This is a genomic window from Archangium sp., from assembly GCF_057119385.1.
In genome coordinates this window covers 1-57,062 of sequence record NZ_DBNGVP010000103.1, presented here as the reverse complement: position 1 = coordinate 57,062, position 57,062 = coordinate 1, and the positions used below count along the sequence as shown (strand labels likewise).

Annotated in this window: 47 protein-coding genes and 1 pseudogene (1 of these 48 running past the window's edge); 27 read left to right on the top strand and 21 right to left on the bottom strand. The window is 68.8% G+C overall.

Translation table 11 applies throughout. The annotated features are described in order from the left end of the window. From AC16DP_RS25295 to AC16DP_RS25270, 6 genes are all read left to right on the top strand, one after another. On the top strand, positions 1-374 hold the 3' end of the coding sequence (locus AC16DP_RS25295; RefSeq protein WP_483956873.1) for a hypothetical protein. The gene continues 490 nt to the left of window position 1, outside the view; only the last 374 of its 864 coding nucleotides appear in the window; the start codon falls outside the window, past its left edge; the stop codon is at positions 372-374. Between the two features lie 70 nt (positions 375-444). Beyond that, positions 445-1,692 carry a cytochrome P450 gene (locus AC16DP_RS25290; RefSeq protein WP_329729527.1) on the top strand — a complete coding sequence of 416 codons (1,248 nt, stop codon included), beginning with the start codon at positions 445-447 and terminating at the stop codon, positions 1,690-1,692. A 120-nt stretch (positions 1,693-1,812) separates the two neighbouring features. Then, positions 1,813-2,907: a hypothetical protein gene (locus AC16DP_RS25285; RefSeq protein WP_329729526.1), complete on the top strand. Its 1,095-nt coding sequence runs from the start codon at positions 1,813-1,815 to the stop codon at positions 2,905-2,907. A gap of 210 nt (positions 2,908-3,117) precedes the next feature. Then, positions 3,118-4,182: a DUF4062 domain-containing protein gene (locus AC16DP_RS25280; protein WP_329729525.1), complete on the top strand. Its 1,065-nt coding sequence runs from the start codon at positions 3,118-3,120 to the stop codon at positions 4,180-4,182. Continuing rightward, on the top strand, positions 4,163-5,716 hold the full coding sequence (locus AC16DP_RS25275; protein ID WP_329729524.1) for a tetratricopeptide repeat protein: 1,554 nt from the start codon (positions 4,163-4,165) through the stop codon (positions 5,714-5,716). The genes AC16DP_RS25280 and AC16DP_RS25275 overlap by 20 nt, the downstream gene beginning before the upstream one ends. Continuing rightward, positions 5,713-7,272, top strand: coding sequence for a tetratricopeptide repeat protein (locus AC16DP_RS25270; RefSeq protein ID WP_329729523.1), 1,560 nt, complete (start codon positions 5,713-5,715; stop codon positions 7,270-7,272). The genes AC16DP_RS25275 and AC16DP_RS25270 overlap by 4 nt, the downstream gene beginning before the upstream one ends. 12 nt (positions 7,273-7,284) lie before the next feature. Here AC16DP_RS25270 and AC16DP_RS25265 read toward each other — a convergent pair whose 3' ends face one another. Together AC16DP_RS25265 and AC16DP_RS25260 are read right to left on the bottom strand one after the other, a co-directional pair. Next, the gene (locus AC16DP_RS25265) at positions 7,285-8,643 is read right to left on the bottom strand and encodes a sensor histidine kinase (protein ID WP_329729522.1); all 1,359 of its coding nucleotides are present in this window, start codon (positions 8,641-8,643) and stop codon (positions 7,285-7,287) included. A 186-nt stretch (positions 8,644-8,829) separates the two neighbouring features. After that, positions 8,830-9,714: a LysR family transcriptional regulator gene (locus tag AC16DP_RS25260; protein WP_329729521.1), complete on the bottom strand. Its 885-nt coding sequence runs from the start codon at positions 9,712-9,714 to the stop codon at positions 8,830-8,832. Between the two features lie 173 nt (positions 9,715-9,887). Here AC16DP_RS25260 and AC16DP_RS25255 point away from each other — a divergent pair, with 173 nt between their 5' ends. The 4 genes from AC16DP_RS25255 (at position 9,888) to AC16DP_RS25240 (ending at position 13,786) form a co-directional block, all read left to right on the top strand. After that, a complete protein-coding gene (locus AC16DP_RS25255) occupies positions 9,888-10,868 on the top strand; it encodes a maleate cis-trans isomerase family protein (protein WP_329729520.1) in 981 nt (326 codons plus the stop codon). Between the two features lie 153 nt (positions 10,869-11,021). Next, complete coding sequence (locus AC16DP_RS25250; RefSeq protein WP_329729519.1) at positions 11,022-12,356, top strand: hypothetical protein; 1,335 nt, start codon at positions 11,022-11,024, stop codon at positions 12,354-12,356. A gap of 132 nt (positions 12,357-12,488) precedes the next feature. Then, a complete protein-coding gene (locus tag AC16DP_RS25245; RefSeq protein ID WP_483956872.1) occupies positions 12,489-12,689 on the top strand; it encodes a hypothetical protein in 201 nt (66 codons plus the stop codon). A 335-nt stretch (positions 12,690-13,024) separates the two neighbouring features. Then, positions 13,025-13,786 carry a zinc-dependent metalloprotease gene (locus tag AC16DP_RS25240; RefSeq protein ID WP_329729517.1) on the top strand — a complete coding sequence of 254 codons (762 nt, stop codon included), beginning with the start codon at positions 13,025-13,027 and terminating at the stop codon, positions 13,784-13,786. A 123-nt stretch (positions 13,787-13,909) separates the two neighbouring features. Here AC16DP_RS25240 and AC16DP_RS25235 read toward each other — a convergent pair whose 3' ends face one another. Beyond that, positions 13,910-14,149 (bottom strand): hypothetical protein, encoded by a 240-nt coding sequence (locus tag AC16DP_RS25235; RefSeq protein WP_414640726.1) that lies wholly within the window; start codon positions 14,147-14,149, stop codon positions 13,910-13,912. A 30-nt stretch (positions 14,150-14,179) separates the two neighbouring features. Next, positions 14,180-14,554: a hypothetical protein gene (locus AC16DP_RS25230; protein WP_329729516.1), complete on the bottom strand. Its 375-nt coding sequence runs from the start codon at positions 14,552-14,554 to the stop codon at positions 14,180-14,182. 238 nt (positions 14,555-14,792) lie between these two features. Here AC16DP_RS25230 and AC16DP_RS25225 point away from each other — a divergent pair, with 238 nt between their 5' ends. Beyond that, positions 14,793-17,183, top strand: coding sequence for a PAS domain-containing protein (locus AC16DP_RS25225; RefSeq protein ID WP_329729515.1), 2,391 nt, complete (start codon positions 14,793-14,795; stop codon positions 17,181-17,183). Continuing rightward, complete coding sequence (locus tag AC16DP_RS25220; protein WP_329729514.1) at positions 17,180-18,805, top strand: response regulator; 1,626 nt, start codon at positions 17,180-17,182, stop codon at positions 18,803-18,805. The genes AC16DP_RS25225 and AC16DP_RS25220 overlap by 4 nt, the downstream gene beginning before the upstream one ends. Before the next feature lie 80 nt (positions 18,806-18,885). On the opposite strand, the gene AC16DP_RS25215 is transcribed toward AC16DP_RS25220, so the two are convergent. From AC16DP_RS25215 to AC16DP_RS25205, 3 genes are read right to left on the bottom strand one after another with little or no spacing between them, the layout of a single operon-like run. Further along, positions 18,886-19,674: a hypothetical protein gene (locus tag AC16DP_RS25215; protein WP_329729513.1), complete on the bottom strand. Its 789-nt coding sequence runs from the start codon at positions 19,672-19,674 to the stop codon at positions 18,886-18,888. Positions 19,675-19,734: 60 nt separating this feature from the next. Further along, on the bottom strand, positions 19,735-20,841 hold the full coding sequence (locus AC16DP_RS25210) for a hypothetical protein (protein ID WP_329729512.1): 1,107 nt from the start codon (positions 20,839-20,841) through the stop codon (positions 19,735-19,737). 11 nt (positions 20,842-20,852) lie between these two features. Further along, entirely contained in the window at positions 20,853-22,211 is a 1,359-nt protein-coding gene (locus AC16DP_RS25205) for a hypothetical protein (RefSeq protein WP_329729511.1), read from the bottom strand. A 155-nt stretch (positions 22,212-22,366) separates the two neighbouring features. Between AC16DP_RS25205 and AC16DP_RS25200 the strand changes: the two genes are divergently transcribed. Then, positions 22,367-23,023 (top strand): response regulator transcription factor, encoded by a 657-nt coding sequence (locus AC16DP_RS25200; RefSeq protein WP_329729510.1) that lies wholly within the window; start codon positions 22,367-22,369, stop codon positions 23,021-23,023. Positions 23,024-23,040: 17 nt separating this feature from the next. Then, positions 23,041-24,216, top strand: coding sequence for a sensor histidine kinase (locus tag AC16DP_RS25195; protein WP_329729546.1), 1,176 nt, complete (start codon positions 23,041-23,043; stop codon positions 24,214-24,216). Positions 24,217-24,219: 3 nt separating this feature from the next. On the opposite strand, the gene AC16DP_RS25190 is transcribed toward AC16DP_RS25195, so the two are convergent. Beyond that, positions 24,220-25,011, bottom strand: coding sequence for an enoyl-CoA hydratase/isomerase family protein (locus tag AC16DP_RS25190; protein ID WP_329729509.1), 792 nt, complete (start codon positions 25,009-25,011; stop codon positions 24,220-24,222). Between the two features lie 68 nt (positions 25,012-25,079). Here AC16DP_RS25190 and AC16DP_RS25185 point away from each other — a divergent pair, with 68 nt between their 5' ends. Next, on the top strand, positions 25,080-25,850 hold the full coding sequence (locus AC16DP_RS25185; RefSeq protein WP_329729508.1) for a hypothetical protein: 771 nt from the start codon (positions 25,080-25,082) through the stop codon (positions 25,848-25,850). On the opposite strand, the gene AC16DP_RS25180 is transcribed toward AC16DP_RS25185, so the two are convergent. Continuing rightward, positions 25,844-28,372 (bottom strand): RCC1 domain-containing protein, encoded by a 2,529-nt coding sequence (locus AC16DP_RS25180; RefSeq protein ID WP_329729507.1) that lies wholly within the window; start codon positions 28,370-28,372, stop codon positions 25,844-25,846. The genes AC16DP_RS25185 and AC16DP_RS25180 overlap by 7 nt on opposite strands. Positions 28,373-28,524: 152 nt before the next feature. Here AC16DP_RS25180 and AC16DP_RS25175 point away from each other — a divergent pair, with 152 nt between their 5' ends. Both AC16DP_RS25175 and AC16DP_RS25170 read left to right on the top strand, forming a co-directional pair. Continuing rightward, positions 28,525-31,134: a LamG domain-containing protein gene (locus AC16DP_RS25175; RefSeq protein ID WP_329729506.1), complete on the top strand. Its 2,610-nt coding sequence runs from the start codon at positions 28,525-28,527 to the stop codon at positions 31,132-31,134. Between the two features lie 92 nt (positions 31,135-31,226). Further along, the gene (locus AC16DP_RS25170) at positions 31,227-31,865 is read left to right on the top strand and encodes a glutathione S-transferase family protein (RefSeq protein ID WP_329729505.1); all 639 of its coding nucleotides are present in this window, start codon (positions 31,227-31,229) and stop codon (positions 31,863-31,865) included. Between the two features lie 114 nt (positions 31,866-31,979). Here the strand turns inward: AC16DP_RS25170 and AC16DP_RS25165 are convergent, their stop codons facing one another. Next, positions 31,980-34,505 carry a fused MFS/spermidine synthase gene (locus tag AC16DP_RS25165; protein ID WP_329729504.1) on the bottom strand — a complete coding sequence of 842 codons (2,526 nt, stop codon included), beginning with the start codon at positions 34,503-34,505 and terminating at the stop codon, positions 31,980-31,982. Positions 34,506-34,935: 430 nt separating this feature from the next. Between AC16DP_RS25165 and AC16DP_RS25160 the strand changes: the two genes are divergently transcribed. The 3 genes from AC16DP_RS25160 to AC16DP_RS25150 all read left to right on the top strand — a co-directional run bounded on the left by AC16DP_RS25160 (position 34,936) and on the right by AC16DP_RS25150 (position 42,652). Further along, positions 34,936-35,568, top strand: a complete 633-nt coding sequence (locus tag AC16DP_RS25160; RefSeq protein ID WP_329729503.1) for a hypothetical protein — start codon at positions 34,936-34,938, stop codon at positions 35,566-35,568. 182 nt (positions 35,569-35,750) lie between these two features. After that, complete coding sequence (locus tag AC16DP_RS25155) at positions 35,751-37,307, top strand: amidohydrolase family protein (RefSeq protein WP_329729502.1); 1,557 nt, start codon at positions 35,751-35,753, stop codon at positions 37,305-37,307. Positions 37,308-37,372: 65 nt separating this feature from the next. Continuing rightward, positions 37,373-42,652, top strand: coding sequence for a trifunctional serine/threonine-protein kinase/ATP-binding protein/sensor histidine kinase (locus AC16DP_RS25150; protein WP_329729501.1), 5,280 nt, complete (start codon positions 37,373-37,375; stop codon positions 42,650-42,652). 76 nt (positions 42,653-42,728) lie between these two features. Here the strand turns inward: AC16DP_RS25150 and AC16DP_RS25145 are convergent, their stop codons facing one another. From AC16DP_RS25145 to AC16DP_RS25135, 3 genes are all read right to left on the bottom strand, one after another. Then, positions 42,729-43,349 carry an NAD(P)-dependent oxidoreductase gene (locus AC16DP_RS25145; protein ID WP_329729500.1) on the bottom strand — a complete coding sequence of 207 codons (621 nt, stop codon included), beginning with the start codon at positions 43,347-43,349 and terminating at the stop codon, positions 42,729-42,731. A gap of 87 nt (positions 43,350-43,436) precedes the next feature. Then, entirely contained in the window at positions 43,437-43,961 is a 525-nt protein-coding gene (locus AC16DP_RS25140; RefSeq protein ID WP_329729499.1) for a MarR family winged helix-turn-helix transcriptional regulator, read from the bottom strand. Further along, positions 43,918-44,454, bottom strand: a complete 537-nt coding sequence (locus AC16DP_RS25135; RefSeq protein WP_329729498.1) for an ester cyclase — start codon at positions 44,452-44,454, stop codon at positions 43,918-43,920. Before AC16DP_RS25135 ends, AC16DP_RS25140 begins: the two co-directional genes overlap by 44 nt. Positions 44,455-44,646: 192 nt before the next feature. Here AC16DP_RS25135 and AC16DP_RS25130 point away from each other — a divergent pair, with 192 nt between their 5' ends. The 3 genes from AC16DP_RS25130 (at position 44,647) to AC16DP_RS25120 (ending at position 46,817) form a co-directional block, all read left to right on the top strand. Then, the gene (locus AC16DP_RS25130; protein ID WP_329729497.1) at positions 44,647-45,465 is read left to right on the top strand and encodes a hypothetical protein; all 819 of its coding nucleotides are present in this window, start codon (positions 44,647-44,649) and stop codon (positions 45,463-45,465) included. Between the two features lie 144 nt (positions 45,466-45,609). Continuing rightward, positions 45,610-46,197: an NADPH-dependent F420 reductase gene (locus AC16DP_RS25125; protein ID WP_329729496.1), complete on the top strand. Its 588-nt coding sequence runs from the start codon at positions 45,610-45,612 to the stop codon at positions 46,195-46,197. A gap of 17 nt (positions 46,198-46,214) precedes the next feature. Next, on the top strand, positions 46,215-46,817 hold the full coding sequence (locus tag AC16DP_RS25120; RefSeq protein WP_329729495.1) for a TetR/AcrR family transcriptional regulator: 603 nt from the start codon (positions 46,215-46,217) through the stop codon (positions 46,815-46,817). Between the two features lie 431 nt (positions 46,818-47,248). Here the strand turns inward: AC16DP_RS25120 and AC16DP_RS25115 are convergent. The 3 genes and pseudogenes from AC16DP_RS25115 to AC16DP_RS25105 all read right to left on the bottom strand — a co-directional run. Next, positions 47,249-47,596, bottom strand: a pseudogene (locus tag AC16DP_RS25115) (DUF2019 domain-containing protein); the annotation flags it as partial. Beyond that, a complete protein-coding gene (locus AC16DP_RS25110) occupies positions 47,593-49,068 on the bottom strand; it encodes an ATP-binding protein (RefSeq protein WP_329729494.1) in 1,476 nt (491 codons plus the stop codon). The pseudogene AC16DP_RS25115 and the gene AC16DP_RS25110, both read right to left, overlap by 4 nt. 127 nt (positions 49,069-49,195) lie before the next feature. After that, a complete protein-coding gene (locus AC16DP_RS25105) occupies positions 49,196-49,405 on the bottom strand; it encodes a hypothetical protein (protein WP_329729493.1) in 210 nt (69 codons plus the stop codon). Positions 49,406-50,017: 612 nt separating this feature from the next. On the opposite strand from AC16DP_RS25105, the gene AC16DP_RS25100 reads away from it, so the two are divergent. Beyond that, positions 50,018-50,359 (top strand): VOC family protein, encoded by a 342-nt coding sequence (locus tag AC16DP_RS25100; protein ID WP_329729492.1) that lies wholly within the window; start codon positions 50,018-50,020, stop codon positions 50,357-50,359. Between the two features lies 1 nt (position 50,360). Here the strand turns inward: AC16DP_RS25100 and AC16DP_RS25095 are convergent, their stop codons facing one another. Then, positions 50,361-51,974, bottom strand: a complete 1,614-nt coding sequence (locus AC16DP_RS25095; protein ID WP_329729491.1) for an alpha/beta fold hydrolase — start codon at positions 51,972-51,974, stop codon at positions 50,361-50,363. Between the two features lie 719 nt (positions 51,975-52,693). After that, positions 52,694-52,834 (bottom strand): hypothetical protein, encoded by a 141-nt coding sequence (locus tag AC16DP_RS25090; protein ID WP_329729490.1) that lies wholly within the window; start codon positions 52,832-52,834, stop codon positions 52,694-52,696. 269 nt (positions 52,835-53,103) lie between these two features. On the opposite strand from AC16DP_RS25090, the gene AC16DP_RS25085 reads away from it, so the two are divergent. Beyond that, positions 53,104-53,694 carry a hypothetical protein gene (locus AC16DP_RS25085; RefSeq protein ID WP_329729489.1) on the top strand — a complete coding sequence of 197 codons (591 nt, stop codon included), beginning with the start codon at positions 53,104-53,106 and terminating at the stop codon, positions 53,692-53,694. A gap of 6 nt (positions 53,695-53,700) precedes the next feature. After that, on the top strand, positions 53,701-53,898 hold the full coding sequence (locus AC16DP_RS25080; RefSeq protein WP_329729488.1) for an ATP-binding protein: 198 nt from the start codon (positions 53,701-53,703) through the stop codon (positions 53,896-53,898). Positions 53,899-54,150: 252 nt separating this feature from the next. Here the strand turns inward: AC16DP_RS25080 and AC16DP_RS25075 are convergent, their stop codons facing one another. The 3 genes from AC16DP_RS25075 to AC16DP_RS25065 form a co-directional block, all read right to left on the bottom strand. After that, positions 54,151-54,504 carry a hypothetical protein gene (locus AC16DP_RS25075; RefSeq protein ID WP_329729545.1) on the bottom strand — a complete coding sequence of 118 codons (354 nt, stop codon included), beginning with the start codon at positions 54,502-54,504 and terminating at the stop codon, positions 54,151-54,153. Next, positions 54,504-55,955: a SitA5 family polymorphic toxin gene (sitA5, locus tag AC16DP_RS25070; RefSeq protein WP_483956871.1), complete on the bottom strand. Its 1,452-nt coding sequence runs from the start codon at positions 55,953-55,955 to the stop codon at positions 54,504-54,506. Before sitA5 ends, AC16DP_RS25075 begins: the two co-directional genes overlap by 1 nt. A 155-nt stretch (positions 55,956-56,110) precedes the next feature. Beyond that, positions 56,111-56,407: a DUF2381 family protein gene (locus tag AC16DP_RS25065; protein WP_329729486.1), complete on the bottom strand. Its 297-nt coding sequence runs from the start codon at positions 56,405-56,407 to the stop codon at positions 56,111-56,113. Between the two features lie 291 nt (positions 56,408-56,698). Here AC16DP_RS25065 and AC16DP_RS25060 point away from each other — a divergent pair. Beyond that, positions 56,699-57,062 (top strand): immunity 26/phosphotriesterase HocA family protein (locus AC16DP_RS25060; protein WP_483956870.1); only part of this gene is annotated, 364 nt, incomplete at its 3' end.

Genomic DNA, 57,062 nt, shown 5'->3' with positions numbered 1-57,062 from the left:
CTGCCTACAATTACGCGGCTCCAGCTCAGGCGCCCGGCGCGGCCTACAACTACGCGGCGCAGGCTCAGGCGCCCAGCGCCGCCTACAACTACGCGGCGCAGGCTCAGGCTCCCAGCGCGGCCTACAATTACGCGGCGCAGGCCCAGGCTCCGAGCGCGGCCTACAATTACGCGGCGCAGGCCCAGGCTCCGAGCGCGGCCTACAACTATGCCTCTCCGGCCCCGAGCGCTGCCTACAACTACGCTTCTCCGGCTCCGAGCGCTGCCTACAACTACGCTTCTCCGACGCGGATGGGGAGCGCCGCCTACAACTATCCGGCTCCCACCGGTCCGGCTCCCGCCTACTACTGGGGGGACATGCCCACCCGGCGCTGAGGCCTGACCCGCTACCACCCGGGCGGATCGGCACTCCCGGTCCGCCCTCCTGCCCCACCTGCTCGAAACCATGGACCCCAACGCTCCCGAGGCCGCGCCCCACGATGTCAGGGATTGGAGGGACCATGCGGCTTTCTTCCTCAACCTGAGCCGTCTCTGTCCGGATGAGGTCGTCCCCTACATGGCGCAGGGGCAGCCGGCCTTCCTCATCAACCGTCCAGAGCACGTCACGCATGTGCTGAGCACGGCCCAGGCCAACTACCGCAATCCCTATCATCCCTATGCGGAGCTGGCCGGGCTCTATCGCCCCGAGGGCTCCTTCCTCCTGCGGCTGGGGCACCGCGCCGAGCACCGCTCGGGCTATACGCACCTGCTCACGCGAATGGTGGCGTCCGCGCGGGCACGGTTTCACGCCCTGGGCGAGTCCTCGCGCCAGGGGCCCGTCGAGATGGAGCGCGAGCTGAAGGAGCTGATACTGTGCGTCTTCGCCCAGGCCCTCTTCGGCGTGGACGTGGCCGCGGAGAGCGAGCCCTTCGTCCGAGCGGTCACCCTCCTCGAGGAGGTCCAGGCCAACCACGTCTTCGCCCGGGGCGCGGACACCGGGGCCCTGCGCCTGCGCTATCAGCAGGCCGTGGAGGACCAGGGGCGGTTGGTGGAGCGCATCGTCCAGGGATGCCCGGAGATGCGCGAGGCCGTGGAGGAAGCACCCGAGCGGCACTCGCTCGTGCACACGGCCATCATCCGCACCCTGCTCAACGGGTACAACGCGATGGCCACGGGGGTGGGCTGGACGCTCCACCTGCTGGCCCAACATCCGGAGATCCAACGGCAGGTCCGGGACGAGGCGCGGGCGCTCGAGGACGAGCTGCTCTCCGTCAGGGACCTGCCCCGGCTGCACCTCACCCGCGGCGTGGTGCAGGAGTCGCTGCGGCTGTACCCACCGGCGTGGATGCTCGGACGCCACGCGCGGGGGGAGGACCGGCTCGGCGGCATCACCCTTCCCGCCGGGGCCGTCATCTCCGTCTCGCCGTATACGATGCAGCGTCACCCCGGGGTGTGGGAGGAGCCCGATGCCTTCCGTCCGGAGCGCTTCCTCCGAGCGGAAGGCCGTCCACCCGGAGCGTACTTCCCCTTCGGGGGTGGAATACGCTCGTGCCCGGCCGAGCATTCCGTGGTGGGGCCGCTGCAGCTCCTGGTGGCCACCCTGGTTCGAGAGCACCAGGTCGAGCCGGTGCCCGGGGTCACGGTACGTCCGCGTGGGCTCGTCTCGCTCCGCCCTTCCCCGACCCTCCGGCTGAGCCTGCTGCCCCTGGCATAGAGCAGGGAGCCAGCACGGGGAGTGTGGTGGGCGCCGATCTCGAAGATCGGGTGTGCTCGGGGCTCGTCCTCTCCTAGAATCCCCGGCGTGATGAACCTTCGACCTTCACGTTGGGTTTCGGTGCTGTCTCTCGCCCTGGTGCTCGGGCTCGGCATGCCGGGGCCGAGTGCCTGGGCCGCCAGGAGTGCCAGGTCTGCCAAGAAGGCCGGCAAGGCCAAGGCCCGGAAGGGGCCACAGCCCAAGCTGCTCCTGCCCGCGGAGGACGCGGAGATCGAACCGGGCAAGCGGGTCACCTTCACGTGGAAGGTGGCCGCGAAGCTCGTGCGCCTCGAGGTGGCGCGCGACGAGGAGTTCACCGACAAGGTCGTCGACCGTCCGGTGAAGGGGCGCTACGCGGTGCTCCCCATCGACGCCGGCACGTACTACTGGCGGGTGACGGCCCCGCGGGGGGGACCTTCCGACCCGCGCAGGCTGACCGTGGGCGCCGAGCCGGCACCGGAGCCGCTAGCCGAGGCGCCATCGGAGGCGCAGGCGCAGGCGGAGCCGATGACGACCGGAGGCCTGGGACTGGATCTCACCGGGGCCACCACCCCGAGCGACACCAGCACGGCCGCGCCGAGCGACACGGCCGCCCTGGCCTCCGCCGCGGAGACGCCGGTCGCGGCCCCCGTGACGAGCGAGCCCCCCACCCCGGTGGTGGCCGAGGCGGAGCGGCCGTCGTCCTCCTCGCAGCGCGGCAACCAGAAGCGGTGGAGCCTGTTCGTCGGCGGCTCGGCCGCGTTGGGCTCGACCGCGCCCAACTCGATGACGACGCTGCGGTACGAGGCCAGCGTCGCGTTCCGGATCGCGAATCCCTTCGAGCTGAGCCTCGCGGTGGGTGGCTCGTCCCTCCAGGTGTTGGGCACGCGTGACGCGACCTGGCCGTACTACACGTGGAGCGGGCAGTACTACTTCGACCTCGGAGCGCGGTACCGGCTGGTGCGCTTCGATGGCGGAGCGCTGTTCGGGCTCGTGTCGGGGCGGCTCGCCTTCTTCACCGCGGCGCAGGATCAGCTGGGCTTCCTGGTGGATCGCAGCCCGTTCTCGGCCGGTGCCGGCATCGCCTTCCGCTTCCGGGCGGGCCTCCCGTTGGAGCTCGGTCTGCGCGGCAACGTCCTCACCGGCAAGAGCCTCGGCGGCGAGGCCGAGCTCGGCCTGCGCGTCATGGTGTTCTGACGCGACCGGAACGAGCGTGAATCTCTCCTGCGACGCCATCGTGGACTGATACCGCCCACGACTCGTGTCAGGAGAGCGAGCGCTATTCGCTCCGGACTTCCTCCTCCCTGGAAGACAGATGCCTCGCCGGCCGTCCGCTTGATGTGCCGTCTGGCGCATCCAGATTTATCTGGATCTGGAATGCCAGCCGCGGGCATGGAGGGATGGCCGGTGGACGTCCGAAGGACCGCGATGGTGAGCAGCACCGTGCGGGATCTGGCCGAGCATCGCGACGCCGTGCTCCAGGCGTGTCTCGAGGTGGGCGTGTTCCCCAGGATGATGGAGCACCTGCCGGCGAGCGACGCCGAGGCGGTATGCGTCTCGACGGAGATGGTCGACCAGTCGGAGCTGTACATCGGCGTCTTCGCGCACCGCTACGGCTACGTGCCTCCGGGTGCCACTCGCTCCGTCACGGAGATGGAGTACGAGCGTGCCGTGCAGCGCTGCATTCCCCGGCTGATATTCCTGATGAGCGACGACTACCGCGGGCTGCGAGCGAGCGACGTCGAAACGGGAGCCGGCGCGGAGCGTCTGAAGGCGCTCAAATCACGGCTGCAGACCGAGCGTGTGGTCAGGTACTTCACGTCACCGGAGGATCTGCGCGCCAACGTGGTCGAGGCCCTCGTGAAGTACATGGCGACGGCCGAGCGGACGCCCTCGGGCTCGCCCGCCGGTAGCTCCGACCTGAACGTCAGCTCGCTCGACTCGCCGCGCCGGCTCACACCGCTCGACGGCCATCCGGTGCTCGCCCCGCCCGGCGGGCCGCCCCGGCTCTTCACAGGCGGCGTCCACGTCTCGTTCACCCTGGCGCACAACGGGGAGGGCAAGCACTCCATCAATCTGCACGCGATGGAGCTCGAGGCCGTTCGATTCACCTCCGGCCTCCGTCCGGAGTACGCGTATGAGCTCGAGGGCACGAGCCTGATCGGAGCCGGGATCGCAAGACCTCACGTCTTTACCGTCATGGTCTTCGGCAACCGCGTCATGCCAGCGCGGTGGGTCATCGACAGCAAGCTGGGCACCTTCCGCGAGGCGAAGAGCGCGAACTTCTTCGATACCGACGACCCTCGCATCCTCACCTTCCCCGCCGATGGAGCGGACATCGAGGAAATCAAGGGGACCGTGATGGCGTGCGAGCAAGGCCTGTACGAGCTGCGGTTCGTCTTCCACTACAGCGTGGCCGGCGTGGACCGGCAGCGAGCCTCCGAGGTGGCCCATGTCTACTCCGACGAGTGAGTACCTGAGTGGTCTCGCCATCCCCACTCCGCCACGGCGCGCCGGGCGGCCGCGACGGGACCCACGGATCGAACAGCTCGCGGGAACCATCCTCGCCTTCGAGGCCCTCTCCCAAGGCCTCATGGATTACGCAGGCGACACGCAGAATCCGAGGCCGGTGCGGCCGCGAAGCCTCTACGACCTCAAGAAATGGATCGCCGACTACTTCCCCTACGCGAACTACCGCGTGGCATTTCCCGATACGACGCTCTATTTCGCGTTCTGTAGCAACAAGGTGAAGCTGCCACTCGACCAGGCCGTGCCGGTCCCTCGCGAGGACCTCTGGTGGCTCGCGGCCCCGAATGACATGCTGCTCGTCTCCGACCGCCTCACCCACCACTACACCTCCGTGTGGTACGTGGACGACGACGCGGGCCGCATCCACCTGCTCGACCCGTGGCCCGACCGGATCTTCCTCAAGAAAGGGCTCAACGCCGCCGGAGTGGAGGCACGCGTCGAGTCAGTCACGAGCGATGCCAGGCACAAGCGCATCAGCATCACACGTGAGGAATTCCTGCGAGTCACCGTGGGCCTGCTCACCCGGGACACGCCGGAGCTGCTCGAGAACTACCTGGCCGCGCACTCCGATGCGCGCGAGCGGTTCGAGGTGCGGCTGGCCTTCGGCCTGGCGCTGATGGACGCGGAGCAGTACGTGCTCGCCCGGTTCGCGGCCGTGCACCTGGAAGCGGCCCTGCGCCTGGCCGAGGCGGCGGGAGAGGCCGAGCGCGCACAGGATGCAGCGGCGCGACTCCATGTCGCCCTCGTCTCCGCCATCCACCACCAGCGCTGGTCGAAGGACGACCTCGCTCCGAGGCCGTTCCAGGACGCACTGCGCCACCTCACGGCACGCTACGGGGAGGATCGCCTGCTCGCCGGGGCGTGGCTTCGGGAGTTGTGCGGCCTCGGCAACGCCGCGGGCCTCTCAGGGGCTCATGACGAGGCGCTCCGCTTTCTCGAGGCAGCGGTCTCCCGCTTTCCGGACGAGGAAGAGCCGTACCGGCTGCGGGCGAAGGTCCGGATGAGCCTCGGGGACCACGAGGGCGCGCTCGACGATGCCACCAGGGCCCTCGCGCTCAATGCAGCCGGCATTCGCGCGTTGGAGGCACGAAGGGACAGCTGGCATCCGGACGATCGCTTCAGCCGTGAGGACGATCAGGCGCGAATCGGCGGCCTGCGGAATCGCCGGTTCGATGAGCTCGACATGCGCGCCGCCGCGCTCATCGCGCTCCGGCGCCTCGTGGACGCCCGCGCGGCGGCCGGGGAACTGATGGCTCACGCACCGGCGAGCTCCGACGGTTACGCGAAGCTGGCCAGCATCGAGCACCTCCTGGGGAACGACGCCGCGGCGGCGAGCCACCTTCGCGAAGCGCGCGGGCGGGAGCAGAACCCACGACAGCGTGCGCTGATCGACGCGATGCTCGCGTCGCTCCAGGCGCCACCCGCCGTTGCCCCCAGCGCCGAAGCACCCGGCGCCGGCTCGGAGGTGCACCCATGACCCCCCAGACGTCAGCCGACGAGCACCTGCACGCCGGACAGGATGCGCTTCGGCGCGCCGTGCAGGCGCACGGCGCCGCCGGGTCCCGTGTCGAGGACGTGCCGTACGACCCTGCCCTGCTGAGGCTCGCGCGCGAGCACTTCGAAGCCGCCTCTTCGCTGTTCGACACCGAGGGCCGGGCCACGGAGTGGGCGCGGGCCCGGCTGGGGGCGGCGGAGGTAGGGCTCAAGATGGCATCGAGCGCGGAGGCGTACGCCGCCGCCGAGGCAAGCAGCCGCGCGGCCCTCGCGAGCCTCGATACGGTGACCGACCGGGCAACGAGCCTCGACGCGTACCTCCTGCTGGCCGAGGCGATGGCGGTCCCGATCGAGCACCTCGCGGATGGCGCCGAGAAGGAAGGCCGCATCGACCAGGCGCTTGGCGTGCTTCGGGCGGCCGAGTACCTCGCCAGTCAGCAACCGGATGCGTTCGCGCGGGCGCGTGTGGGCTCGCTGCTCTCGCACGTGCTCGGCGAGCGCTTCCGCGGCGACCGGGACGCCCATCTGCTGGATGCGATCCGCGCGGGCCAGCGGGCGCTCCCGGCCCTGCGCGAGCGGCAACAGGAGTCGCCCCTGAGCTACCCCGCGCTCCTCGTGCACCTCGGCAACTGCTTCATGAAGCTCGATGGACCCCGGGAGCGTTGGCTCGCCGAGGGGCTTGCCGCGTACCGCGACGGCCTGGCCGCCACGGACCCGCGGATTGCCCCACGGCTACACCACCTCCTCGACGCGAACGTGAGGATGGCGGAGTCGCTCATCGCCGCGCACGACGAAGCGCTTCCCGAGAAGGAGCGGGTGGGGCGCTTCGGCGCGCGGGTACAGGCCGCGCTCGATGCGGGTGACTTCGACACCGCGGAGGCAGTGGCGCTGGAGATGCTGCGGTGGGCGTGGTCGCTGCGGCAGGCTCCCAACCTCTGGGTGGGCGAGGCCCACAAGCTCCTCGGCAACCTGTTGCTCCACCGAGGCGACGCCGCCGGGGCGCAGAACCACTTCTATTGCGCGACCGTGGTGCTGTCCGCCGCGGCGGCGACGGGCGGGCCGCGCGAGGCGGCGCTCCTTGGCGGCGCCGAGCAACTCCTCGCGAGCGCGATGGAGCGGCTGGGACAGTCGGCGCTCACGGCACCGCTCACCGCGCAGGCCCGGAGAGCCTTCGCCGCGGCCCGTTCGAGCGTGGAGACGGGAATGCAGCTCCTGGCCCGCGATCCCGCTGCGGCGCACGCGCACTTCGACCGCGCGATCTCCCTCTATCCCCGCGATCCGCTCGCACTCTTCTGTCGTGGCGCCGCGGCGATGGCGCAGTCGGCAGTCGACGCCGCGCTGCGCGACTTCGACGCCGTGCTCTACCTGCAGCCACGGAACGTGGCGGCACTGTACAACCGCGCGCTCCTGCGAGAGCAGCGCGGCGACAACGACGGCGCGGTGGCGGACCTGGAGCACGCGCTGGGTGAGGTGTCGGATCCCCAGGAGCGCGCGTCAATCGAGGCCCACCTCCGTCGACTACGAGGCAGCGAACGGTGAGACGCGCCCCCCTCAGGCGGGAGAGACGCTGCGCACGCCCAGGGGAGGACGCGTGACGGGGGTGGGCTCCTCGGGCGACAGGATCGCCACGCTCGGCAGCCGCACGGTGAAGCACGTGCCCTTGCCGGGCTCCGACTCCACCTCGATGCGGCCGCCATGCGCGGTGATGATGCCGTAGGCGACGGCGAGCCCCAGGCCCGTCCCCTGCCCCACCGGCTTGGTCGTGAAGAACGGCTGGAAGAGCTTGTCACGCACCTCGGCGGACATGCCCACGCCGTTGTCGCGCACACGCACCAGCACCTCGCCGGGCTCGGCATGGGTGCTCACCTTCACCACGCCGCCCTTCTCGGGCAAGGCCTGCGCGGCGTTGACGATGAGGTTCACGAGCACCTGCCCTATCTGCCGGGCCTGGCCCACGAGCGGGGGCACTTCGCCGAGCTCCACCTGCACCTCGCAGCGGCCCTTGAGCTCGCCCTGCGAGAGCCGGAGCGCCGAGCAGACCTCGGCGTTGAGCTCGAAACGGGTGGGCGTGCCCGGATCATCGCGCGCGAAGCGCCGCAGGTCCGCCACGATGGCATTGACGCGGCGGATGCCGTCGAGCGTCGCGGGCAGCACTTCCTCCACGTACTCACGCAGCTCCTCCGGGCGCTGGTGCAGTTCCTGCAGATCCTTGGAGAGCGCGTGGACGTTGCTCGTCACGAAGGCCATGGGGTTGTTGATCTCATGCGCCACGCCCGCCGCCAACATGCCCAGGCTGGACAGCTTCTCCTGCGCCACGAGCCGGGCCTGCATCCGCTGGAGCTGCCGGTGGTTCTCGCGCGACGCCTCCAATGACGAGAGCAGCAGCTGGCAGCGCTCCTCTCCGATGACGTACAGCAGCCAGGCCACGATGCAGAACGGAACCACCGTCGAGAATGCGCAGCCCGCGTGAAACGCCTGCGCGGCCGTCACCGCGAGGAAGATGACGAGCGCGAGCCGCTGGACGAAGTGGTTCTCCCGCTCGCGGAAGCCATTGATGAAGACCGCCTGGAAGAGCACGTTGCACCAGCCCAACGCGTTCCACTGAAGGAGCTCGGACGTCACCGTGCTGATGAGCAGATTGCCGCCCAGCATGAGCGCCGTGCCTATCCTGTCGTGGCCGCTCCGGTTCACCCAGGCAGGCACCCCGGCGTTGATGCAGGCGCGCACCACGTTGAGCGCGCACAGCGCCCCCACCAGTGTCCACCGTCCCCAGGCGTCCACGACCAGGATGACCTGGAAGATGGCCAGGGAAACAAAGGCCCAGAAGATCAACCGCTGGTTCTCGGGATTGACTTCCGCCTCACCGCCGGTCCCCGTCGTCCCAACGGGTGGTGGTTGTCCCATGTTCATGCCGAGCGTTCCCCCCACTCGGAAGCGTAGAGCACTCCCAACGGAAGGGAGCGATCCAGCGGTAAGAGCGCGAGCACTTCTGTGAACTGGGAGACGAGGACCGTCCCGCGTTTCACGCGGAGTGGTTCACGGATTCACTCCGGCACGGCATCGGTGTCCTCCAGGAAATGGAAGACGGAGCCAGGCTCAGCGGAGCTTCCGCGACAGGAAGTCCACGAAGGCCCGTGTGCGCGGCGCCGCGAACCGTGTCGGCGGCGAAACGGCGAAGACCTGGTAGCCGCTGGGGTGGTACTCGCCCAGCACGCGCTCCAGCCGCCCTCGCTGGAGCGACTCGGCGACAACGAAGTCGGGCGCGAGGAGGATGCCCGCCCCTCCCTCGGCGGCCGTGCACAGCGCGATGCTGTTGTTGAGCTGGAGCGGCCCTCGCACGGAGACCGCTTCATGCCCGGTGGGCCCGGTGAACTCCCACTTTCCGGGGGTCGCGTGCAGCGCGTACGTCAGGCAGTTGTGCGCCGCCAGCTCCCGCGGGTGCTTCGGGGAGCCTCGCTTGCGCAGGTAGCCCGGCGATGCGCAGAGCACGCGCGCGCCCGTGGCCAGCTTGCGCGCGACGAGGGAGCTGTCGTCGAGGCTCGCCGCGATGCGCACCGCGACGTCGAAGCCTTCCTCCAACAGGTCGACGAAGCGGTCATTGAAGACCACGTCGAGCCGCACCTCCGGGCAGGCGGCCATGAAGGGGGCCAGCAGGGGCGCCACCCGCACCAGTCCGAAGGACATGGGCGCGGTGATGCGCAGACGCCCACGAGGCGATGACTCGAGATCGATGACCGAACGCTCGGCTTCCTCCAGGTCGTCGAGGAGCTGCGCGCAGCGCGCGAGGTACACGCGCCCCGCATCGGTGAGCGCCACCCGCCGCGTGGTGCGCACCAGCAACTGCACGCCCAGGTGCTCCTCGAGCTGGGCGACACGGGCGCTCACCCACGCGGTGGTGATGCGCAGCGAGCGGCCCGCCCCCGCGAAGCTGCCCACCTCGGCCACCGCGCGAAAGGCCCGCATGCACTCGAAGACGTTCATGGCTGGATTAGCAACGAATCATTGATGATGAGTCAAGGGGATGGCCGATTGTCGTTGATTCGTCGGGCTCCTACCGTGAGGGCCATGAACGAACCCACGACGCCCCTTGCAACCACGCCGCACTGCCCCTCGCCCGGGCGCCTCGCCGGGCGCGACGCCGCGGGAGGGGCGCGATGAATTCCCGCAGGGATCTCATCGTCAGCGCGGTGGGGCTCGGGTTCTCGTGGAGCCATCCCGTGCTCCGGCGAGCGGCCCCGGCCGTGCGCATCCAGCCGGAGCCCGCGCCCTCCGCTCCCGGCAAGGGCCCCGTGCCGGCCCTGGGCCCGGCCGGCGTGGTGCATGATGGGCGCGACCTGGGCCCGTTCGGCATCGACCCCGCGGTGCGCTACCCCAACGTCCGAAGCCATCGCAGGAAGTTCGGCGTGCTCCTTCCCGCGACGAACACCACGGTCGAGCACGAGCTGTGGCGGCTGATTCTCGACAACCGGGCGGCGCTCGACGGCGTGGGGTTGCACGCCACGCCGGTGTCCACCCCACGCCCGGTGCTGCGCACCGAAGCCGATCTCGACGCCTACCGCCGCCAGTTCGTCGGAGGGCTCGGCGCGGCCATCGACCAGGCCCTGCTCGCGGAGCCCGACGCATTCATCCTCGCCATGAGCATGGAGCATATCCTGTACGGGCTCGAGCCCATTCGGGCCACCCTGGCCAGCGCGGCGTCACGCACGAAGCTGGCGTGGGCGACGTGGCACGACGCGGCCTCCGCGGCGCTGCGCGCGGTGGGAGCCCAGCGCATCGGCCTGCTCACCCCGTTCGACCGCCAGGGGAACAAGAACGCCCGCCGCCTCTTCGAGGACCTGGGCTTCGAGGTCGTCTCGAGCGTGGGCTTCGCCTGCGCCAACGCGCAGCACATCGCGCACGTGCCCGACGCCGCCAAGGAGCGCGCGGTGCTCGAGCTGCTCGCCACGAAGGAGAACCGGCTCGACGCCGTCGTGCAGTGCGGCACCAACATGAGCTTCGTGGACGTCGCGGAACGGCTGGAGCCCCGCCTCGGCCTGCCGCTGCTCAGCATCAACGCCGTGACGTTCTGGCATGCACTGCGCCAGGGCGGCATCACCGCCCCGTTGGTGGGTGGCGGCCGTCTGCTACGCGAGTGAGCGGCTCCAGCCCACGCGCGGTGGGCGGGCACGGACAGGAACACCTGTAAGCGGACGGGGCCTCGCGCGTCGAGGTTCCCAGAACGGCATCATGGGCACTGAGAGGGGGGGCACGGTGCACCCCCCGGTCCCGCGGCTCGGGAGGGAGCACAGATGGCGATCAGGCGATGGCAGGGCTGGGTGGTGGCGGCACTGGGGCTGGCCGTGGCGGCGTGTGGGGGCGGCGCCGGGACGGGAGGAGACGGCACGCACTGCGCGGCGCCGCCCGCCGAGCGGCTGAGCCACCCGGAGGAGGACACGGCGCACCGGGATGCCGGCGCGCCCAGCGTGGCGGTGGATGGGGCGGGCAACGTGCTGGTGGTCTTCGGCGCGGGCGGCGAGGTGTGGGCGCGCCGCTACGTACTGGCCGAGGCGCGGTGGGAGCCCCTGGTGCGGCTGGACGTGGGCGGCCTGCGGGCCTGGACACATCCGCTCGTGGCGGCGGATGCCTCGGGCCACGCGCTGGCGGCCTGGGCCACGCCCGCGCAGGGGCTCGCGGTGGCCCACTTCCGGCCGGGGACGGGGTGGCAGGCGCCCCAGTTCCTGCTGAACGAGGGCGAGCTGCCGGACACGCGGCTCACCGGCGTCGCGCTGGATGCCGGGGGCCACGCGGCCGTCGCCTTCGCCGCCTTCAACACGCTCAGCGCCCGCTTCGACCACTTCGTCCAGCTGCTGCGGCCAGATGGGGACCCGCGCGCCGAACTGCCCATGGGCACCTCGGCGAATCCCGAGGCGGCGCTCGCGCTGCACGGCTCGGAGGAGCGGCTCGACGTGGCGCTGGTGTGGCTGGGCTCGGTGGGGCGTACGCTGGTGACGCGTGGCAGCTGGTGGTTCCCCAGGGACTCGATGGTGATTCAGGACGCGGAGGTGCTGCAGGCGGAGCTGGACGGCGACGTGCGCGGGCCGCGCGCGGCCTACGACGGCACCGGCCGGCTCCACGCCGCGTGGGCGCGCCAGCTCGTGTCCTCGGACGCCCTCATCCTCGAGCACCAGTGGACGGGGCCGGACGGACGCTGGCAGTCCGCGCCCGTGCGGCTCGGCGTCCTCGCGGGCCGGGACGACTGGGCGCTCGCCACGGACGGCAGCGCGAGCTTCGTGTGGGTGGAGGACGGCGGCGCGCGGCTATGGGCCTCGACGCTCACGGACGGCGGCTGGAGCGCCGCGGAGCCGGTGGCCGGGAGCCCCGCGCCCGCACGCACGCCCACCGCCGCGCTGGATGCGCGGGGGGCGCTGCGCGTGGTGTGGAGCGCGCCCGTGCAGGGCATGCCCGCGCTCCACCGCACGGTGCGTGAGGCCGAGGGCTGGAGCACGCCCACCGTGGCACACGCGGGCACGGACGAGGCGCACACCACCCCGGTGCTGCGTGCGCTGCCCGCGCGGGGAGAGGCGTTGGTGTGGCTGCGCCAGCGCGGCGGCGTGCACGCGGTGCTCGGAGCGCTCCCTCCTTGAGTCCGGGGCCGCGACGGAGGAGGCGCCTTGGAAGGAGCGCACTCCGTGGTCAGCGCCCCTGCTGCCCGGTGCCGCTTCCGCTCATGCGGCGCTGCATCTCAAGGGGTGATGGGGGCGAGTGGACCGTGGGCGGTGTCGGGCGGAGCCAACGCGATGTGGGTGGAGTACTCCGTCGACGGCAAGCCGAGCGTCGCCGAGCTGCGCGGGCCCGACCCCTCCACGCAACACGCCGGTGCGGGTGTGGGCTGGGGCGACAAACTCTACGGCCAGCTCGGCAACGGGACGACCACCCACCGCTCCACGCCAGGGCAGGTGCCGGGCTTCAGCTTGTAGGCCTCCCCGGTGCGGATGCCCGCGGAAGCCCACCTGCCAACCTTTGCGCTGGCCCCGCGGGAGTTGCTCCCCACAGCCTGGGGTGTGCACACCGTCCGAGACCCGGACGGTCCGGGCTGCGTGCGCGCAACCCCTTGCACCAACGGGCGATTCACCAGGAAAGGTCAGGACTCCTTACACGAAGTCCCAGGACGGCTGGTGCATCCATGCTCCAGGCCCCACCTCGCCCTGCCTGGTAAATCCCTGTCTTCCGGAGTGCCCGGGAGTTGGCCCGAGGGTTGCTCGCGGGCAGGGAGTCGGCGGCGTCCAACTTCAGTACACAAGGGAGAATGAAAATGTTCAAGCGAGCGGCAGTCCTCGTGGTGAGCTGTGGCGCGGTGCTGGCCGGCTGCGGAGCCGGCCCGGAGGCCGGGAGTCAGGAGCTCGTCTCCAACCTGCGCGAGGCCGGCTTTCCGGCCGGCGACATCCAGGTCCATGACGGGCAGGTGTTCGTGGGGAACGACGCGCACGTGACCCTCGAGGCGTCGCGCGAGCTGCTCCAGCGCGGCGAGGGGAGCCAGGAGCAATACAGTACGACCAATCTCGTCGGCCCCAGCGTGACGAAGATCTGCATCAATCCCACCGCCGCGTTCAACAGCTACGCCCGCCTCAGCCAGGGGCTGGATCTGGCCATCCAGAACTACAACGCCCTGGGGCTGCGCATCTGGTTCGCGCGGGGGCCGGCCACCGGCTGCACCGCGAACATCACCGCGCAGACCATGTCCGGCGCTGGCGGCTCCGCGGGCTTCCCCTCGGGCGGCCTGCCCTACGGCACCCTCAACATCGGCACCGGCCTGCAGAGCTACAGCATTGACGTGAACGAGCACGTCATCACCCACGAGATTGGCCACACCATCGGCATGCGCCACACGGACTACTACGACCGGTCCATCAGCTGCGGCACGAGCGGCAACGAGGGAACCGCGGGCGTGGGTGCCATCCTCATCCCCGGGACGCCGGTCAGCGATCCGAACTCGATCTTCAACTCCTGCTTCAACTCGACCGCGAACGGCGAGTTCAGCCAATACGACGTCGTCGCGCTGAACTACCTCTACTGAGAGATGGCGCGGCAGCCCCCGGAGTCCCTCCAGGACTCCGGAGGCTCGAGCTGGAGCCCCCCTCGCTGGGAAGCCCGCCTCGCCTTTGGCCTCGGCCCGGGCCACACCAGCTCCAACGGGTTTCTAGCAGGTGCCCTTCATCGTCACGTGGGTGTACGCCGTCGCCTCGAAGGGCATCGAGGCCGGGAAGCCCGCGCTGTTCCACGAGGCGTGGTCCGAGCAGCCGTAGCCGCACGTGATGTTGGTGTACGTCATCCCCGGCTGGTACGTGGAGATGAGGTGGGTGACGAAGGTGTTCTGCGCCGCGTGGGTATTGTCGCCGTCTGCCGCGCGAGCACTGAGCCGCGCCTCCGCGGGAATCACCCCCAGAGTCCGGGGCCGCCGCCCCCGTGGTCAGCGCCGCTGCTGTCCGGGTGCAGGCTGCTGACCCTGCTGTCCGGTGCCGCTTCCGCTCATGCAGTGCAGCATCCCCTGCACCATGCTCTGGACCTCCGCGACCTGGGCGGGGTCCTTCGCGGTGAAACGCAGGACGGCGCCCGTGGGGGTCTGCTCCACCTTCACGTCCGCCATTGCGCGCAGGGGACAGCTCATTCCCGCGCCGCCCATGCCCGGGCCCATCCGGCCGCCGCCCATCATCCCGTGTGGACAGCAGGGGTGCTGTTGCGCGTCCGTCCGTGGGTCCGGTGCCTGCCCGGTGCCCTGGGCCCCGGCGAGCGGTCCGATGAGAAGTCCCGTGGTGATGAGCAGTCCGTATCCAAGCTTCCTCATGGGGTTTCCTCCGTGAAGGGGTGGCTTCCTGGAGAAAGGTGATGCCGGCGGCGGTATCCCGCTGGCGCCTCGCTCCCGTGAGAGGTCCCCACGGGTGGCGAGCCCTCGAACTGGCAGGGCCCTCCCGCGATGGTCAGAGTTGAGCTGGAATCCATGGCACGCGGGAGGGAGCGTCGCTTCCATGTCTCGAGCTGGCAGCATGTTTCCCCTTCGGGGCGCCCGGTGGAGGGCGGCCAGGATGGGGCTGCCGGCCAGTCGCTGGGTGGAACTGCTGGGCTTCGCCCTGTTCTACATGGCGGTGGCCCGGCTGAGCATGCGTACGCTCGGAGCGGATGGAATCGCCGTGGTGTGGCCGGCCTCCGGACTGTCCCTCAGCGTGCTGCTCCTGCGGGGCAGCTGGTTGTGGCCCGGGATCGTCCTGGGCGCCATGGGGGCCAACCTGCTGGCCGGCTTCCCGCCCCTCCTGGCGCTGGCCCTGGGCTTCGCCAATGCCCTGGAGACGCTCCTGGCCATCTTCCTGATGGTGGACGTGGCCGGCAGCTCGCCCCGGTTCGATCGGTTCAGGGATCTCTTCTCCCTGGGACTGGCCAGCCTGCTGGCCACGCCGGTGGGAGCCCTGCTGGCGGGCGTGTCCTTCCTGCTGCTCGGGCCCCCGGGAGTCCAGCCCCTGAGCGTGGCACTGACCTGGTGGGCGGCGGATCAGCTCAGCATCTGGTTGATGACCCCGGCCGTGCTCGTGGTGATGGACCGCCGGGGCCTTCCCCACCGGACCTGGGGCCGCCGGCTCGAGATGGCCGTGTCCTACGCCTGCCTGCTGTGGCTGGGATGGAATCTGTTCTGGCGGCCCTTCCGGATGGACCTGTTCAGCCTGCCCTTCCTCGTCTTCCCCCTGCTGGTGTGGCTCGCCCTGCGCACCGGCTCCTTCGGCACCGTGCTCGGCAACCTGCTGCTCGGGGCCCTGGCGGTGGGCGGGACGCTGGCCAGGGGCGGGGTGTTCGGCGGCATGGAGAAGGAAGACTCACGCGTCTCCCTCCAGGTGTTCCTCGGGGCCGCGCCCCTCACCAGCCTGGTGCTCGCCCTGGTGACGGAGGAGCGGCAGCGCAACGCCGAGCGTGCCCGGCGCTCCGAGCAGTGGCTGCAAGCCTCGCTGAAGGCGGCCCACGCCGCCATCTGGGAGTGGGATGTGCGCGGCCAGCGGATGCTCCGCTCCTCCAACCATGACGCGCTCTTCGGCTGGCCCCAGTCCACCGAGGACTGGGGGCGCGAGTCCTTCCTCCTGCACATCCACCCCGAGGACCGGGAGCGCATCGCGGCGGAGTTCGACCGGGCGCTGCGCGAGCGGACCCCCTACACGCCCGAGTTCCGCGTGCGCTGGCCGGATGGAAGCATCCACTGGCTCGCCACCCAGTCCACCCCCCGGATGGACAGCGGTGTGTTCCACAGCCTGGGCGGCGTGGTGATGGACATCACCTGGCGCAAGCAGCAGGAGCAGGCGCTGGCCGAGAGCGAGCGGCGCTTCCGCCTCATGGCCGACACGGCCCCCGTGCTCCTGTGGATGTCGGAGCCGGACAAGGGCTTCAACTACTTCAACCGTCCCTGGCTCGACTTCACCGGCCAGACGCTCGAGCAGCAGCGCGGGGAGGGGTGGGCCGCGTCCGTGCATCCCGAGGACCGGAGCCGGTGCCTCGAGTCCCACGCCACGAGCTTCGCCGCGCACCAGTCCTTCGAGCTGGAATACCGGCTGCGCCGCCACGATGGCACCTACCACTGGCTGCTGGAGCACGGCGTCCCCCGCTTCGCCGGGGAGAGCCTGGTGGGCTACCTCGGCGCCTGCGTGGACATCCAGCGCCTCAAGGAGGCCGAGGCCCTGCTGCGCGAGCGCTCGCACACCCTGGCGGACCTCAACCAGGAGCTGGCCCGCTCCAACGCGGACCTGGAGCAGTTCGCCTATGTCACCTCGCATGACCTGCGGGAGCCCATCCGCATGGTGCTCAGCTATGGCGAGTTGCTGCGGCACCGCTACGGTGAGCGGCTCGACGACAAGGGCCTCAAGTATCTGGGCTACATGGTGGAGGGGGCCTCGCGGCTCCAGGAGCTGGTGTCGGATCTGCTGGCCTACTCCCGGGCGGGGCGGGCCAACCAGCGCCCGGTCCCCACCAACCTGGAGCAGGTGCTCGCGAGCGTCCGGAGCTCCCTGCGCCAGGCCCTGAGCGAGTCCCAGGCCCGGCTCACCTCCGCCCCCCTCCCCACCCTCGAGGCCTTCCCCAGCCAGCTGGAGGTGTTGTTCCAGAACCTCATCGAGAACGCCGTGAAGTTCCGGCGCGCCGTGCCCCCGGAGATCCACGTGGACGCGCGCGAGCTGCCCGAGGGCTGGGAGTTCGAGGTGCGTGACAACGGCATCGGCATCGAGCCCCCGTACCTGGAGCGCATCTTCGGGCTCTTCCAACGGTTGCACAGCCGCCAGGAGTACCCGGGCACGGGGATGGGCCTGGCCATCTGCAAGCGCATCGTGGAGCGCCACGGTGGCCATGTCTGGGCCAGCTCGACACCGGGGGTGGGAACCTCCATCCATTTCATATTGCCCCGGCACATGCCCCAGCCCATTTCCCAGGGAGCCGCCCCATCATGATGAGGCCCATCGAGGTATTGCTCGTCGAAGACAACCCCGCCGATGCGGATCTGACGAGGGAGGCCCTGGCCGAGAGCAAGCTCCTGGTGCACCTGGAGTCCGTGGACGATGGGGAGAAGGCCGAGGCCTACCTGATGCGGCTCAGCCCCTATGAGCATGCCCTCCGGCCGGATCTCATCCTGTTGGATTTGAACCTGCCGCGGCGCAACGGCCGGGAGGTGCTCAAGACGATCCGCGGGATGCAGCAGCTCAAGCACATCCCCGTGGTGGTGCTCAGCTCCTCGGACACGGAGATGGACATCCTCAAGAGTTACGGGCTGGGGGCCAACTGCTACGTCGTCAAGCCGGTGCGCTTCGCCGATTTCTTCGAGATCGTCCGCCATGTGGGCGAGTTCTGGTTCTCGGTGGTCCGCCTGCCGCCCCACGACGTGGAGGAGTCGGGCCTGCTCCAGGCCACCCCGCCGCCGGCTCCCCTCACCACGCCGGCGGAGACGCCCCTGCGCATCCTGGTGGTGGAGGACAACCCGGCCGATGTCGACCTGGTGCGGGAGTATCTCCAGGAGCGGCGGTTGTGGACGCTGTCCGCGTGCGACCTGCTGCGCAAGGCCCTGGCGCTCGCCGAGCAGGAGCCGCCCGACGTCATGCTGCTCGACCTGGGCCTGCCGGACAGCCAGGGCATGGAGACGCTGAACCGTGCGGTGGATCGGCTGCCCCATGTGCCCATCATCGTGCTGACGGGCCGGGAGCAGCTCGGGCTCGGACCGCTCGCGGTGCGGGCCGGGGCCCAGGACTACCTGGAGAAGGACGAGCTGAGGGGCAGCATCCTGTCGCGCTCCATCTGCTATGCGGTGGAGCGGGCCTGGGCCAACCGCGAGCGCGACATGCTGCTGGCCCGCGCCAACGCGGCCCGAGGCCGCGCGGAGGAGGCGGTGCTGCTGCGCGACGAGTTCCTCCTGGTGGCCTCCCATGAGCTGAAGACCCCGCTCACCTCCCTGCTGCTGCAGGAGCGGATGCTCGAACGCTCGGTGGAGCAGGCCGGGACCCCCTCCGGGATGGAGCGGCTGCGGCGCTGCTCGGTGGCCATGCGCCGGCAATGCGAGCAGCTCGCGCGCCTCATCGACTCGCTGCTGGACGTGTCCCGCATCACCTCCGGCCGGCTGGTGCTGGAGCGGAGCCGGGTGGACCTCGTCCAGCTCGTCCAGGACAGCATGGAGCGGCTGCGCTCCCAGGCGGAGTCCGCCCGCTGTCCCCTGCACCTGGAGGCCGGGCCGCCGGTCTTCGGACAGTGGGATCGCTTCCGGCTCGAGCAGGTGGTGGTCAACCTGCTCACCAACGCCCTCAAGTACGGGGCGGGCAAGCCGGTGGACCTCCGCGTGCACGCCGAGGGCTCACAGGCCGTGCTGGTGGTGCGGGACCACGGCATCGGCATCCGCGAGGAGGATCAAAAGCGCATCTTCGGGCGCTTCGAGCGCGCGGTGCCCACCCGGCACTTCGGAGGCGTGGGCCTGGGCCTCTACATCAGCCGGCAGATCGTCAACGCGCACGCGGGCACCATCGAGCTGACGAGCCGTCCGGCAGAGGGCGCCACCTTCACCGTCCGCCTGCCGCGCGGCGAGGGCTGACAAGAGCGCGGAGCGTCTCGCGCACGCGCCAGAGCCGCTCGGGATCCAACCCCCGCCGGGCGGCCCAGTCCCGGGCCCGGCTAGATGCAGCACATGACGGGCACGGGGTAGCTCCACACCCTGAAGCGGAGATCCCCCAGCGGGTCCGAGCCGGAGCTGGGCATGCACTGGTTCAGGATCGTGTTCTTGTCGGCGACCTGCGTGACGGTCCCCGCGGGGCACGCTCCGGCGGACGCCGCATCCTGCGTCACGATCTGGACGATCTGGCTGTAGTTCGCCGTGATCCACGCATCGGTGAAGGATCTCGCCGCGGCACAGTCCGCGAACTGATTCGTGTGGGTCGACGCCGGCAGCCCGGGCATCGAGATCTGTCCCAGGTAGGTGGGAGACGTGTAATTGCTGACCACGATCCCCGCGTGCCGCCAGGTCGCCATCGTACACGGCGGAGGCGGAGGCGGCCGCTGGCTGCATCCTCCCTCGATCTTCATCATCACCCCCGTGATGTTCGGCTGACCGTTGATGGACCCGGTCACGTGGTTGGTGCACGAGACCACCAGCGAGTTCGGCGTCAGGATGTAGGGATCGGGGCAATCACAGAAATACGGATCGTACCCATTGCCGACGTTGGCGTTGTATTGCCCCGTCAGCGGATTGTACTGGATGCCAAAGGTCCCGTAATCCGTCCGGATCTGCGACAGCAGGTTCGTCACGGCCGAGGCGCTGCAGCTCGTGACGCCGGTCAAGTCGTAGCTCTTGCCACAGAACGACAGCTGCCGGTTCGAATCGGAATTCAGCTTGGTGATTTGATTGATGAAGGCATGGGCCCCCGCGGGCAGGACCAACATCATCAGCATGACGATCTTTTTCATGTGTCTCCCGTGTAGCGCCACTGTTGACTGAAATCCGGATGAGCGCGCCCTCCTGGACCCTCACAGGAAGCCATCGAGCCAGGTGAGCTGCGCGTCGAGGGTCTCGGAGATCACGCGCGGTTGATCCGACGTGCTGGGCTCGGTGTAGGGGTTGCCGATCTCCTTGTGCTGCCAGCGCACCCAGGTCTGCTTGTACCAACCCCAGTCGAGGTCGCTGCCCGTCGACGGGGGCGAGCTGCCCGAGTACGCCGAGAAGGCGCGGATCCCCGAGGCCGGAGCCACCTCCTCCCCACCCGCGATGTGGTAGATGCGCAGCCGCCCCTTCCGGGGGAACTGCGCGGAGAGATCCGTGGCCCAGCCGCCGTAGAACGTGCCCCAGGGGCGGACGGGGTTGTTGATCTTCTCCCCGAACGTGCCCAGCTCGCCCTGGCTGTACTTGCACACCCCGTCGAACGACGACACGTAGAGATCGATGCCGTCGTAGGCCGGGTTGGCGCGCAGCGCCTGGGCCATGCGCATCACCAGGCAGCCTCCGCGCGAGCTGCCCGCCAGGTAGATGGACCGCGTCTCGGGGCGCACCTGCGCCTGGAGCCAGCCCACGAAGCCATTCACGAGCTGTTGCTTCTTCCCGCTGTCGAACAGGTGATCGAAGTTGTTGTCGTTGACCACGGCCAGGTAGGTGGAGCCCGTGGGGAACCAGCCCAGGGTGCGCAGCTTCATCGCCAGCGAGCGGCCATCCAGCGTCACGTTCGGACAGGAGACGGCATCACAGGTGGCGTCCCAGCTCGCCCCCTGCCCCGTCACCCCGCTGTTGTGCCCGCTGCTGGAGATCTTCTGGCCGGCCGACATCACGACGAGCGCCTCGCGCGTGAGGGGCGCATCCACCTCGGCGATCCGGATGTTGTGGAGATCTCCATCCGGTGCACCGGCCGCGCGGAACTGCTCGAAGCCCGGCGCGGCCTGGTAGTTGCCCGAGCCATCCTTGGAGACCACCCGCTTGGACACCACGGTCCGGCTACTCCCATTGGGGTAGCTCAGGGCGGAGGTGCGCGTGCCCTGCTGCTCCCCGGGGGCTTCCGGGGACTCGGGCTCCGGTTGACCACAGCCCGGCCCCAGGGCCAGCACCACCGCCGAGAGAAACCCTATCGAGCTCCGTTCGAAGCGCATGTCTTCCTCCGTTACGGGAGCGGGGTGAGGATGGGCGAGCAGAACTCGTTGAGCGGCTGCGTGGTGCCCGCCGGATTCAACAGATCCAGGAACGAGTCGCTGTCGGCGAGGGACAGGTCGGTGAGGACGTCGGCGGCGCGATCGTAGAAGCGGGACACGAGCATCTCGTCCTTCGTGAGGTTGTTGGGGTAGCCGGCGGTGGAGTTGGCCAGGAAGACCTTCAGCACCTGGGCGAAGGTGAGCGACGGCGGGTTGCAGCTGTAGAGGATGGGAGACGGATCCCTCGGGACGATATAGGTGGGGGTGGAAGCCGTGCCGCCCGTCCAGGCCGTCTTGAAGGTGTAGTCGTCCAGGTTGGCCGTGGTCATGATGTGGAAGGCCGACCACCAGCCCATGTCGTGGCGCTGCACCAGGCTGAGGCTCGTCAGCGGCGTGCCACCGATGCCGCGGGTCAGCCGCTCGCGGTTGTAGGGCAGCCGCGGCGTCTCGCCGAAGATGATCTGCTGGAGCTTGTCGCTGCCGTACTCGGCGAAGCCCTCGTGGAATGCCACCCAGGGCTCGTCCACCAGGCCGTGCGTGCTGCCGTTCTCCATCAGCTCCCAGGCCAGGCCCAGCTCGCCACTCACGTGCTGGTAGGCCCAGACGTGCATCAGCTCGTGATAGAGCGTGCTGATGTTGAAGTGGCTCTCGAAGATGTAGATGACCTGCGTGGCCGGGTTGGCGTAGCTGGCCTCGACGGTGTCGGAGACCACGTCGCTGTTGTGCGGGAACTTGACGCGGATCTGCGAGGTGAAGGCGCGATCCGGGCCGTAGCCGTTGATCTTCTCGATGGCCTTCTGGTACGCGACCCAGATGTCGGCGTGATCACGCGCCTCCTGGAGGTTCAGGTCGCGCGCGCCGGTGGGCGAGAAGGTCCTCGTCCCCACGTCCAGCGTGCCGGGGCCGTGATCCACCGTCTCGTCCTCGAAGATGAGGTACCACTTCACCTTGGTGGTGGAGGACGTGGACGTCTCGTGCCGCACCTCCAGGTCGTCGCTCTGGAACTTCACCTCGATCTTGTAGCGGTGGTCGTAGCAGGCCTTGGTCTGCGTCAACGAGAACTCCCCCAGCGAGTTCGTCGTCACCTCGTCCCAGACCGCGTACCAGCCCCAGACGCCCAGCACCTTCGCCTTGCCGGAGATCTGCACCTTCACGCCCTTGAGCGGCGAGGTGCCATGGGCAGTGACGAGCTCCGGGAGCTGATGCTGCACGGCCAGCTTGCCCTTGACGGTGTACGTGCAATCGGCCATCGCGCTGTCCGCGGTGAGCAGCAGCGCCAACCCCATGAGCACGGCGTGAGGTGTCCTCGTGAAGCCCTTCATCCAGTTCATGTGTGTCTCTCCACGTCGGGAAGGCGCCGGTGGGGGCCGGTACCTGGAGGGAGGCGGGAAAGTGCCCTCTCGCGGTATGTTTCGAGTCCGACTGTATTGATAAACAGGAATTCCTGGCATACCATGTTCATGGGAGGACCATGTCGTCACCTCGGATGAGTCAGCGTTCCGTTCGCGTCCTCGTGGTGGAGGACGATCCACGCGTCCGGCGGGGGCTGCTGCAGGCGGTGCCGTGGGAGAGCGGGGGCATGTCGGTGGTGGGGGACTGCGAGAGCGTGGGGGAGGCCCTGGCGCTGGTGGAGCGGGGCCTGGAGTTCGAGGTGGGGCTCATCGATCTGGGGCTGCCGGACCGGCCGGGGACGGAGCTGATGGCGGCGCTGAGCCGGCTGCTGCCGGAGGCGTGCCTGCTGGCGCTGACCAGCTTCGATGACGCGGACAGCATCTTCGGGGCGTTGAAGGCGGGAGCGCGGGGCTACCTCCTCAAGGACATGCCGCCCGAGCGGCTGGCGCGGGCGGTGCGGGAGGCGGCCGAGGGGGGCGCGCCGATGACGCCCGCGGTGGCGCGCAAGGTGGTGGAGAGCTTCTCCCGGCCGCCGCCCGGCGCGGGGTGCGAGGAGCTCACCCCCCGGGAGCGCGAGGTGTTGCAGCTCCTCACCCAGGGGCTGGCGTATGCCGGGGTGGCCGAGCGGCTGGGAATGGGGCTGGGCACGGTGCAGACGTACGTGAAGAGCCTCTACCGCAAGCTGCAGGTGCGCTCGAAGGCCGAGGCCACCGCCGTCGCACTGCGCCGGGGGCTGGTATCCCCGAGGTGACGCCCCCCGTGCCAGGGATGGATCCGCCGATGCACGCGGCCATGCGCTCGCCGCTGCTGGCCTCGGGGCTGCTGCTGCTGGCCGGACTGGTCGCGGCGTCTCCACTCGTGCCCGGCCTGGGGCCGCTGCTGGGCGTGCGGCTGGGAGACACGGGGCCGGTGATGCTGCTCTTCATGACGGTGTCGCTGGGGGCGACGCTCGCCTTCCACGGGGCGGGCCGCCACGCGTGGACCTACCGCCTCCTCAACTGGCTGGAGACGGCCGTGTGGGTGGGCGGTGAGCTGTACCTGGTGTGGGCCTCGGGCAACGCGAGCAGTCCCTTCTGGGTGCTGTACTTCGCGCTCGTCTTCCACACGGCCGGCACCGGAAGCGCGCGCCTGTACAACACCGTGCTGCTGGCCGGAGGCCCCACGGTGCTGGGTGCCGCCTTCTGGGTGGCGCGCAAGGACGCGGGAGCGGCGGCCGTGTGCGTGGGGACGGGCGCGATGGGGGGCCTGGTGTACGTGACGCTCAGCCGGGCGGCGGCGCAGCTGCGCGACATGGTGGCGGAACGGGAGCGGCTGCAGGCGCGGGTGGCCGAGCTGCTGGTGCACGAGGAGCGGGCACGCATCGCCCGGGATCTGCACGACGGGGTGGGCAGCGAGTTGAGCGCGCTGCTGTGGAGCGTGCGCACGCTGGAAGCCCGGCTGGGCGAAGGAGGCCGCGCCGAGGAGCTCTCCGGCTTCGCCGAGCGCATCCGCCAGGGCACGGACGAGCTGCGCAGCGTGGTGTGGGCCTTGCGCGCGGAGAGTCAGGACTGGGAGTCCCTGGTGGCGCACCTGCGGGGGCGCTGCCTGGAGCTGTGCGGCGAGCAGGTGGTGCTGCGCTTCTTCGATGAGGGGGCACCCGCTGGCACGGTGCTGCCGGGAGAGGCGCGGCTGCAGGTGGTGCGCATCGTCCAGGAGGCGGTGCGCAATGCCGTGCGCCATGCGCATCCGCGCACGGTGACGGTGCGCCTGAGCGGGCACGAGGAGCTCCGCGTGGTGGTGGAGGACGACGGGTGCGGACTGCCGGAAGGCGCCCTCGAGCGCAGCAGTGGGGGCCTGCGCAACCTGCGCCACCGTGCCATGGCGCTCGGGGGGACGCTGCGCTTCAGCACCTCGCCCCAGGGGACACGCATGGAGGCGATCCTCCCCGGAGCGCGGCGTCCGTGACGCTCAGCGCCCCTGAAAGACGGGAGCCCTGCGCGCCGCCGCGGCCGCGAGCCCCTCGCCCAGGTCCTCGCTCCCGTAGCTCTCCGCCTGGAAACGCGCCTCTTCCTCCAGGGCCCGCTGGAGCGCGGCCCGGTCCGGGGCCAGCCTGCGCTTGAGCGCGCGGGTGGCCAGCGGCGCATTCGCTGCCACCTGCGCCGCGAGCTTCCGGGCGCGCGCGAGCACCTCGGCTTCTGGCGCCGCCTCGAGCGCCAGCCCGAGCCGCACCGCCTCACGCCCATCGAAGCGGCGGCCCGTCAGCAGCAGCTCCGCGCCCCGCTGCGCGCCCGCCCTCCACGGCACGAAGTACGTCGCCCCCATGCCCGGGTGCAGGCCCAGCTGGACGAAGTTGAGCGCCAGCTTCGCGTCCTCCGCCACGACACACAGGTCGCACGCGAGCGCCACGCACAGCCCGGCACCAATCGCCGCGCCCTCCACCGCGGCCACCGTGGGCACCGGCAGGTCCAGCACGCTGAGGTAGCGCGCGTAGAAGTCGAGCATGAAGGTGCGCGACTCCTCCGAGGACACCCGGCGCAGCCGCTCGAGCATCTGGAGATCTCCCCCCGCGGAGAACGCTCCGCCGGCCCCCGCGAGGACGACGGCCCTCACGTCGGAGCGTTGCTGGAGCTCGGCCACCCGGCCCCGCAGCGCCTCCCCGAGCTCGGGGGTCATCGCGTTGCGGCGGGCGGCATCATTCAGCGTGAGGGTGGCGACGGCACCCTCCACCTCGAGCAGGACGGCTGTGGACGGAGTGGACATGGCGCTCCTTTTATCAGGCCCGGCCCGAGGCCCCAGCACGCCTTGGATTTGATGGTATTTTCAAACCCATGCCCCTCGCCCCCCTCCGAATCCGCCCCTTCCTGCTGTCCACGCTGCTGCTCGGCGCCTGCGGTGCCCCCCTGGAGTCAACGTCCCTTCCCCCTGAAGGGACACCGGGCGAGGTGGAGTCCGCGATGTGCGCGGGCCTGAGCGTCACCTCGCTCACCCTGGCGGGGGCCAGCTCCTACGGGGGCGAGCTGGGCGCCGCGGGCAACTGGGCGGTGTCCACCTTCGCCAATGGTGTCCGCCTGGAGTACTACGTGGACGGCCAACGGCAGGCCTGGTCCGAGATGGCCTCCCCCACGGGCACCTGGAATCACAGCAGCTCCGGCATCGCCTGCGGCACGCATACCCTCGAGGTGCGCGCCTGGCCCATGGTCATCGACAGCAATGGCAATCGCACCACGTGCACGGCGCAAGGCCCGCGCGTCGTCTCGAGCACCTTCTCCCAGGCCTGCCCTTCCGCCTCCGTCCAGTGCCAGCGCAATAACATGCAGCAGGTCACCTGCACGGGCTCCGCCTGGGGAGGAACCGGCTCCCACACCCCTGTCTGGCAGCAGGTGAACCGGTTCAATCACATCCCCGAGCCGTACGTGAGCATGCCCTGGTACGAGGGCTCCTGGAGCCATGTCTTCTATTGCGAGGCGCCCCTCTACGCCTCCCTGGAAGACGCCCAGGTGCAGATCCAATTCAAGGTGCGCGACAGCACGGGGATGGAATCCACGGAGCTCAGCAACTTCTTCTACTGCAAGGAGTACTCGGTCGAGCAGCCCTATTGAGCTGAGGCCACCTGCACGGGCAGGGAGCGGCTGGTGGTGCTCCCATCCCCGAGCTGTCCGGAGCTGTTGAGGCCCCAGGCCCACACGGTGCCATCCTGCTTCAGCGCCAGCGAATGGGAGCCACCTCCGTCGAGGGCGAACACGCCACCGAGGCCCGTCACCTGCACGGGCAGGGAGCGGTTGAGGGTGCTCCCATCTCCGAGCCGGCCAGAGCCATTGGCGCCACAAGCCCAGGCGGTGCCATCGAACCGCACCGCCGTCGTGTGGTAGTTGCCACCTTCAATGGAGATGATGCTGCCAGGGCCCCGCATCTGCACGGGCAGGGAGCGGCTGGTGGTGGTCCCATCCCCGAGCTCGCCATCGTTGTTGAAGCCCCAGGCCCACACGGTGCCATCCTGCTTCAGTGCCACCGTGTGGTAGTTGCCCGAGGAGATGGCGCGCACGCCGCCGAGGCCCGGCACCTGCACGGGCAGGGAGCGGCTGGTGGTGGTCCCATCCCCGAGCTGGCCGTAGATGTTGTAGCCCCAGGCCCACACGGTGCCATCCTGCCTCAGCGCCACCGTCTGGAAGATGCCCGCGGCAATGGCGATGACGTTGCCCAGGCCCGCCACCTGCCCCGGCGTGCTGCGCTGGGCATTCGTTCCGTTGCCGAGCTGGCCGGAGCCGTTGTGGCCCCAGGCCCACACGGTGCCGTCCTGTTTCAGCGCCACCGTGTGGCTCTCGCCCGCGGCGACGGCGATGACGTTGCCCAGGCCCCCCACCTGCACCGGCGTGGCACGGTTGAGGGTCGTTCCATCCCCGAGCTGGCCGGAGCCATTGTTGCCCCACGTCCACACGGTGCCGTCCTGCTTCAGCGCCACCGTGTGACTCGCGCCCGCGGCGACGGCGAGCACATTGTCCAGGCCCCCCACCTGCCCTGGCGTGGCGCGGCTGGTGAGCGTCCCATTGCCGAGCTGGCCGGAGCCATTGCCTCCCCACGTCCACACGGTGCCATCCTGCTTCAACACCACCGAGTGGGCATCACCCGCGGCGCTCTCGGAGAGGGAGCTGAACACCGCCTGCACGGGCGCGTTGCGCGAGGAGAACGTCCCGTCCCGGAGCTGGCCGTAGTCATTGCCGCCCCAACTCCAGAAGGTGCCGTCCTGCTTCATCGCCAGCGTATGAAGGCCACCCGCACTGATGTAGGCGACGCTGGCCAGGCCCGTCACCTGCACCGGCGTGGAGCGTTGGAGGGTGGTTCCATCCCCGAGCTGGCCGGAGCCATTGTGGCCCCAGCTCCACACGGAGCCATCCTGCTTCAGCGCCACCGAGTGGAGCGCCCCCGCGCCGATGGCGACGACGTTGCCCAGCCCCGCCACCTGCACCGGCGTGGAGCGGCTGAGGGTGGTTCCATCTCCGAGCTGGCCGGAGGCGTTGGAGCCCCAGGCCCACACGGTCCCGTCCTGCTTCATCGCCAGGGCGTGGGTCCCGTCCGCGGAGATGTCGGACACATTGGCGAGACCCGCCACCTTGACCGGCGTGGAGCGGTTGAGGGTGGTTCCATCCCCGAGCTGGCCGGAGCTGTTGTAGCCCCAGGCCCACACGGTGCCATCCCGCTTCAAGGCCAACGAGAAATGCTCGCCCGCGGCAATGGCGAGCACCTCGGACAAGCCCGTCACCTGCACCGGCGCCGTGCGCAGCTGGGTCGTCCCGTCCCCGAGCTGGCCAGGGCCGTTATGGCCCCAGCTCCACACGGTGCCATCCTGCTTCAGCGCCAGCGTGTGATAGCCCCCCGCGGCGATGGCGAAGACACCGCCAAGGCCCGGCACCTGCACGGGCAGCAGACGCGAGGCGGTGTTCCCATTCCCGAGCTGTCCGACGGCGTTGGAGCCCCAGGTCCACACGGTGCCGTCCTGCTTCAGCGCCGCCATGTGATTGCTGCCCGCGGAGAGCGCGACCACACCGCTGAGCCCTACCACCCGCACGGGCGCGGAGCGCGGCGCGCCCATCGTCCCATCTCCCACCTGACCGTAGTAATTGTCTCCCCAGGCCCACACGGTGCCGTTCTCCCGGAGCCTCGCCGAGTTCATCTCGCTGGCGGACAGCGGGCAGGTCTCGGCGACGGACTGGGTCAGCACCCTGACGCTCTCCCAGCAGGTGGTCCGATTGCCATTGCTGTCCACCACCATCGGGTAGACCTTCATCTCGAAGGTGTGCAGGCCACAGGTCATCCCCCGGCCACTGAAGTACCAGGAGCCGGAAATGCCGGTGCGATCCTCGGAGCTGCGAAGGCGGCCATCGACGTAGTACTCCAACCGCGCCGCGTTGGCGGAGGTGGACACGGCGAACTCGCCACTGCCGGCCAGCTCGCGTTGGTAGGAGCTGAGGCCCGTCAGGGTGAGGGTCGTGACGTCCACGCTGGCGCACAGCCTCGCTTCCTGGCGGCCCAACGGCTCCTCGGGTGCCGCCGGCTCGGCCTCGGGGGGAGCACCACAAGCCACCAGCAGCATTCCGCCCCACAGCGCCCCCACGGAAGAACGCATCAGCACCTTCAAGCTCAAAGGACACCTCCAGAACACAGAATCACCAGAATCCAGGCTATCCTCATTAAATCAAGAAAATCCAGAAATACAACAACTGAGAGTGAAAATCCTGAAAATCTGTTATGGCGGGCTTTCAAACCAAGGAACCCCGCATGAGCCCTCCCCTCCCCTGGCCCTGTTCTCGTTCGCTGTCACGCCTCCTCGTCCCCCTGCTGGGACTCGCGCTGTCCGCGACGGAGGCGGCCGCGGCGACGCGACCCTCGCTGGTGAATACACGCATCTCCACGCCCTTTGGCTCCAACGGCCACACCTCGAGCCTCGATGGGCGGATCTTCATCGGCAACGTGGGAGAGGATCAGGCGACGACGACCACGACCTGGAGGGCCCGCGTGTTCCGGCCCGAGGCGGTGACGTACGACGCCGAGGGCAAGCCGGGCTTCACGAGCGCCTTCTCTCCCGGAAAGACCATCCAGGTGCGGAACGGGGAGAACGCGCTGGCCTTCTGCTTCCTCAACCCGGCGCAGCCCTACACGCTCAGCAGCGGCGTCGCCGTCTACCAGCCCTACATCTTCGACTCGATGATGTTCAACGGCCCGAACCGCTTCCGCCGCCGCACCGCGGATGTCCGGGTCAGCCAGCCCTTCACGGTCCAGGCGGAGATCGCCTCCTTCTCCACGGGGCCGTTGGAGGAGCTGAAGACCGTCTCGGGCGCCCCCATCATGGGCATCGAGCCGACGATGACCTCCGACGGGCGGCTGCTCCTCTTCCAGGGCGGTCCCCTCAACAACGGCTCCATCGACTACCTGATGTACAGCTACAACCCCACCCCCTGCGCCGCCACGGGTTGGAGTGAGCCCCGGCCCCTGTCCATGATGTTCAACGACCCCAACCCGGGTCTCAAGCGCTACCCCATGGCCTGGCAGCGGATGAAGGCGGCCACCGGCGAGGACTTCGGTGACACCGTGGCGGGCGGCAATCTGATTCGCGCCGCCTATCCCTGGGTGGACCACGAGGGCCGCAACGTCCTCTATGCCGCCGTCGGGTTCACCGGGGCCGCGGGCGGACGCCGTGAGGCCATCAGCCTGATTGGCGCGGACACGGGGTGGATCGCCCATCACATCGACGGGAGCCTCAACACCGACCGGCAGGACATCGCGCACCTCTTCTACTCGGGCCCCATGTGGAACTTCGAGCAGGAGCGCGCCCCCTCCCAGAACTTCCCGCCGGGCTCGAGCAACGAGACCCGCTTCCTCCCCGTCACCAAGACGCACGACGTGCTCTCGCTCTTCGGCAGCAACACGGCGGACTACAACGAGGTGGACCTGGGAGAGCTGCTCAATCCCTTCCAGCTGCTCTTCCTGCCCATGAACGAGATGGTCACCCGGACGGGAACGTATGATCTGACGCGCACGCCCGACAGCGCGGGCCGCTTCTACACGGGCACGCTCGTGGGCACGGCGCAGATCTCCGCGAAGAACGACGTGACGCAGCCGCCCTCGGGCTCCTTGTGGGAGCCGCACGGCAAGGGCAAGGCGCTCGTCCTCCCCGGCGGCGGCGCCGCCACCGTGAACCTGACCGACGCCACCAACACCATTCCAGGTGTCGGGGCCACCGTGCGGGGCTTCACCGTGCAGCTCGCCATCCGCCCGGACGCCGCCATCAACCAGGGCTGCACCGGCAATCCCTACCGCTACCTGCTGGCGAAGTCCGGGGGCCTGGATCTCATCTACGAGGCGAACGGCGCGGTGCACATGTCGTTCGTGATCAACGGACAGCGGGTCCGCCTGGGATTCAGTCAGCCGCTGCCCAAGGGCGTCTGGACGCACCTGGCCTACACCTGGGATGGAGTCACGGGACAGTTCGGCGAGTACATCAACGGCCAGGCCACGGGACGCGCGCTGCCCAACGCCCCCGGCTCGCTCCGGTTGGGCACGGGGACGCTCTTCGTGGGCGCGGGTCCGAACCTCGACACCCAGAGCTGCCCGGCCAACGGGGAGGGCTCGTTCAAGGGCTTCATCGACGAGGTGCGCCTCTTCACGAATGCCCGCTCCAACCGCAGCATCTGCCTGACGACGCACGGAGCGGACTGCAAGGAGGCCGCCATCCAGGAAGAGCCCACCGGGGGCCAGTTCGTCATGAGTCAGCAGCACCCGTCCTGCAACAGCCTGTCCGCGCTGGGTTCGCAGGCGTGCGCCGTGGCCATGCACCGCGTCTGCGCCCAGCGCGGGGCGGATGACGCGCTGAGCAGCGCCACCAACTTCTACGAGACCCTCCAGCAGGTCATCGGCAACCGCCCGCCCATCTCCCTGCTGGGCGTTCCCGCCTCCGCCACCACCACGGAGGCCGGCGTGGCGTGTGCGCCCATCCAGCACCAGAGCCTGGGGGTGACCTTCGAGGAGTTGGCGCGCCGTCACCCGGGCTGCACCGACGAGCGGTTCTCCATGTCCACTGACTGCACCGCCGCCACGCACCGGTGGTGCCAGGGCCTGGGGTGGACGACTGGAATGCTCTTCGAGATGACCTCCCGGCCGTGGGTGGGCTGCTTCAACTCGGGGCTCATCCAGGATGTGGCCCGGTCGCAGATCGGGTCCGTCACCAACGCGGGCAACCTCACCTCCGGGGAATCGCGGCTGGAGGTCAGCAGGTGGTGCCAGGCGCGGGGCTACGGGGCGGGAGTCATCCAGGAGGTGCCCAGCGCCACCACCGTCCATGTCCACTGCTTCCAGCCCGCGGTGACGCGGAGCTGGAAGTTCGTTCCCTGATCGCTGGATTGACCGGGGAAGGGTGGCCTCTCCCACAGCCGTCTGAAAAACGGCCTTGTGAGAGGCCGTGCGATCTGAGCGATCCTGCGCCCATGCTCAAGCTGCACTACCTGGTCAACTCCCGCGCGCAGCGCATCCTCTGGCTCCTGGAGGAGCTGGGACTCGACTACGAGATCGTCATCTACCCGCGCGACCCGAAGACGGGCTTCGCGCCTCCCGAGCTCAAGGCGATCCATCCGCTCGGCAAGTCCCCGCTGCTGGAGGACAACGGACGGGTCCTCGCCGAGTCCGGTGCCATCATCGACTCCGTGGTGCGCCACCATGGAAAGGGACGGCTGGCGCCCGCACCGGACTCGGCCGAGTACGACACCTACGTGCACTGGCTGCACTACGCCGAGGGCTCGGCCATGCTGCCGTTCATCATGGGAATCTACATGGGACGCCTGGGCGAGGCGGCCGCGCCCCTCATGCCGCGCATCTCCAGCGAGATGAAGAACCACCTGGGCTACATCTCCGGAACGCTGGAGAAGGGGAACTACCTGCTGGGCGACACCTTCAGCGCCGCCGACATCCAGATGAGCTTCGTGCTGGAAGCGGCACGGCCGTCGGGGCTCCTGGAGTCCTTCGCCCCCCTGGGCCCCTACCTGGAGCGGCTGTACGCCCGTCCCGCCTATCAGCGCGCCGTTCAGCGCGGGGGACCCATCCAGGTGGGCCGCCCAGCCAACCGCTAGCCTCGGCGGCCTGGCGTGCCGGTGAATGGGGGCGCGACACGGGCCACGAAGCTGTACGTGAGCTCTCCGTGGTGCAGCACTCCGGAGCCCCCGGTCACCCGGCGGACCTCGAGCTCAAGGAGCCGGAGCGCCCCTGAGCTGCCCGGTCTTGGCGAGCAGGCGTTCGAGGTCGGCGCGAAGAGGCTCGGCCTGGCTCGCCCCCGCGGCGACCGCCTCGGCGAGCGTCGAGATCGCCTCCTTGAGGTTCCGTTGGCCGGCCAGGCGGGCGCCGCGGACATGCTCCGCCTCTCCGGGCCGATCCACGCCCCGGACGGGTATCTCCGATTGCCCCACCGAGCGGATCGCTTGCAACAGCTCTCGCTGCTGGGACGGGGGAAAGACATTGCCGCGAGGCGTGGAGTACTCGAGGTAGAGGTTGTCGTCCGTCGAGACGAACCCCGAGGGCCGCCCCGAGTCCGTGGCCATGTACCGCTGGATGTACGCCTCGACGCCCTGCTCGTTGAGCAGGGTCTCGCCGGCGAGCATCAGGAAGTCACCGGCCGGGACATTGTTCGCGGCGAAGGTCCCTCGCAGCTTGTCCGAGAGCTCGCGAACGTGCGTGTAATCCATCACGAGTGGCTCGCGCGAGGCGATGATCTGTCCTTGCCGCCCGCCATAGAAGAGCGCGACGTGCGGCAGCTCCTGACGGACGGTGTGGAGGATGATCGCCAGGTCCCGGGGCGTGAGGTGGTGCAGCTGCACCCACTGCTGCAACACCCCCTTGGGCCGCAGATGGTTCTTCACCAACGCATAGAACTCGCGGTTGTAGAGATCCGCTTCTCCGGCGATCCAGATGCTGGTGACCTCGATGGTGATCAGGTCATACACATGCGGGCTCAGCATCAGCATGTTCCGTCCGTCGGCGTAATGGACCTGCACGCGCGGCGAATCGAGAGCGCCCTTGTTCACCTCCCGGAAGTGCTCACGTGAGGCGCGCAGGATATCCGGAGACAGCTCGGCGGCATCGATGTGCTCGAAGGGCGATGCGGCCAGCACGGCGACCGAGGTGCCGGTGCCCACGCCAATGAGCAGGGCCCGCTCGAAGCTGTCCTGGAACAACAACGGAATCTGCGAGAAGCGGACCTGCGCCACGAGCTCGCCGCCGTTGTTTCCCTGGAACTTGCCGTTGCTGAGGAGCACCTTGCGCGGGGGCGCGTCGCTGTATTGCACCACCGTCGTCATGCCGGATTGAACACTCTCGGCGGAGTACAGCAGCTTCCCCCCCTGGAAGTACTGCGAGAGGAAGTAGACGTTTTCTCCGGACGTGAGCCGCAACATGTCCCAGCCGGGAAGCGCGAACCCAGCCACCATCACCCCCACCGCCGCGGCGGCGAGTCTCGGACGGCCACGAAAGCAGAACAACGCGATGACACAACCCGCGGAGACCAGGACGAGCAGCGTGCCCCTGCTGCCAAGGAGCGGCAGCATGCCGAACCCGGTCACCAACGAGCCGAGAACGGCGCCCGAGGTGTTGAGCGCCGTCATCCCACCCACCGCATGCCCGAGCTCTCGATTGGCGGCGGCGACGCGCAAGAGCAGGGGAAAGAAGACGCCCAACAACAGCGCCGGAGGGAGCAGGACGGCGGCGGCGGCCACGAACCGCACCAATTCGCGGCCCTCGAAGGTCGTCACGTGGGGGCCCACCGCCGAGAAGACCCCTGGAATCTCGTCCCACAGCGGCAGCGTCACCAGGACGGCCACCGACACCGAGAGCTGCACGTAACCGATGTGGCGCCACTCGACGGATGGCAGCTTCAACCGGGAGATGATCGCCGACCCCAGCATCAGCCCGAGCAGGAACAGGGACAGCATCATGCCGAAGGCGTAGGCGCTGCTTCCGATGACCAGGCCGTTGAGCTGCGTCCAGACGACCTCATACGCGAACACCGAGAACCCCGACCACGCCGCCGCCGCCAGGAGCACCCGGTTCGCGAGAGGCGGTGCCGAGGCGTCCTGCGCTGGAAGCGGCGCGCCGGGTTCGTCGCGCAGGACCAGGGCGATGGCTCCCGCGATGGCACTGAAGGCGGCGCCGAGCCACAGCGTCTTCGACAGGCCGAGGTTCGGCAGCAGGAGATACGTCGCCGACAGCGAGCCGAGGAACGCGCCCAGGAGGTTGAGGGTGTAGAGCGTCGTCGTCGCCCGGGCCACCTCGGCCGCGCCGACGAGCTTCGAGACCGCGCGTGCCATCGCGGGAAGCGTGCCACCCATCAGGAGCGTGGGGGGCAATGCGAACAGCAACGCCAGCAGCAGGCGGAGCACGATCAGCCGGGTCGCTTGAGGGTCCACGCCGCTGGCCAGCCGCACGAACACGCCGGAGACCGCCGCCGTCAGCGTGGGCGTGAGCAGCGCGTACACGGCGATGCCCAGCTCGAGCGCACCATACAGGCGCAGCGGACGGGCCACCCGGTCCGCGAGCGCACCGAACAACCGCGCCCCCAGGGCGATGCCACCCATGTACGCGGCGAGCACCGTGGCGGACGCGAACGCGGTCACGCCGAAGACACGGGAGAACTCGCGCTGGAGCGCGACCTCGTAGATGAGTCCGGCGATGCCCGAAAAGGTGTAGAGCGTGAGCAACTGCAAGCGCGAGGTCGCCTTCATTGGGCCGCGACTGTAGCGTGCGTCATGAGGCGAACCAACCTTCAGCGATCCATGTGTCCCGCGAGGCCGGCGGCCAGTGCGTCGAAGACGACTCGGCATTCTCTTGAGCATGCTCCGGATCGCCGGTGTCCCCCGGTCGAAGCCGATCACGCTGTGTGTGGCGAGGTCCTCGAGGCGCTTCGGTGTGCCCCGTCGCGCGAGGTAGCGCCGATGGGCGTGCATCCCGAGCGTGAGGGTGCCGAGGCGCTTCACGACCAGGGCCTCCTGGCTCCGGACCACGCTGGTGGGCCTCGGCTGCCTGACGGCCAGTCCCGCGCCCCTGGCCGTCATGGCCTGAGGTTCCCTCTCCCTCGGAAGAGGAAACCCGCGCCCCGGGGTCACTTCGAGTAACGTGGGGAGCTCCCAACTCGAGGAGACGATTCACATGCGCATGACCCGCAACATTGGCCTGATGACCCTCGCTCTGGCGCTCGGCACCGCGAACGCGGCCCAGGCCCAGGGCAAGGCCGAAGCCCCCGCCCACGCCCAGGGCAAGGCCGAAGCCCCCGCCCACGGCCAGGGCAAGGCCGAGGAGAAGAAGGCCGAGGCCCCGGCGGGCGACAAGGCCCAGGGCGAGGAGATGAAGGCCGCGGCGATGTCGAAGAAGGAGGCGAAGAAGGCCGCCCAGCAGGCGAAGAGCGCCGCCCAGGCCGCCGAGCGCGCCGCGAAGAAGGCCGAGGCCGACGCGGCGAAGGCGGCGAAGTTGGCCGAGTCCGCGAAGAAGAAGGCCGACGACGCCGAGGCCAAGGCCGCCGAGTCCGAGGCCAGCGCCGCGAAGCTGTCCACCGACGCCAGCACCGAGACCGACGCGGCCAAGAAGAAGAAGGCCGAGTCCGCCGCCAAGGCCGCCCTGAAGAAGGCCGAGGCCGCGAGAAAGGCCGCCGACAAGGCCAAGGCCGACCATGACAAGCAGCAGGCGGCGCTCGCCAAGGCCGAGGAAGCCAAGGCCGCTGGGATGAAGAAGGCCGAGGAGGCCAAGGCCCTCGCCGAGCAGGCCGCCGCCGACGAGGCCAAGGCGCAGTAACGCCCTGCCCGCTCCGCCCGGCACGAGCGAAGAGCCGCACCCGCTCGTGCCGAGGCGGAAGGGAACTCCCCGCGAAGTCGTGGCCCCCGCGCCGATGATGAGTCTCGACGCCGTGCCTCGTCACACGCTATTCTCAGAATCCACGGAAGTCAGCTCTGGTGGGTCCAGAGGGAGAATGTGACATGTGCCGGATGCTCTGTGGAAACGACGCGAACCATGACGGTCAGCCCGAGCAGGAGGGCTCCTCCCGTCGCGAGTTTCTCACCCGGGGGGCTTCCGCCCTCGGGGCCGCGGTGGCCGCTTCGGCTCCCCTCCCGGCCCTGGCGGCGCCCACGCAGGGTGACCTGTCACAGGACAGCGAGGCCAGGCTCCAGGACCTGCCCAGGGAGACCGGGGCCCCGCACCGGCGTTACCTGATCAAGGGTGGCGCGGTCCTCAGCATGGATCCCCAGGTGGGCAACTTCGCCCGGGGTGACGTGCTCATCGAGGGCAAGCGGATCGTCGCGGTGGGAGCCAACCTGCACGCTCCCGGTGCGGCCGTCATCAACGCCGCGGGCATGATCGTCATGCCCGGGTTCGTCGACACGCACCACCACCAGTACCAGACCGCGCTGCGGAGCTTCCTGCCGGACGGCCTGCTGTTCAACGATGGGCTGCCGCACGGCGAGAAGAACTACCTCGACTACATCTACTACAAGATCACCCCGGTCTTCAGGCCGGAGGACGCCTACCTCGCCGAGCTCGTCGCTTCGCTCAGCCAGCTGGACGCGGGGGTGACCACGGTCGTGGACACGTCGCAGGTGGGCCATACCCCGGCGCACACCGATGCCGTCATCCGGGGGCTCCAGGACGCGGGCCGCCGCGCGGTCTTCGTGTACTCACCCGGCGCGGGCCCCGGCAACATCTTCCCGAACGATCTCCAGCGGCTCCGCAACCAGTACTTCTCCTCGACCGATCAGCTCCTGACCCTGGCGATGGGCGGAGAGGTGTTCGACCCCGCCTTCCGGACCTACTGGGCCATCGGGCGCCAGAATGGCCTGCCCATCGTGACGCACCTCGTCGGCAGCATCGGCCAGGCCACGCTCGTGGAGCAGCTGGAGAGCGAGGGCCTGCTCGGGCCGGATCTCGTGTTCATCCACGCCAGCCGCATCTCCGAGGGCTCCTGGCAGGCGATCGCCCGGTCGGGTGCGAGCGTCTCCATCGCCGTCCCCATCGAGATGGCCATGCGGCACGGCATGCCGCCGCTCCAGTCCGCGCTCGATCATGGCGTGCAGCCCGCGCTCAGCACGGACGTCGAGTGCACGATGACCGCGGACTTCTTCACGCAGATGCGGACCGCCTTCACGCTCCAGCGGGCGCTCATCAACGAGCGCGCGCTGAACGGCGAGACGAACCTGCCCGAGCTCCTCACCTGCCGCGATGTCATCCGCTTCGCCACGGTCGAGGGAGCCCGGGTGGCCCGGCTCTCCCACAAGATCGGCTCGCTGACGCCGGGCAAGGAGGCGGACATCCTCCTGCTGCGCGCGGATGCCCTCAACGTGGCCCCGCTCAACAACGTGCCGGGGGCCGTCGTCACGTTGATGGACCGCGGCAACGTGGACACGGTCATCGTCGGGGGAAGGATCCGCAAGTGGCGAGGCGCCCTGCTCGATGTCAACCAGGCCCGCCTCCGCACCGCCCTCGAGGCGTCCAGGGACTACCTCCTCCAGGCGGCGGGCGTCCAGCGAGAGCTTTTCTGAGCGGGAGAAGGGAAGCCCGCGGGGGGGGACTTGCATGAGCACGACCCTGGCGGTGGACTCCCCCCATGTTGAAGCTTCCAGGCTACACGCTCCGCCGTCCGGTCCGCGCCACTGACGCCAACATGCTGTTCCAGGCGGTGCGCGAGGCGGATGGCGCACCGGTCATCATCAAGACACCGGCGGGCCCCTTCGTGGGCCCACGCGAGGACGAGCGGTATCGCCGGGAGCACAGCATCCTGCGGCGGCTCCAGGGCGTGCGCGGCGTCACCCGGCCCCATGCTTGCGAGCGGGTCAACGACCGCCCCGTCCTGATCCTCGAGGAGGTTCACGGGGTGGCCCTCTCCGAGGCCGTGGGCAGACCCTTCGAGCTCGGCCGATTCCTCGAGCTGGCCGTCTCCCTGACCTCGACGCTGGCGGAGATCCACCTCCGGGGCGTCATCCACAAGGACCTCAAGCCCTCCAACATCATCGTCACGCCCACGGGAGAGCCGCGCATCATCGACTTTGGCGCCGCCACCCTCCAGCGGACCGAGCACGTGGACGCGGCGCCGAGCCACCAGCTCGAGGGAACGCTGGCCTACATGTCCCCGGAGCAGACCGGGCGCATGAACCGCGCGGTGGACTACCGCACCGACTTCTACTCGCTGGGCGTGACGTTCTACGAGCTGCTCACGGGAGTCCGGCCCTTCCAGGGGCGTGACGCGCTCGAGTGGTTCCATGCGCACATGGCCCAGCTGCCGAGGCCGCCACACGAGCTCGTCGCCAGCGTCCCGCCCGTGCTGTCCGCGATCGTGATGAGGTGCCTGGCCAAGGTGGCCGAGGAGCGCTACCAGAGCGCCGAGGGGCTGAGGCACGATCTCGCGGAGTGCGTGGAGGGCCTGCGCCGGGGCGCCCTCGAGCTCTTCGTGCTGGGCAAGCGGGACATCCCCAGCCGCTTCCAGCTCCCGCAGCGGCTCTACGGGCGCGACGCCCACGTCGCCACCCTGCTCCAGGGCTTCGAGCGAATCGTGCGCGGAGGCAGGCCCGAGCTCATCCTGGTCCGCGGCTACTCCGGCATCGGCAAGTCGTCGGTGGTCCACGAGCTGCACAAGCCCGTGGTTCAGCGGCGAGGGTTCTTCCTGAGCGGCAAGTTCGATCAGCTCCAGCGGGATGTGCCCTACGCCACCCTCGCCCAGGCCATCCGCGGGCTGGTGCAGCACCTGCTGGTGGGCACCGACGAGGAGGTGGCCCGGTGGCGTGAGCGCCTGCACGAGGCCCTCCAGGGCAACGGCCAGGTCCTCGTGGAGCTGGTTCCGCAGCTCGCGCTCCTCCTGGGCCCGCAGCCCGCGGTGCCGGAGCTCCCGCCCGCCGAATCGCAGCACCGCTTCAAGCAGGTCTTCCTCCGGTTCCTCGGCGTCTTCGCCACCGCCGAGCACCCGCTCGTCATGTTCCTGGACGATCTGCAATGGGCGGACCTGGCCAGCCTCCGGCTCCTCCAATCCCTGCTCACCGAGGAGGACGCGCCCCCGGTGCTGTGGATCGGCGCCTACCGGGACAACGAGGTCAGCCCCTCCCACCCGTTGATGATGACGCTCGGGGAGGTGCGCAAGGCGAACGTCGCGGTGACGGACCTCCAGCTCGAGCCGCTCAGCCGGGAGCAGCTCCAGGAGCTCGTGGGCGATGCGCTCCCGGGCGCGGGGGCGGAGCTCATCGTGCCCCTCTCGTCGCAGGTGCACGAGAAGACGGGCGGCAACCCGTTCTTCCTCCTCCAGTTGATGCAGACATTGCACCACGATGGACTCCTCAGCCGCACGCCCGGAGGGGGATGGCGGTGGGATGCCGAGGGCGTCCGGTCCAGGGGGTACTCCGACAACATCGTCGACTTCATGGCTCGCAACCTGCACCAGCTTCCCGCGAGCACCCAGCACCTGCTGCCCCTGGCGGCGTGCGTGGGCAACAGCTTCCCGCTCGGGATGCTGGCCCTCGTCTCCGGCCTGGAGACGGGCGAGGTGGAGCGGGGCCTCGAGCCGGCGCTCCAGGAGGGCCTGGTGGTGCGCAGCGCCTCGGAGCAGTACCGGTTCCTGCATGACCGCATCCAGCAGGCGGCGCACGCCCTCATCCCCGAAGGCGAGCGCAAGGCGCACCACCTGCGCATCGGGCGCCTGCTGCTGGAGCACCTGTCTCCCGAGGAGGTGCGCGAGAAGCTCTTCGAGATCGTGAGCCAGCTCAACACCGGCGTGGAGCTGATCAGCGACCCCGAGGAGCGCCACCGCCTCGCGCGCCTGAACGCCGAGGCGGGCTGGAAGGCCCAGGCCTCGAGCGCGCACGACTCGGCCGCCGCCTATCTCTCACTGGCCTTCACGCTCATCCCGGGCGATCCCTGGGAGACGGACCCCGCGCTGGCCTTCAAGGTGCAGTTCGATCAGGCGGGCAGCGAGCTCGTGAGCGGCAACTTCGCCCAGACGCTCCGCCTCCTGGAGGGGCTGCGCGCCCGGGCGCGGAGGCGGGTGGACATCGCCGCCGTCTACGGCCTGAGGCATGAGTTGCACCTCATCGCCGGAGAGCTCCAGGCCTCCGTCACCTGCCTGCTGGAGTGCCTGGCCCTGCTGGGCATGCCGATGGACCCCCATCCCTCCTGGGAGGAGGCCCTGGCCGCCCGGGAGGAGGTCCAGGCGCTGCTGGGAGCCCGTTCCATCGAGAGCCTCGTCGAGCTGCCGCTGATGACGGACGCGGACATGAAGCCGGTGATGAGCGTCCTGGCCCGCCTCTTCCCGTCCGCCTACCTCACCGACAACAACCTGCTCGTCCTCCATGTCTGCCGGCTGGTCTCCCTGAGCCTCCGCTACGGCAACACCAACGAGTCGGTGATCGCGTACAGCTCGCTCGGCGTGCTGCTCGGCCAGTTCTTCAAGAGCTATCAGGAGGGCCATGCCTATGGAATGCTCGCCTGCGCGCTCGTCGACCGGCACCACCTGACCCATGAGCGGACCCGGGCGCTCTTCAACCTGGAGATGATCAGCTACTGGTGCCGGCCCCTGGCCGTCGCACACGAGCACGCCCTGAGCGCCTTCCAGCACGCACTCCAGACCAACAACTACCTGTACGCCTGTTACATCGTGGGCCATGTCGTCTGGAACCGGCAGGCCATGGGACACCCCCTGGACGACGTCTACCAGGACGCGATCGTCCGGATGGACTTCATGCGCAAGACGGGCTTCGTGGGGGTGGTGGACACCACCCTCATCGTCCTGCGCTACCTGCAGACACTGCGGGGCCACTCGCCCACGTTCGGCACGCTGGATGGGGAGGGCTTCGACGAGAAGGCCCTCGAGGCCTCGCTGTCGCCGGCCCACATGAGCAGCATGGTGTGCCAGTACTGGCTCTCCAAGATGCAGGCGCGCTTCATGTGCGGCGCCTACGCGGAGGCCCGGGAGGCGGGGGACAAGGCGGCGGCGTTCATCTGGTCCTTCATCAGCATCATCCCGCGCCTGGACTTCTACCTCTTCCGCGCCCTGAGCCTGATCGCATGCTGCGAGGGAGCGGCGGAGCAGGAGCGGCAGCGGTACCTCGAGGCCGCCGAGGTGCACTGGCAACAGCTCGAGGAGTGGGCCGTCAACTGCCCCGAGACGTTCCGCGCGCTCGAGCGGCTGGTCTTCGCGGAGCTGGCCCGTGTCCGGGGCCGCCTGGAGCAGGCGCTCCCCACGTACGAAGAGGCCCTTCGCGAGGCCCGCGAGAACGGCTTCATCCAGCACGTGGCCCTCGTGTGCGAGCTGGCGGCGAACTTCTACCGCAAGCGGCAGGCCCCCTTCATCGCGGAGGCCTACGCGCACCAGGCCCGGGAGGCGTACGCGCAGTGGGGGGCTCACGGCAAGGTCAGGCAGCTGGACGCCCTGTGGCCGTCCCTGGTGGGCCTGGCGGCCCCCTCGAGCACCGCCACCACCACCTCCTCCTCGTCGGAGTCCCGGGAGATCGACGCGCTCGCCGTGGTCAAGGCGCAGCAGGCCGTCTCCAGCGAGATCGTCCTCGAGCGGCTGGTGTCCACGCTCATGCGGGTCGCCACCGAGAACGCGGGGGCCCAGCGGGGCGCCCTGCTGCTCCCGCGCGGTGACAGGCTCGAGGTCGTGGCCGACACGGAGAGCGCCGGGGCATCAGAGGCCACGCTGCCCTGGACGATCATCTCCTACGTCCGGCGCACGCACGAGCATGTGCTCATCGGCGACGCGGCGGCGCCCCACCCCTTCTCGGGAGAACCCTACCTGCAGCACAGCGGAGCCAGGTCCGTGCTCTGCCTGCCGCTGATGCGCCAGGAGTCCCTGTCGGGAGTGATGTACCTGGAGAACCGGTTCGCCTCCGGGGCGTTCACACCGGAGCGCATCACGCTGCTGGGGCAGCTCGCCTCGCAGGCCGCCATCTCCATCGAGAACGCACGGCTGTACGCCGAGCTCCAGCGCACCGAGGCCGCGCTGCGCTGCGCCAACGACGGGCTGGAGCGGCGGGTGGAGGAGCGCACGCGCGAGCTCAAGCAGGCGCAGGCCCAGTTGGTGGACACGGCGCGCGCTGCGGGCATGGCCGAGGTCGCCTCGGATGTGCTGCACAACGTGGGCAACGTCCTCACCAGCGCCGTCATCAACCTGGAGCAGATGCGCTCCTCGGTCGCGGCCTCGCGCTACGACCGGGCGGCTCAGCTCTCCGCCCTGCTCGAGGAGCACCAGGAGGATCTGGTGGGGTTCCTGACGCGTGACCCGCGTGGCCGCATCCTGCCGGACTACCTCCTGGCCCTCACCGAGGAGCTCGGCCAGGAGCGGACCCAGCTCCAGAAGAGCCTGAATGAGATGGGCCTGCACCTCGAGCACATCCACGCCATCATCCGGGTGCAGCAGGACTACGCCAAGACGTCCCTCATCCTCGGGGAGTGGGACCTCGCCCAGTTGATCGAAGACAGCCTGCGCTTCCAGATGGTCACGCTGCAGCGCCACGGCGTGTCCGTGACGCGCGAGCTCACCTCCGTCCCCAGGATGCAGGTGGACAAGCACAAGGTGCTGCAGATCCTCATCAACCTGCTCAACAACGCCAAGGACGCCATGGCCGAGCTCCCCGAGGGGCAACGTCACCTGTGCGTGCGGCTCACGGCGCAGGAGAACATGGCCCGGATCCAGGTGGTGGACAACGGCAAGGGCTTCACGCCGGAGCTGCGCAAGCAGCTCTTCGCGCTCGGCTTCACCACCCGCAAGGAGGGGCATGGCTTTGGCCTGCACTCGAGCGCGCTGGCGGCGCAGGCCATGGGGGGACGCCTGCTGCTGGAGAGCGAGGGTCCCGGCAAGGGCGCCACGGCCACGCTCGAGCTCCCCGTCTCGCCGTCCCGCTGACCGGGGTGCTGACGCTCGGCCGCATGCCGGGCCACCAGCCGCTCGTCGTCGAGCTGCCCCGGAGTGGCCAGGCGCGTCAATAGCCGATGGCCACGCCACAGCGCAGCCAGGTGCGCTCGGCGGCTTCCGCGACCATGAAGCGCGCCAGGTCGGCACGGGTAATCTCACTGCCACCGGGCACGCCCGCGTCGCGAGCGAGGCGGTACCCCCCCCGGGCCGGTCCATCGAGCAGCCTCGGCGGGCGGACGAGCGTCCAGTCGAGCCCGCTGGCCTTCACGTGCTCCTCGAGCCGCAGGTGGTCCGCATGCACGTGGCGGAGCAGATGACGGCCGATGAAGCGGAAGAACAGGGGCTCCGTGCCCGTGGGGGTGACCATGCCCGAGGTGATGGCCAGCAGGCGGCTCACGCCCTCGGCCCTCATCGCGGCGATGATGCTCGCCGTCCCCTCGGACATCACCGTGGTGGGTGACAGATCCCTCCCCGTCCCCAGCGCGGAGAGCACCGCGTCGGCGCCTGAAATGGCACGGCCCACCTGGGCGGGCTCCCGGAGCTCGCCGGACACCACCTCGATTCCCGGCAGGCCGGCCAGCGCCTCCGGGCGGCGGGCGAAGGCCCGCACCGTGTGACCTGACGCCAGGGCGGCGGCGAGCAGCTCCCGCCCCGTGGCTCCCGTGGCTCCGAAAACAGTGATGCGCATGTGTCTCCTCCGGCCCGGCCATGGGCGTGGCGGGCCTGCTTGAAATGCCTGGGGTGAAACGGGCCGCCCGGACTCGCGGCGGTGCCGTCAGCGGCGTCCGGGCGTCCGGCCAGGCCGGCGCGGGGGGACGCGGGTGGTGAGCGTCTCGACGCGCGCGGCGAACACCTCGAGCACCTGCGCGAAGGCGGCGAGCCGCTCATCCTCGAGCTCCCCCGTCAGCTCGCGCATCAGCGGCTCGAGCACCGCACGGCAGCGGGCCGCGGCCCCGGCGCCCTCCTCGGTGAGCACGACGCGGACCTCGCGGCGATCCTCCTTGGACGGACGGCGGGTGACGAAGCCCGCGCGCTCGAGCCGATCCACCAGCCGCGAGGTCCCCGCTTGATCCAACCGCAGGCTGGAGACCAGATCGGAGATCCTCCGCGGGCCGTCGGCCTCGAGCGCCGCGAGCACCTTCCACTGCGCCGCGGTGACCCCGAGGGGTGCGAGCACGCGATCCCCCAGCACCATCAGCCCGGCGCTCGCCTCGTGCAGCCGCCGGCCGAGCGTCCGCAGGGCCTGGCCTCGTACCTCAGTCCTCGACTCCGAGCTGCTTCTTGAGCGCGGGCGGTCCATGTCCCTCGGGAATCTCACCGAAGATGCGGCGGATCCGATCCTTCTCCACGTAATAGGTGAAGTACTCGGCGGGCAGATCGATCGTCCGGCCCGTGGGCCCCATCTTGGGCACCTCGTCGATAGGGTAGTCGAGAGGCCCGGTGTGCGTCCCGGTGAGGTACACCGCGATGGTGACGGCGTTGCCCTCCTCGCGGACCACCTGCTCGTTGAACTGGAAGTCGGGGAAGGCCGTCTTGCGCGCCTTGTGCATGTCCAGGCCATTCGGGCGGCCAATGGAGACCCAGAAGGGCATGCCCTTCATCTGCATCTCGAAGTCGTCGGCGAGGTGGGCCTCGGCCGTGACCCAGTCCCCCTGCTCCGCCGCGCGCAGGTGCGCTCGCACCAGCTCGGCCGGTGCGAGGGTGTTGCCCGCCCCCTCGGTGAGGGGCGCGGGCGGGGAGGCGCACGCGAACAACGCGGGGGCCAGCAGGGAGAGCAGGATGGGCAGGCGCATATCCATGTCATGACATGGAGTTGACCGGGAGACAAGGGGGGCATCCGACGGGCGGGGGAAGATCCGGCGCAACTTCCTCCCGCCACGTCCGACAATTCCCCTGCGAATCAGGATTCTTCGCGTCCGGGGAGACATCCCCCAACCAGAATGGAGGGCAGCATGCTCAGGCGTCTTGGTCAGGTGGGAGCTAGCATGGCGTTCGGTGTCGCGACGGAGGCGATGAACCGCCGGGTCAACGAGCGGGAGGGAGCCAAGGGGCAGGCCCCAGGCCCGATGAAGCAGGGCGCCGGTCTGCCCTCGGGCGCGGACGGTGGCTCCTCCTTCGAGCGCGGGGACACGAAGCTCTCGCGCCTGGCCGGCAACATCCGGCCCGACGCGCACGCCAACCCCTTGCAGGACGGGATGCAGGGCTTCCTCGAGAGCCGCCAGAAGGCGGTGTCCTCGGTGGCCAACGTGGGCTCCGCCGTGGTGAGCGGCAAGGTGGACCTGAAGGATTTCAAGGAGTCGATGACGCAGATGACGGACCAGGTGACGTTCAGCGCCAAGGCCGTCAAGGTGGCCGGCCAGGGCCAGCTCGATACCCGGGACGGGGTCCGCATCGCGGGCGCCGGAGCGAAGCATGCGGGCGAGAAGGCCCTGGCGGCGCTCGCCGAGGGCGATCCCCTGGCCGCGGCCAAGGGCCTGGCCGTGGCGACCAAATCCGGCGCCGAGGGCGCCTTCGCCACCGCTACCGTCTCCGACGCCGGCATGGGCACGCTCACGGAGGCCATCGACGCGCGCACCCGGCATGAGACGAAGAAGGTGCTCACCAGCGCGGCGCTCTCGACGGGCGCTGGCGTGCTCGCGGGGATGGTCAACCCCGGGCTCGGCCTGGCGGTCCGCACCGTGGGAGGGCTGGCCTTGGGTCATCAGATTGGCGAGGCCGCGGACAAGATTCACGGCGGCTCGCAGAAGGGCGAGGTGGGCGCGATGCGGGCCGAGTTCCGCAAGCTCGTCGAGGAGAAGGCCTGACGAGGCTCGAAGGCGCGGGCCAGGTGGCGGCAGCTCGAGAGCCTCACCACCCCGCAGCGGTACAGCTGGCTTGACTCCACTAGACGACCGGTCTACTAGTGAGCCCATCGGTGTTGGATGAAATCCACCGAGCGGGAGAGACACGTGAAGATCGGCATCCTCGGCAGTGGCAACGTCGCCAAGAAGACCGCAGCGCTGTTCATCCGGGCCGGGCACGGCGTGCTGTTGGGGGAACGCGGCACGTTCTCCCAGGCCGCCGAGTACGGGGAGGCCGTGCTGATCGCGCTCCCGTACCTGGCGTGCAAGGAGGTGCTGCCGGCGCTGCGCCCGGCGCTCGCCGGGAAGATCGTCATCGATGCGACCAATCCCCTCAACCCGGACTGGTCCCCGGTGCTGCTGGGTGAGGAGAACTCGGCGGGAGAAGAGATCGCCCGTCTGCTCCCGGAGTCCCGGGTGGTGAAGGCCTTCAACACCGTCTTCGCCGATTCCATGTTCCCCGAGAAACTCAACCGGGGAGGCCTGCCGGCCGCTGGGTTCCTCTGCGGAAATTCCGCCGATGCCAACACCACCGTTGCCCGGCTACTCCAGGAGCTCGGCTTCGCTCCCATCGACGCCGGACCGCTGCGGTGTGCGCGGTACCTCGAGGCGATGGCCCATTTGAACATCCAGCTCGCCGTGGGCATGAGCGGAGGAACCGATGCCGTGTTCCTCTATCATCAGAACAAGGCCTGAAGACCCGGGAGTCGACGATGAGCGGAACAGGGACCCGGCAAAAACTCCTGCACGAGGGGCTGCGGCTGCTGCTGCGTGAGGGATACTCCGCCACCGGAATCAAGCGCATCGTCGACGCCGCCGATGTCCCCAAGGGCTCCTTCTACCACTTCTTTCCTGACGGAAAGGAGGACTTCGCCCTGGGCGTGGTCGAGCTGTACGCCGAGCTCGCCGCGCAAACCCGCCGGGAGCTGCTGCTGGAAGGAGCGGGTCCGCCGCTGCAGCGGCTCCGGCGGTATTTTCTCCACTACGCCGCGTATTTCGAGGGAGTGGGTTTCCGGGAAGGATGCCTGCTCGGCAACCTCAGCGCCGAGGTGTCGGATGTGAGCGACAACCTGCGCGCGAAAATCCAGTCCGCCTTCGCGGCGTGGGAAGTGGACCTCGAGCAGGTGGTTCGCGAGGCGATGGACAAAGGCGAGGTACGGCCATTGGATTCCCCCAGGCGCATCGCCCGGCATCTCATCCACGGCTGGGAAGGCGCCCTGCTGAGGATGAAGGCGGAAAAGAACGCCACGGCGATGGATGACTTCATCGCCATGACGTTCGACGCCTGGCTCACGGGGCTCGAGGCGCAGGACTGATGGCGTGCCGTAGCGGTGGACGAGCCGGGGTGTAGGCAGTGGGGACCGGACGAGGAGCTGCTCGTGGCGTCACCACTGGAGGCCCCTGGCGCCGCGCGAGCGCGTCGACAGCCACCGGTACCAGGTCGTCTGCCCCCGGTGGGCATACCAGCGCAGCCGCCGCGTGTCTCATCCGCCAGCGCCCTGGTGGCCTCCACCGGGCCCGAGCTACGCCTGCCGTGCCCTGGTGACCATCAACACCCTGGGGGCGCCTCCACCGGCCCGAGCTTCGCCTGCCCGGTTCTAGCGCGCTCTTCTCAAGATCAACCGTCGGGCTTGTCCCGCTTGCTCCCCCTCCGTCTGTCGGTAGTGCCGCGCCCCGTGCGTGGTCGGCTGCGCTGGCTGGGCCGTGCTGGGCCAGGCGCTTCTGGCTGCCCCGCAGCATCCTCGGCAGGGTCCAGGGCCCACGTGCCGCTTTCCCAATTCTTCAATACTAACGAAGCCTCAAAGGGAATCATCCCCACACCCTTCGCCGCCTCTTCCAGTATCGCTCGGGCCTCTGCTGTCCGGTATCGGAGCAAATACGCAGCCGCCGACACTCGAACATCCATGCGGGGGTGCGTAAACAGCACAGTGAGCGCATTGCGCCCGGCATCACCATGTGCGACCAATCTGTCGAATGCGGCAATGTATCTCTTGGCGTGCTTGTTGCCGGTCTTCGAGTCACCTTTCCAGATTGAATCCGTCTGTGCAGCCACGTTCTCGGCAAACTCCGCAACGAGCTTCTCAATATCAGTCACCGGATACCTCCGGCAATGTTCTTGATGGCCAACAAGCCGAACTCGCGCTGTGCCTCATAGGACTGGGTACCAAGCCACTCCCGCACTGTCAGCGCTTTTGAGTTCGTGATCCTTGGCTTGATTGCGGAGTAAAAAGCGCTCACCTTGTCGTGCAGCGCCTTATCCAACGCAATAACGTTTTCAGTGTTGTGCAGGGCTTCTCCGCCAAACCGCTTCGCGTTGCCCGGAGTCTGCTCCACGATGTGATGCCATTCCTTTCCGGGGCCTGCCTTTCCCATTGCCGACTTAAAACCACCGTACGATCCCCACGCCCTGTGTCCATTGGGGAGGAGCTTACCCCGAGTCGGGGCAGGACTCCCAGCGGCAACGCCCCGGGCAGCCATGGCCACGGCATGAGGCGCCAACACCACGCGAATCGTCCCCTCTGGCACAGAGACAATCAGGCGCTCGGCTCCGGTTGCCGTCTCCAGCAGGCCCAAGCCGGTGCTAGCCCCGACCCTCTCCGACGCTTGCGCGAATCCGGGGAGCTTCGGGGCCTTGGAAGCAAGGGCTACCGTTTCACCGATGGCCGCCGTCCCAACGATGACGAGAATCCGCACACTGTTAGGACCGATGACGCGCCCGAAACGCTCGCCAATTTCGCGCAACTCCGCAAAGGTAGAGGCCCGGGGTGCGTCCTCGTAAAGCTGCGCATAGGCCCGCAACAGGTCGAAGAATTCATAACCGAGATAACCCCACAGGGCGGCACTAAACACCAGGGCCGCGCCCTTTGTTACCGGCTCGGGCACTGGCGCCAACAGCAGCGCCATATAAACCGTGATGCTCATGCTAATCATCGCGAGCATTCGCGTAGGGTCGAGCATGGCCCGCACTTCCGCGTTTACGCCTTCCAGGGCAGGACCCACCGCCTGGGCGAGTGCAAGGCTTCGCTTGTCGTCATCCTGAATGCGGGGCCCGTCTTCAAACAGCGTCAGGCAATCCCCTGGCGTGCCGCACCGCTCGTAGTGGCGCAGGCGGCGGTCCAGTGCGCGGCTGGTGTCCTGGGCACCCAGGTCGAGCAGCAACTGGGAGGCGGTGACGAAGAGAGCGGAGTGCCCCTTGAGGACGGCCTGGTGGGCGATGTTCTGCGCGATCATCGTCTTGCCCAGTCCCTGCGGCGCGACGATGACGACGTTGCGCGCGCCCTCCAGGAAATCCAGGCGCAAGGCGGACTCGACGGCCTCGCGGTCAATCTTCCTGGGCCATCCCCAGTCGTAGTCCGCCATGGGCTTGAAGCGGCCAAGACGGCTGCGAGACAGGCGCCGCTCGAGACTTCTGCGGCCCCGCTCCTTCTGCTCCTCGTCGGCCAGGTGCTCCAGCAGCTCGGTAGCACCCCACCTGGCCTTCGTGGCGCGGGCGATGAGGTCCGAGAGGCCCTGGGAGGTGGCGTGCATCCCGAGGGAGGCCAGGCGGTCAGCGAGTGGAGTGGTCATCGGAGGAGTCCTTGTCGAGGAGGCTGGCGTTGGAGGCGAGGGAGTGGGGGCGGGTGCGTGAGGCGGCGATGCGCGGGTCATCCGGAGTACAGTCGGCGCACCTCCGCCTCCACCTGCGTGTCCACCGTCACGGCAACCCTCCCACCGGCGGCGCCTCGCGCAGCGCGTGCATGTCCTCGAAGTCACCCAGGCCGTGCACCTCGGCGGCCATGCGCTTGTCCCGTGGCGCGACGAGCTGCACGTCGTAGAAGAGGCCTCGCATGCCCACGCCACGTGCGTCGGTCAATCCCAGCCAGTACGAAACGGCCGTGGCGTTGGCACACAGCACAACGCGCAACGGCGTCCATCCACAGCGCCAGTCCTTCCAGCAGCGTCGTCACCGCCCGGCCGTGGCGCAGGTGCGTCAACGGGGGCAGTACCGCCCTCAGCTTCTCCTCCGGGCCGTGCGTCAGCAACAGGCGCGTCTGCGTGGCCGAGGGCCACAGCAGCAGCGAGGGGCAATCCATGCTCAATCTCCACGCCGGCTCGCTCGAGCGCACCGCCCATCGGTGCGCTCGGCTCGCCCGGCGCCGCGCACTCCACAGCAGATGGAGGTGACTGCGAAGGTGGATCCGTCACGCCGCACCTGGTGCGTCGGCTCAGACGCCGCCTGTAGGCGCGTTGCCGGTCGCGGTGGTCCAACCGCCCCTCCTCGCTGCGCTGATGTCGGGCCCTGGCCGCACGTACCACCCGCTGGCGGCCGGCCTCGCGGCACTCCGGGCCGCAGTAGGCCTGGCCCAGATAGCAGGAGGGGCAAATGAAGAAGACCCTGAGACACCAGGAGCAACGCTCCTCGAGAAGAAGCTCCACGTCCGCACACTCCGAGCGGACGGGCAGGAACTTGACGGAGCTGCGCAGCGGCGGCAGGCACTCATGCCGCCAGCCGACCGCAACACTCCGGAGGGCTCGGGTGGCACAGACCCGGGCCCTCTCTTTGCTTGGCCTGAAGGTGCTCGGCTCGTTCACCGGACATGCCGGCTACGACGGCGTGATGCTCGGCCTGCCCGACGCAGGCGTTCATCTGGAGCTCACGCACCATGAGCAGGGCAGCCCCGGAGAGGCACCGTCACGTGACAACCTGCTCGTCCTCTACATCCCCGAGCGCGCGGCTCTCGCACGAATCGTCGCGCGCCTGTTCTCGATGGGGTACCCGGAGGTGGAGCCCGCAAACCCCTACTGGAAGGGGCGTAGCACGACGATCGCCGATCCCGACGGCTGGCGCGTCGTGCTCTTCGATGGCGTCTGGGCGTGACTCAGGGCACGACGCCATGCTGGCGGTACCAGTCCCGCACCCGTGCCAGCATGGTGGGGTCCAGCGCCATCTGCTCATGGGTGTAGCCCGGGTAGACGTGGAACACGTGAGGCGTTCCGCTGGCGGTGAGGATCGAGTCCAGCGTCTGGTCCTGGGAGATGTGGACCACGGTATCGGCGTCACCGTGGTGGAGCTGGTACGGCGTGCGGATCTGCTCGGCCACCGGGCGTTTGGTCGCATTGACACCGTCGCTCACGCCTCCGGCGGTATGCGAGGCCGCGCGGAAGTCCGCCGGATGGGTCCCCAACAGCTGGCCGGTGACGAAGGCCCCCATGCTGTGGCCATGCGCCGTCACCCGGGAGAAGTCGGCCTGGCCTACGCAGGAGAGCAGGTCGCGCGTCTTGTGAGCGCGCAGCACGTTCTCGGGCGAGGCTCCATCGGCCCCGGCCGGCTCCGTGCCCGCCGCGTCAGCGGCGTGGGTATACGTGGTGCCGATGGCAACCATTCCCCACGGAGTCATGGTCTTGGCCACGTTGGCCGAGTAGCCGCGCGCCGTGCCGCCCTTGCCGTGGCTGATGACCACCGCCGGGAATGGCCCCGTACCGATGGGCTTGAACAGGATTCCCCTGAGCACGTAGCGCACGCCCTGGTCCGTGGAATCATAGGTCCAGGTCGCGCCGGTGGTGGACGTCGGGTTGCCCGTGAGCACGAACTTCGAGCAGTCCGCCTGGGGCGTGGAGGGCGCGGTGGAAGGGGGGAGCACGGCGTCCAGGAAGGCGGCGGAGGTGTCCTGCACCGGAGTGCTGAGCCACGGCGTCCCCCCATGGCCCGCCCCCACGACCCTGCGCTGGAGCACGCAGCCCTCCGCTTGCTGCATGGAGGAGGATAGCAGGGTGCTCTGCGCGGCCGGGACGACGCAGTCCGCGGAGCCGTGCAGGATGAGCATGGGAGGAGCGCTGGCGCTCACGTAGGTGATCGGGTTCGCACGCTGCACCGCGCTCGCGCAACCGGCGGTGCCGACGGTGCAGCCCAGCAGCTGGCTCTCGGCCGAGTCCGGCTGGCTGTGGCTCGCCGAGCCGGCGCTGCATCCCTGCGCCAGCAACTGCGCGTCCATCCGGGCGAAGTCGGTGGGGCCGTACCAGTCGATCACGGCCTGCACGGCGCTGGAGAACCCGGCATTGCCCTGGGAGAGATCTTCCAGCTCGGCGACCCCGTTGCTGGTGGCCGCGAGCGCGGCCAGGTGGCCGCCCGCGGAGCTGCCGAAGGTGGCGAAGCGCTGCGGATCCAGCCCATGGCTGGCGGCGTTGGCGCGAAGGAAGCGGATGGCCGCCTTGACGTCATGGATCTGCGCCGGGAAGGGGGCCGTGGTGCTCAGCCGGTAGTCGATGGAGGCCACCGCGTAGCCGCGGCACACCAGCCGCCGGGCCTGCTCCACGTTCAGCCGGGAGCCGCTGCGCCAGCCGCCACCGTGGATCCAGATGACGGTGGGAAAGGGGCCGCTGCCCGTGCTCGGGCGGTAGAGATCGAGCAGGTGGCTGCTGCCGCTGGCATACGCCAGCGTGGTGGGGGCGGCGGTGGCATCGGCGCAACTGGGGGCGGTGCTCGTATCCGGCACGAGATCTCCGCTGGGCAGTCCTGCCGCAGGGCAGGCCGCCATGAGCTCCGCCGCGCCTGGCGACAGCTCGGAGGGGCGCGCGCTTGCCGCGCTTCTGCTCCCGCTCCCGTCGCCACAGGCCGCGAGCATGAGGAGCGCAACCCCTGCACCCAAAACCGAACGACTCGAGCTGACGTGTCTCACGGTGCTGCCTCCGTGGATATTCATTAAAAGCTGCTTAAGCGGCAATGCGAGTATTGATCATCGGGGTCAGGTTGGCAATCCTCCTTCAGTCTCTGGGCGCCTGATGCGTGGGGCTCGGGTACGGGGTTGTCGCCCTGGGCCCACGGGCAGGCAGGGAGAGCATGGTCAGAACGACCAGGACTCATCCCGCGAGCACCTGCCTCTTCATCATTGTTACCGCGCACGCTTGTTGATGGAGATTTGGACCGGCTGGTTGATAGCCACATCCGCCGGGTTGTGGCCCGCGCCTGCAAGACCCTGCGGATCAAGCCGGTGCATTTCGGGGAGTACCGGCACAGCTTCGTTACCTGGGCATCGGAGTGCGGGCAGGAGGTAAGGCCCAATGCGGGAGGGCTGCCGCTGTCTGCGATTGCCGCTGTCGTCGGGCACCACTCCGCAAACACAACCAAGCGTTTTTTATGACAACGTGAAGGTGCCCCCGATGATCAAGATTCCGATCAAGCTGGAGCATCCCGAGGATCCGGCATACCTGCCGGTCAGGCTTGCCGAATCAGCTTGAGGATCGCGTCCTTCTCCGCCCGCCCGGTTGACTGCTGGGCGGGTTGCCGCTTGCGCTTGGGGGCAGGCTCGCGGGCGAAGCACTCTTGAAGTGCTTCGATGCTGTCCAGGGTGCTCATGGCGACCTTGCCCACCTTGGGAGCACGGCGCAGCGCCCCCGAGCGCAATAGCTCGAAAATCCGAGAGCGCCCGCAGCCGAGAAGGGCCTTGCGCGGCATCAATCGAGATGGCGCGGGCCGCTTGAACCGGGGCTGCGTTGGCGATCCGGTTCTGCATGTCTCCGACCATCGCGCGCAGCTTGCACAACTCGGCGTAAATCTCCCGCAGCAGGTGGGGCTCGGCTCCGCTGTCCGGTGCAGGGGTTGGGGTTGGCTGGGGTTCGTCCTGAATGGCCGCCGAATCAGACGGCGCGGACAGGAAGACCCTCCTACGTCTGCTGATTGAGAGAGTGGACGTCACCGCGCACGACGACAGCGAGAGGGTGGACGTCGTGGTGCATTGGGCCGGTGGCCAGCAGACACGCACCCAGATGGCACGTCCCGTGGGACGGCTGAACCAGCTCGCCCGCCACAAGGAACTCCTCGAGCGCATCCGCATCCTGCGCAGGCAGGGCCTCACCGTCGAGCAGATTGCCGAAGCGCTCAACCAGGAGGGCTGGAAGACGCCCACCCAGCGCAGCCCCTTCAACGAGCGCCTGGTGCGCGCCATGGTGCACCGCCACGGCGCGCCTGTACGAGGCCCGCGTCCCGTGCCCAGCACCGCTCCAGATGCATGGTGGCTGGCCGATCTGGCGCGCGAGTTGAACATGCCCGTCATTACTCTCTACGGATGGATACGTCGTGGCTGGCTGAAGAGTGAGAGCGTGAAGGGCCAACGTGTCGCTTACGCGGATCGCAAGGAACTCGCGCGCCTGAAGAAGCTGCGCGAGCGGCAGCTGCGCTTCCGGCCCGCGACCCGGACGAAGGAAAGCCGAGCGTGACTGGAGGTGCATTGTGGATGGTCGAAGACCACGAATCTGGCGTTTTCGGACTGGCCGACCATTTTTCCCAACGCCGCGTGCGCCACCGCGCTGATTGACCGCGTCATCCACCACGCGGACGTCCTCGCTATCGAAGGCGAGAGCTACCGCCGCCGCGAGGCCGAGGAGGCCGCGACGACCAGGAAGGCGAAGTCCAAGCGCTGAGCCTCACCTCGGACCGGGATGCCGGAGCCCCGGCACTCCTCCGGCGTCCCGGTCCAAATTTCCGCGCTTCCTCGTGAACGCCAACAGGCCGCCACCGGCCCGAGGTGTCCACCGTGGCTGCCGGGCTACCCTGGTGGCCTCCCCCGGCCCGAGCTTCGGCTGCCCGGCCCTGGTGGCCTCCAACCGGCCCGAGGTGCCCACCGTGGCTGCCTTCGGGTTTGGAAGGAGACACCGGGCAAGCGACTCTAATTTCTAATCAACGTCCAAGCTCCAAGTGCCCTCATCCCAATACTTCAACGCCTGGGATGCCTCAAAAGGAATCAAACCTTCACCCTTAGCGGCTTCCCTAAGAACGGGCAAGGCTTGTTCCGGCCTATCGCCAAGCAAGAAGCCTGCCGCGTAGACTCGCACATCCATGCGTGAGTGCGTCAACAGCCGTGCAAGTGCATCCCGTCCAGCCTCGCCATGGTCGCGTAGCTTCTTATAGGCGGCTATGTATCGCTTCGCTTCCTTGTCTCCTCCCTTGCCACGGTCGCCACGCATGATCGCATCTGTCTGTGCAGCCACGTTTCGGGCAAACTCCTCCACTATACTCTCCAAGTCCATCACCAAACCCCGTTCTTGATGTTCTCTATCGCAAGCAAACCAAACTCCCTCTGCGCCTCGTAGGATTGAGTGCCAAGCCAATCTCTTACAGCAAGCCTTGTTGATTTGGTGATGAAAAATCGAATTCTTGAGTAAAAAGCACTCACCTTGTCGTGCAGCGCCTTATCCATCGCAATGACGTTTTCAGTGTTGTGCAGCGCTTCTCCACCAAACCGCTTCGCGTTGCCCGGAGTCTGCTCTACGATATGATGCCATTCCTTTCCGGGGCCCGCCTTCCCCATAGCTGACTTGAAGCCACCAAACGACCCCCACGCCCTGTGTCCGTTCGGCAGGAGCTTACCCCGACTCGGCGCAGGACTCCCAGCACCAACGCCCCGGGCGGCCATCGCCACGGCATGAGGCGCCACCACCATGCGGATCGTCCCCTCGGGCACAGAGATAATAAGGCGCTCGGCTCCGGTTGCCGTCTCCAGCAGACCCAAGCCGGTGCTAGCCCCGACCCTCTCCGACGCTTGCGCGAATCCGGGCAGCTTCGGGGCCTTGGAAGCAAGGGCCACCGTTTCACCGATGGCCGCCGTCCCAACGATGACGAGAATCCGCACACTGTTAGGACCGATGACACGCCCGAAACGCTCGCCAATTTCGCGCAACTCCGCAAAGGTAGAGGCCCGGGGCGCATCCTCGTAAAGCTGCGCATAGGCCCGCAACAGGTCGAAGAATTCATAACCAAGATAGCCCCATAGGGCGGCGCTAAACACCAGGGCCGCGCCCTTGGTTATCGGCTCGGGCACTGGCGCCAGCAGCAGCGCCATATAAACCGTGATGCTAATGCTCAGCATTGCGAGCATTCGCGTAGGGTCAAGCATGGCCCGCACTTCCGCGTTTACGCCTTCCAAGGCAGGGCCCACCGCCAAGGCTAGCGCAAGGCTTCGCTTGTCGTCATCCTGAATGCGGGGCCCATCTTCAAACAGCGTCAGGCAATCCCCTGGAGTGCCACACCGCTCGCAAAAATGCACATAAGACCGGGCCAGGTCTGATTGCCACGCTTCGCCACTCAAGGGCGCGGAAGCCAACGCCAGCCTACGGCCGACATACAATGGCTGACGGGACGCGGCCACCCGAAGCGGCATGTTGAGCCAAAGCGTTGTCATGGCCGCCGAAAACTCGGCGTCACTTACCTGCACAGGCGCGAAGTCCGTGGGCAGCTTGGCAAAGAGTGCCTCTCCCTGCTGGCCCCCATCCTCGGCTTCCTCGGCTTCTGACTCCAGCGCCCACGGCTCGGGCGAATCGCGCGGCACGGGTGGACGGTAACGGGAAGCCGTCAACCCTCCACCCATGGGGGCCCCCGTGGCGCACGCTGTAACCAGCATCAGCGCCGCCAGCGCCAGCGCACCCGCGCGCTGGGGCCGCCGTATGTCAACGGGGCGAGTATCGACAGAATGCCTAGACATTGCCGCACCTCTCCGGGCGAGCCGCCCGAGCTGGAATCCCAAACCCGTCGATTACAGAAAGCGGCTGACAGCCAGGTCAAGCCGTCGGGTCTGGTAAGGTGCTGAAAACCCATCGGGTAGGTTGGTTTTCCCTCCCGCCGGATGGGGTGGCGGCACTACTCGCGCGCCGCGCCTTGCTTCCCAGCTTGCTCCCCAGCCGGGAAGGTGACGTTCCCGAGGGTGACGGTGCGGGGCCCTTGCGCCTCCCACAGTTTGAGGGTGCAGGGGCAGGCGAGTTGCCCCGGCTCCCGCTCGGCGCCCACCACGACAAAGCCCATTGCGCCGGGGGCAATGGCCGACACCTGCCACGCGGAAAGCTCCACCTCCTCCGCGCCCGTCGCGTCCTTCAACACCGCCCCCGCCACCGTCCAGGGTTCGGCGCCAGGGTTTAGGAGTTGAAGCCTTACCGCCATGCCTCCCGGGAGGGTTACGCCTTGGCGCTGGCTGTAGCTTCGGGGTACGCGTTCACGGGTCAGGCTACTCGATGGCCCACCTATTGGGGTAGGGCAGCCGAGCAAGAGCAACATCATGGACCAGCGATTGGCTGATTCACGATTTTGCTCTGGCGTCGGCGCCATGCATTGCTTTGCAAGTGTCCGAAATCAGGGGCTTTCCTCTCCTTGGCCAGACCCGTGAACGCGTACTTTCACGAAGCCGCCACGGAGTTGTGGGGCCTCCTTCACCCATACACGGGGTATTAGCAGATGCCGCGCCTCTACAAGCCCGGGTCGTTCTTGAGAATTCCTCTCGCAGACGGCTCCTTTGGCTACGGCCGGGTGCTGAAGATGCCGCATGATGCCTATTACGATTACAGGACCGACACTCCGGATTCTGACCTGGACCGGATTGCCTCCATGCCCATCCTTTTCAAGATGGCTGTCCGCCACATGAACGAGAGGGGGTGGGAAGTCATCGGGTGGAGGAAGCTGGAAGAGCCGTTTTCTCAACCCATCGTTCAGTTCATGCAGGACCGGGGGAACTTCCGCGACTGCTTGATCTTCGACACCGCCGGCAATGAGAGACGTGCGGAACCGCAAGAGTGCATCGGGCTCGAGCGCGCCTCTGTTT

What these genes read in the sequence shown, in the direction of transcription:
- AC16DP_RS25290 (WP_329729527.1), top strand. Translation starts at nt 445, where the DNA reads ATGGACCCCAACGCTCCCGAGGCCGCGCCCCACGATGTCAGGGATTGG.
- AC16DP_RS25275 (WP_329729524.1), top strand. Translation starts at nt 4,163, where the DNA reads ATGTCTACTCCGACGAGTGAGTACCTGAGTGGTCTCGCCATCCCCACT.
- AC16DP_RS25270 (WP_329729523.1), top strand. Translation starts at nt 5,713, where the DNA reads ATGACCCCCCAGACGTCAGCCGACGAGCACCTGCACGCCGGACAGGAT.
- AC16DP_RS25265 (WP_329729522.1), bottom strand. Translation starts at nt 8,643, where the DNA reads ATGAACATGGGACAACCACCACCCGTTGGGACGACGGGGACCGGCGGT.
- AC16DP_RS25260 (WP_329729521.1), bottom strand. Translation starts at nt 9,714, where the DNA reads ATGAACGTCTTCGAGTGCATGCGGGCCTTTCGCGCGGTGGCCGAGGTG.
- AC16DP_RS25255 (WP_329729520.1), top strand. Translation starts at nt 9,888, where the DNA reads ATGAATTCCCGCAGGGATCTCATCGTCAGCGCGGTGGGGCTCGGGTTC.
- AC16DP_RS25250 (WP_329729519.1), top strand. Translation starts at nt 11,022, where the DNA reads ATGGCGATCAGGCGATGGCAGGGCTGGGTGGTGGCGGCACTGGGGCTG.
- AC16DP_RS25240 (WP_329729517.1), top strand. Translation starts at nt 13,025, where the DNA reads ATGTTCAAGCGAGCGGCAGTCCTCGTGGTGAGCTGTGGCGCGGTGCTG.
- AC16DP_RS25230 (WP_329729516.1), bottom strand. Translation starts at nt 14,554, where the DNA reads ATGAGGAAGCTTGGATACGGACTGCTCATCACCACGGGACTTCTCATC.
- AC16DP_RS25225 (WP_329729515.1), top strand. Translation starts at nt 14,793, where the DNA reads ATGGGGCTGCCGGCCAGTCGCTGGGTGGAACTGCTGGGCTTCGCCCTG.
- AC16DP_RS25220 (WP_329729514.1), top strand. Translation starts at nt 17,180, where the DNA reads ATGATGAGGCCCATCGAGGTATTGCTCGTCGAAGACAACCCCGCCGAT.
- AC16DP_RS25215 (WP_329729513.1), bottom strand. Translation starts at nt 19,674, where the DNA reads ATGAAAAAGATCGTCATGCTGATGATGTTGGTCCTGCCCGCGGGGGCC.
- AC16DP_RS25210 (WP_329729512.1), bottom strand. Translation starts at nt 20,841, where the DNA reads ATGCGCTTCGAACGGAGCTCGATAGGGTTTCTCTCGGCGGTGGTGCTG.
- AC16DP_RS25205 (WP_329729511.1), bottom strand. Translation starts at nt 22,211, where the DNA reads ATGAACTGGATGAAGGGCTTCACGAGGACACCTCACGCCGTGCTCATG.
- AC16DP_RS25200 (WP_329729510.1), top strand. Translation starts at nt 22,367, where the DNA reads ATGAGTCAGCGTTCCGTTCGCGTCCTCGTGGTGGAGGACGATCCACGC.
- AC16DP_RS25195 (WP_329729546.1), top strand. Translation starts at nt 23,041, where the DNA reads ATGGATCCGCCGATGCACGCGGCCATGCGCTCGCCGCTGCTGGCCTCG.
- AC16DP_RS25190 (WP_329729509.1), bottom strand. Translation starts at nt 25,011, where the DNA reads ATGTCCACTCCGTCCACAGCCGTCCTGCTCGAGGTGGAGGGTGCCGTC.
- AC16DP_RS25185 (WP_329729508.1), top strand. Translation starts at nt 25,080, where the DNA reads ATGCCCCTCGCCCCCCTCCGAATCCGCCCCTTCCTGCTGTCCACGCTG.
- AC16DP_RS25180 (WP_329729507.1), bottom strand. Translation starts at nt 28,372, where the DNA reads ATGCGTTCTTCCGTGGGGGCGCTGTGGGGCGGAATGCTGCTGGTGGCT.
- AC16DP_RS25175 (WP_329729506.1), top strand. Translation starts at nt 28,525, where the DNA reads ATGAGCCCTCCCCTCCCCTGGCCCTGTTCTCGTTCGCTGTCACGCCTC.
- AC16DP_RS25170 (WP_329729505.1), top strand. Translation starts at nt 31,227, where the DNA reads ATGCTCAAGCTGCACTACCTGGTCAACTCCCGCGCGCAGCGCATCCTC.
- AC16DP_RS25165 (WP_329729504.1), bottom strand. Translation starts at nt 34,505, where the DNA reads ATGAAGGCGACCTCGCGCTTGCAGTTGCTCACGCTCTACACCTTTTCG.
- AC16DP_RS25160 (WP_329729503.1), top strand. Translation starts at nt 34,936, where the DNA reads ATGACCCGCAACATTGGCCTGATGACCCTCGCTCTGGCGCTCGGCACC.
- AC16DP_RS25155 (WP_329729502.1), top strand. Translation starts at nt 35,751, where the DNA reads ATGTGCCGGATGCTCTGTGGAAACGACGCGAACCATGACGGTCAGCCC.
- AC16DP_RS25150 (WP_329729501.1), top strand. Translation starts at nt 37,373, where the DNA reads ATGTTGAAGCTTCCAGGCTACACGCTCCGCCGTCCGGTCCGCGCCACT.
- AC16DP_RS25145 (WP_329729500.1), bottom strand. Translation starts at nt 43,349, where the DNA reads ATGCGCATCACTGTTTTCGGAGCCACGGGAGCCACGGGGCGGGAGCTG.
- AC16DP_RS25140 (WP_329729499.1), bottom strand. Translation starts at nt 43,961, where the DNA reads ATGGACCGCCCGCGCTCAAGAAGCAGCTCGGAGTCGAGGACTGAGGTA.
- AC16DP_RS25135 (WP_329729498.1), bottom strand. Translation starts at nt 44,454, where the DNA reads ATGCGCCTGCCCATCCTGCTCTCCCTGCTGGCCCCCGCGTTGTTCGCG.
- AC16DP_RS25130 (WP_329729497.1), top strand. Translation starts at nt 44,647, where the DNA reads ATGGCGTTCGGTGTCGCGACGGAGGCGATGAACCGCCGGGTCAACGAG.
- AC16DP_RS25120 (WP_329729495.1), top strand. Translation starts at nt 46,215, where the DNA reads ATGAGCGGAACAGGGACCCGGCAAAAACTCCTGCACGAGGGGCTGCGG.
- AC16DP_RS25110 (WP_329729494.1), bottom strand. Translation starts at nt 49,068, where the DNA reads ATGACCACTCCACTCGCTGACCGCCTGGCCTCCCTCGGGATGCACGCC.
- AC16DP_RS25090 (WP_329729490.1), bottom strand. Translation starts at nt 52,834, where the DNA reads ATGAGCACCCTGGACAGCATCGAAGCACTTCAAGAGTGCTTCGCCCGC.
- AC16DP_RS25085 (WP_329729489.1), top strand. Translation starts at nt 53,104, where the DNA reads ATGGCCGCCGAATCAGACGGCGCGGACAGGAAGACCCTCCTACGTCTG.
- AC16DP_RS25075 (WP_329729545.1), bottom strand. Translation starts at nt 54,504, where the DNA reads ATGGACTTGGAGAGTATAGTGGAGGAGTTTGCCCGAAACGTGGCTGCA.
- sitA5 (WP_483956871.1), bottom strand. Translation starts at nt 55,955, where the DNA reads ATGTCTAGGCATTCTGTCGATACTCGCCCCGTTGACATACGGCGGCCC.
- AC16DP_RS25065 (WP_329729486.1), bottom strand. Translation starts at nt 56,407, where the DNA reads ATGGCGGTAAGGCTTCAACTCCTAAACCCTGGCGCCGAACCCTGGACG.